Source organism: Corynebacterium silvaticum (genome assembly GCF_002162115.2).
In the GTDB taxonomy this organism is placed as follows: domain Bacteria; phylum Actinomycetota; class Actinomycetes; order Mycobacteriales; family Mycobacteriaceae; genus Corynebacterium; species Corynebacterium silvaticum.
Genome location: NZ_CP021417.2, coordinates 2,417,243 through 2,474,913, shown reverse-complemented (window position 1 = coordinate 2,474,913; position 57,671 = coordinate 2,417,243). Strand labels below are relative to the sequence as shown.

Sequence of the window (57,671 nt, the reverse complement as noted above, 5' to 3'; positions counted from 1 at the left end):
ATTCTAATTACTGAAAAATAGTTTGGTGGTAATAAGCACCAAGTACTTTGTGCAACAAACACATTGAGGCACACCCGTTGCGCAGTCAAAAGCGGCGGAATAATTACGTGCGGCAGCTTATCGACGCACGTAAGTGGCTTTTTGCTCGCGCTCGGAGGCGGATACGCGGGGTTAAGAGAAGAACACCCGTGAGGGGTGAGAAAACTGCGCTAGAATTGTGCGATGCTCGTCTTCAGAAACGAAGTATCGCATCAATGGGATCGTCGGCACAGCCTTGGATTGTGGAAACAAGGCGCGATCACCACAGATTCGCTATGCGACGCCGACTTCCTTCTCGTCGCGGCCGCACGATTTCACGGCGAACCAGCACACCGCCCCTGCCCAATTTGTGAAGACCCTGACCTTAGGACCGTCTATTGGGTTTATGGCGAGGAGCTCGGGCGGGCTTCCGGAAGTGCGCGCAGCCTTGAGGAGATAGGTGAATTTGCTGCACAAGGAAAAGAATTTACGGTCCACACTGTAGGGGTCTGCGCAGCGTGCAAATGGAACCACTTGCTGCGCTCTGTGACCGCCTCAGACGACGGTAACAAGCGCACATAAACCCCTGGTGACCTGCCCTTAAGCTCTAAGTGAACGGCGCAGTTGGGTGGGCGTCGATACGCTCTTTTAGCAACCAGTCGCGTGGAGCCGCTGGCGCTGCGTACGCGTGGGACCTAGTGATAGCGCGGAATGAGCAGTAAAGTTTGAATAACGTGACTACAAGTTTCACTGCACAAAGATAAATAACAAGGAAGCACAAGTCAGTTGGCAGATTCAGATAAGGACAAGGCATCAAGAAAGCCGAACAACGGCTCATCGGATGCCAACAAGGGCAACGCTAAAGCCAAGCGCCCCGCAGGCCGCTCTGGCCAGCCGCAAAAAAAGAAGCCTGGACGCCCCGCGGGCAAAGCCGCTGCCGGCGCGCGCACCCGCAACTCGCGCCCCAAAAAAGCCAAGCCTCAAGCTCGGCCAAAATGGGTGAAGCCCACGATCCTGACCACCATCGCGGCGCTCGTGATCGCACCATTCGTGGCTTTCGCAGCGGCCTACATAGTCACCGACGTGCCAGAGCCAAGCGAGCTGGTAACCAAACAGGTTTCTCAGATCTTTGCCTCTGACGGTGAAACCCAGCTTGCAAAAATCGTCCCACCAGACGGCAACCGCACCCAAGTGCCCATTGAACAGGTACCAGAAGTAACCCGCCACGCTGTCTTAGCGGCAGAAGACCGCGAGTTCTACACCAACTCAGGCTTCTCCTTCACCGGTTTCGGGCGCGCTATCATCGGCCAACTCACCGGCAATCCATCAGCCGGTGGCGGATCCACCATCACCCAGCAATACGTGAAGAACATGGTGGTGGGTAACGATTACTCCTATATGCGCAAAGTAAAGGAGCTCGTCTACTCCGTCAAAATGGCTAATGAATGGAGCAAAGACGAAGTCCTCAGCGCTTACCTCAACACCATCTACTTTGGACGCAACGCCTACGGCATCGACTCTGCGGCACGCGCCTACTTTGGGATCCCTGCTTCCGATCTCAACGTTGCGCAATCTGCAGTACTCGCTGCGGCCATCCAGCGCCCAAGTCAACTTGACCCCTGGACCAACCGCGGAGAATCTGAACTGCGCTGGAATTACGTCCTCGACGGCATGGTGAGCTCTGGCTGGCTCGACCCCCATGAGCGCGCCGGGCTGGTCTATCCGGACACCATCGACCCCGCTCTCAACCAGGCATACACCGAGGCTGACGGCACAAACGGTCTGATCAAGAACCAGGTTATGGCGGAACTGACAAGCCTGGGAATCACGGAAGATGAGGTCCAAACGCTGGGCCTACGCATCACCACCACCATTGACCAAAAGGCTCAGCAGGCCACCGTCGATGCGGTCAAGAAGAACCTGGCGGACGAGCAGGCAAAGACTCGCGTGGCCGCCGTGAGCGTCGAGCCAAGCACCGGCGCGGTGCGCGCTTACTACGGCGGAGAAGACGCTGGTGGATATGACTACGCCAACGCTCCGCTGCAAACCGGTTCGACCTTTAAAATCTTTGGGCTCGCAGCAGCGCTGCAACAAGGAATTCCAACGTCTGCGTATTACAGCTCAGATCCCTTCACTCTGCCTGGCGGCATCACCGTGAAAAACGTTGATCAGGGCTGTGGTAGCTGCACCATTAAGGAAGCCCTGAAGAAGTCCTACAACACTAGCTTCCTTCGTCTACAGGGAGATCTGAAAAACGGTAGCCAGGACACCGCCGATATGGCCCACGCGTTGGGCGTAGCGCGTTCGCTGCCGGGGATTGAAAAGACCCTGACCGAGAACGGAAACCAGCCCTATGAGGGCGTCATTCTGGGTCAGTACCAGTCGCGCCCTCTGGACATGGCGCACGCGATGGCCACCTTGGCTAACTACGGTGTCTGGCACAAAGAATACTTTGTGGAGAAAATCGAGACCGTCGACGGCAAAGTCTTGTATCAGCACGAAAAGTCCGACGGCGAACGCCGCGTCTCCGAAAAAGTGGCGACCAACGTCCTTGACGCCATGGCACCGATCGCAGCGTGGTCCAACGGCAATAGTCTCGCAGGGGGACGTCCTTCTGCTGCCAAGACGGGTACCACACAGCTCGGGGATACCGGCTCCAACAAAGACGCATGGATGCTCGGTGCCACCCCACAGCTGGCGACGGCAGTGTGGGCTGGAACCTCTGACAACTCCCCGCTGCTTAACTCGTGGGGCGGTCTGATGTACGGCTCGAACCTCCCGGCAGAGCTGTGGAAAGACATCGAAGATAACTCTCTCCAAGGCAAGAGCGTGGAGAAGTTCAAGGCCGCAGAATCCATCGGTTGGGCTAGCGGCAAGTACACCTACGCGCCGCCGCCTGTGGCCACTACGCGCCGCAATGAGCCTAAACCAGAAGAAGCCCCGACCCCTGACGGACAAGCCCCTGGGGCCCCAGCAGTGCCGGGAGCTCCTGACGGACAACCTCCTGCAGCGCCAGGTGGTGGCGGAGGTCTTCTCCCTGATCTCCTGCTTCCGCTGCTTGGTGGCTAAGCTCGGCTAGGTCTTGCTAAGTCCTGTGAGTAATGCGCAGAATTAACTCTCCATCGCAAAGTTCTGCACCACGAGTGCAGATCGCGGTGGAGAGTTGTTGTATGCGAGCAGGCCTTGCACGTACGACGGTGTGCGTCGGTAATGCACTACCGTTGGGAGATAAAAACACGATTATTTGTATAGATACGCGTGACACAGGCCGCGCTCTATGCAGGACATTCTTTCCGAAGGGAATCCACACCAGCGATGACTAAGGAGCGAAGAGGCGCTAGACGAGGTGCCCTAACACTTGGTAACCCTCACTCTCGGGTTTCCCCTGGCCGCAGCGAACCCATCGCGCGTAGTTTTACGGAGTTTCTGGGCGGACCTTTGGGGAGATTTTCCCAGGTAGGGACACAACGCTGGTGGACACCCCTGCGCCTGCTCGTGACCGTCGCCCTGAGCTTTCTCAGTCTCGCGTACATGGCAAAGGCCAACTGTCTCCACGGAAACGAGGTCGCCGGCACAGCCCAGCTGGATTGGTCCGGTAACAAACAGTATGTTTCCGCTTGCTACACGGATATTATTCCGCTCTACAGCGGGCGTGGATTAGACCAACCGGGCTTCCCTTATTCGTATTCCTGGCAGGAAAATGGCGTTACTAGATACATGGAATATCCCGTGTTGACGGGAATCTTCCAATGGATCATGGCAACGATCACTCGGCTGGGGTATCCGGCCATTCATGCGCTGTTCCCTAGTGTCCCTGAGGTCTCTTTCTACTTCACCATTACTGCGCTGACTATGGCAGTGCTGTGGGCAGCGGTGGTGGCGATGCTCGCGGAGCTGGCGGGAAATCGCGTGTGGGATGTGGTGCTGGTTGCTGCGTCGCCCCTTGTTGTTGTTCATGCTTTTACTAACTGGGACATTCTCGCGATCGCTGCGGCTATAGGGGCGCTCGTAGCTTTTCGACGCCACCATCTGGTGACCACAGGCATATTGATCGGCGTGGGCACCTCCTTCAAACTGTGGCCGGCTTTCCTGCTCGGCGCATTGTTGATCGTGGCGCTGCGGAGCAAAAAACTACGAGCTTGGTGTGTCCTTGTTGCGGGAGCACTGGCCACGTGGCTGGTTATTAACGTCCCCGTGATGCTTGCTTATCCCAACGCCTGGGGTGAGTTCCTGCGGCTTAACTCTCAGCGCGGGTGGGAATGGACCACCATTTATGCTGTGCTTTCTCGGGAATTGGGATGGTCTGGCCTGGATCCTGCGGGGAAGACCCCGACAGACCTCAACATGGTGACTCTGCTGTTGTTCATTGCGGCGTGCGTGGGCATTGCCGTTTTAGGGTTATGCGTGCGTAGGCGACCCAGGGTTGCAGAACTTGTTTTTCTTATCGTTGCGGCGTTCCTCTTGATTAATAAGGTGTGGAGTCCGCAGTATTCGTTGTGGCTGGTTCCGCTCGCGGTCCTTGCGCTGCCTTATTGGCGGTTGATTTTTGCTTGGGGGCTTATCGACGCCGCCACCTGGACCATCCTCATGTGGCACCTTCTTGGAGCTGAGAACAAGGGGGCTCCGGCGGGGTTACTCGATCTTTTCATTCTTGGTCGAGATGGTTTGATTCTTATTATCGTGGCATTGGTGATTCGCCAGATGCTCGGAAAATCGGTGGATAAGGTGAGTCGCGATCACGACGGGTGCGACCCGCTGGCGCTGGCTGGACCTTTTGGGTGCCAAGACAGGTGGGCATTGAGTCCAAAGCACCCCCAACCCGACAAGACAATTGAGCGAGAGGCGATGAAGAGCTGATGTCTACTGCCATCATGATTGCCACCATGTCGAGTGTGTTCCTCGGCTTTGCGTTCTTTACCGGCGCTTTTGCCAGTTATTCCTATGGAAAACCCGGAAAATTGACCTGGTCGCTTTTTGCTATCGCGGTTCTCCTCATCACTGTTATTCCCGTGGTTCTTGCGATCTCGGTGGCTGTGTAAGTCGCTGTGCGCAACGACTAGATTGTGGCGGGCTCATCGCGGCGGGTTCTGCGTAACGAGTCCAAAGAGGCTACGCTGTGACGGTTGGCTTAAGCACTGAGATGTGCTTGCTAATGACAGGCTCGTTGTGCCCAGCAATTATTTTCTGTTCACGTTTCCCTTTGAGCGATGGCCTCGGCCACAAAACTGCTGAAAAGAATCGACTTTTGGTAGTTGGTGGGGTATCTTTGAACGGTTGCTGACGCAACGACCCTCCTGCTACATCCAACCGGGGTGTGGCCGAACTTTAAAAATACAAGACCATAGGAGGTGATGAGGTCCGTGCGTCACTACGAAGTCATGATCATTCTGGATCCTTCCCAGGATGAACGCACTGTTGCCCCGTCCCTGGACAAGTTCCTCGAGATCGTCCGCAAAGAAAACGGCACCGTGGAAAAGGTTGATATCTGGGGTAAGCGCCGTCTGGCCTACCCGATCGCCAAGAAGGAAGAGGGCATCTACGCTGTTCTCAACCTCAACTGCGAGTCTGCAACCGTTCTGGAGCTCGACCGCGTGTTGAACCTGAACGATGGCGTTCTCCGCACCAAGGTTCTGCGTGGCGATAAGTAATCCGGTTGGCGGCTGTTAGTCGCTAAGCAGATTATTCTTCGCGCAGAAAGTTTCATCTAGCGCAAGCGAATCCCGCTTTCCACAGAAGAACACCAAAACGTCACACATATTTTATGGCGCTGACGTTGTAAAGAAAGGCTGACAATGGCTCAAGGAGACGTCAACATTACGGTCGTTGGCAACTTAGTTGCTGACCCGGAACTTCGCTTCACCCCAGCTGGTGCGGCGGTTGCCAATTTCCGTATCGCCTCGACTCCACGTCGGTATGACTCTCAGTCAAACCAGTGGGTAGATGGCGAGGCCTTGTTCCTGCAATGCAACGTGTGGCGCCAGGCCGCAGAGAACGTCGCAGAGTCCTTGACTAAGGGCATGCGCGTGATTGTTACCGGGCGCTTGCGCCAGCGCTCTTACGAGACTCGTGAGGGTGAAAAGCGCACCGTTATGGAGCTTGAGGTCGACGAGGTCGGCCCATCCTTGCGGTACGCGTCGGCAAGCATGAACCGTAACCCTCGTGAGGGCGGTAACGGCGGAAATTATGGTGGCGGCAACTTCGGTGGAAACTCAGGCGGTGGCTTTGGTGGCAACGGCGGATCCCAAGGTGGATTCGGCGGTGGCCAACAGAGCAGCCAAAACTCCGCACCGGCTAATGACCCGTGGAGCAGCGCCCCGCCAGCAGGTGGATTCGGCGGTGCTGACGCTGAGCCGCCATTCTAACGGCCAGTTCAACACCACGTATCAACTTTAATCACACTTCACCGAGCCGCTTCGGTCTCCTGAGATCGGGACTCGGTTAGTACCACGAAAGGCAGGGATCATGAAGCTGATCCTCACCGCTGCCGTTGAAAACCTCGGTGTCCCTGGTGACATCGTTGAGGTTAAGGACGGCTACGGACGTAACCTTCTGCTTCCTCGCGGCCTGGCCATCGTAGCCACCCGCGGCGCAGAGAAGCAGATTGAGGGCATCAAGCGTGCCCAGGAAGCTCGCGCTATTCGCGATCTGGACCATGCACGTGAGGTCAAAGCACAGCTCGAGGCACTTGAGGGTGTCACCGTAGCAGTGAAGACCTCTGAGAAGGGTAAGCTCTTCGGTTCTGTTTCCGCCGAGGATATTGCCGCTGCCGTTAAAAAGGCTGGCGGTCCGAACCTGGACAAGCGTTCCATCGAGCTGTCGAAGCGACTGGTTAAGTCCATCGGCAAGTTCTCTGTGAACGTCAAGCTGCACTCCGACATCGCAGCAACGGTTAACTTCGAGGTCGTCGCCGCCTAACAAGCGCGCCTGACGACGGCTAGCTCTGACTAGCCCAACGACAACAGCAACCTGCGGTCCCCGCTTCATCCACATGGATGGGACGGGGCCCGCAGGCTTTTTCAAGATTCCACAGGTAGCAGAGATGCTGCCAGTGATGGCCTTTGGGGATATTTATCCGACCTTAAAAGCGCTGCGTGAGACTTGCATAATGCGTGAAATTACCCCCGCTTGTCGGAGCTGTTGAGAGCTGTGAAAAACATTCACAGCAAATTGCCAGCTCAGGGCAATAATGCTGCTTTATATGCTGTGGATAACCCATGTCAAATATGCAGGTTAAGGGAGTTATGCACCGGATTTATTTTTGTTATGTAAACCATTAACAACAGTAAAAAGGTATTTTGAGCTGCTAGTTTTTAAAAATTCTTCACCATAGGTCAAAGTTATCCACAATTTGTCCACAAGGTCTGTGGATAACTGAGCAGTGATTCTTTTCTCTAGTCACAGAGGTTGTGAATAACCCTGTGGATAACTCGGTGATGATGCTGCATATTTCACCATGTGCGGGGGTAGTGGGAATAGGGCCGGAAGTGAAAACCTGAGAGGTGACTTTCTATGAGAAGAATCAAGGGCCAAGCAGAGGAGAAGCAGCATAGGTAAAAAGGGACTATGGGAATTGCTAAGGAAGACCACAACGACCCAGGCAAACATGATGTGCCACGCGATAAGGCGCTGGAGCCTGGGCTAGCCTTCGCGGAGAAGCACCATACGATAAGCGGAAATAGACACCGCTCTACCCCGCTTGAGGACTATGCGTTGCTCTCCGATCTGCAGACCGGACCGCTGGTCTCTTGCGACGGCAGCGTGGACTGGTTGTGTCTACCCAGATTCGATTCCCCTTCAGTTTTTGCGGCATTGTTGGGGACCCCAGACGACGGGCGCTGGAAGCTGTTTATGCGCCATGGCGTGGTCACGTCGCGTTCCTATATCCCGGACACCTTTATCCTGGAAACCCTGTGGGAGACCCCGACGGGGAAAGCTCGGGTACTCGACTATCTGCCGCCGTCGACAGTGCAAGCTGATCTGATCCGCAGCGTGGAATGCTTGGAAGGCGAAGTGACGGTTTCCCACGATCTCCGCGTGCGTTTTAGCTATGCCCGTGCTTTGCCATGGTTCAGGCAAATCACCATCCCCGAGACCGAGGATCCCGCGCTGCTTTGTGTTGCGGGCCCCGATGGGCTTCTTATCGCCGGCCCGTTGCTTTATGACACCACTGAGCCGGATGAGGACCACGATCATTCCGGGCAGGGTTCTGTGGCGCCTCGTCTGGTCGGAGATTTTGCTCTGAAAGCGGGAGAAAAACTCGATTGGTCTATGACCTGGTTCCCCTCGTGGCAGGAAACACCAGTGCCGGTTAAGGCCGATACGGCTTTTGACGTGACCAAGGAATTCTGGCAGCACTGGATTGGGCATCTCGACGTAGGCGATACGCGGAGTGATCTCGTGCGTCGTTCGCTTTTAGTTTTGCGTGCGCTCACCCACTCAGATACCGGTGGCATCGTGGCAGCCCCTACTGCGTCGCTTCCCGAGGACTTTGGTGGGGAGCGCAACTGGGATTACCGCTATACCTGGCTGCGCGATGCCGCGCTGACCGTCGAGGTGATGGTCGCGCATGGGTTTGTAGAAGGCGCGATGAATTGGCGAGATTGGCTGCTAAGAGCGGTCGCGGGCGACGTAGAAAATCTGCAGATTATGTATGGCCTGGGCGGAGAACGTGAGCTAGAGGAACGTGAACTCGACCACCTGGCGGGTTATGAGAACTCGCGTCCGGTACGCATCGGTAACGGAGCGGCAGGGCAATATCAGGCGGACGTGGTGGGCGAGGTAATGCTTGCGCTCGCCAAGCTACGCGACGCCGGTTATCCCGAGGATGAGTTTTCTTGGGGGCTGCAAAAGAAACTACTGGATTATACGATCACGAATATTCACCAGAAGGACCACGGCATCTGGGAGATGCGCGGGGACCTGCATTACTTCACGCATGGTCGGGTCATGATGTGGGCCGCCTTTAACGAGGGGATTCGGGCAGTAGAAGAATACGGGCTAGACGGCGACGCAGACGTGTGGCGCTATCACCGCGACAGTCTGCGGGACGAGTTGCTGCTGCGTGGCTATAACGAGGAGCTGAGATCCTTTACCCAGGCCTATGAGAACACGCACGTGGATGCGTCTTTGCTGCAGATCCCGCACACTGGTTTCTTGGCTGCTGATGACCCACGCATGCTGGGCACAGTTGCCCAGATTGAGAAACAGCTGGTCGATTCCAATGGGCTGGTGTACCGCTACCGCACCGACGGCGGAATTGATGGTCTTTCCGGCCATGAGTATCCGTTCCTTATCTGTACGTTCTGGCTGATTGAGCAGTACGCCATGTCTGGCCGGATAGAAGAAGCTCAGCAACGCCTGGATAGCGTGGCTGCATATGCCAATGATCTAGGGTTGCTCAGTGAGGAATATGATCCGCAGGCGCAGAGACTGGCTGGAAACTTCCCGCAGGCCTTTTCCCATCTTGGGCTTATCCGCGCTGTTGATGCCATAGAGCGGCATAAGAAGGGCAGGGGTGACTAAGAGCTGATGTACTTGGGGGTAGAGTAGGTGAGCGTCGTGTCTATGCGCGCGATGATGAAAACGAGCAGGGAAATAGGTGATATGACTCCATGACCTCGGGAATCTCGCCAAGTTTTGATGATGATGCCTACGTTCCTCCCAGTGACGAGGATGCCCCAAGCGACGTAGGGGTCTATGCGCCGCGTATGCCGGATGGAGAGGGGCGATCCTATTCCCTTCGGCGTCGAGAGGCTGCTCCCACGAGCGAGTTCCGCCAGCCTCCGCATGATGTGGAGGCTGAGCAAGGCGTTCTGGGGGCCATGCTGCTGAGCCCTCAGACGGTGATAGAAATTGTGGAGGTTTTAACTCCAGAAGATTTTTATCGCCCGGCGCATCAGTTGATTTACTCTGCGATGATCGATTTGTTCTCCGACAACAAAGAGATCGACCCGGTTATCGTCGCCGCGCGCCTTGATCGTAACAACGATCTGGAGCGAGTGGGCGGGGCACCGTACCTGCATACCCTGATCTCTTCTGTCCCCACTGCTGCTAACGCCCGCTATTACGCGGAAATCGTTGCGGAGAAAGCCTTATTGCGCCAGCTTGTCGACGCCGGGACGCGCGTCGTACAGCTTGGCTATGAAGGTACTGAGGGCGCTGAGATCGAGTCTGTGATTGACCTTGCGCAACAAGAGGTTTTCAAGGTCAATCAGAAAGGCAGCGCTGAGGATTACACGGTGCTGGGGGACATCATTGGTCCCACGATGGAAGAGCTGGATGATATTTCAGCCCACGGTGGCTTAGCCATGGGCGTTCCCACCGGATTCATTGACCTGGATAACCTCACCAACGGTCTGCATGGCGGCCAGATGATCATTGTTGCGGCTCGACCTGGTGTGGGTAAATCCACGCTGGCGTTGGACTTTGTGCGCTCTTGTGCGATTAAGAATGAAAAAACCGCGGTGATTTTTTCCCTAGAAATGTCAAAATCCGAGATCGCTATGCGCTTGATCTCTGCGGAAGCGGAGGTCCGGCTCTCCGACATGCGTTCGGGCAAGCTTGACGACGCCGCCTGGTCTAAATTGGCAATTCGCGTCGGCCAGATTGAGCAGGCACCTATCTTTATCGACGACTCCGCCAACCTCACCATGATGGAGATTCGCTCGAAGGCGCGAAAGCTGAAGCAGAAATACGATCTACAGATGATCGTGGTGGACTACCTGCAGCTCATGAGCTCTGGCCGTCGGGTAGAGTCGCGCCAGCAAGAGGTCTCGGAGTTCTCCCGTCAACTAAAGCTATTGGCTAAAGAACTCGACGTCCCTCTGATCGCTATCTCCCAGCTCAACCGTGGCCCTGAGTCGCGTACCGACAAACGTCCCCAGCTCGCGGACCTCCGTGAGTCGGGCTCCCTGGAGCAGGATGCCGACATGGTTATGCTTCTCTATCGCCCAGACTCGCAGGACAAGGAAAACGAGCGCGCCGGAGAAGCCGACATTATCCTGGCCAAGCACCGTGGCGGGCCGATTGATACCGTGCAGGTAGCCCACCAGCTGCACTACTCACGGTTTGTTGATATGGCCCGCGGTTAACTCGCTCTTTTATGTAAGCGCCTTACCCTTTTGCTCCGGCAGTAAGAGGGTGGCGGCAGCTGCGATGGCAAAAGCAGCGCCGAAAAGAACGAAGAGTGCCATGGTGCCACCGATAGCTACGATGGGCGGCACGATGAGGGGGGCGATGATAGAGGCGATGCGGCCAAAGCCAGCGGCAGCCCCGGTACCAGCGCCCCTCATACGAGACGGGTACAGCTCGGGCCCGATGGCGTAGAGAGCGCCCCAAGCGCCAAGGTTGAAGAAGGACAAGCAGCATCCCGCCATGATGATCATGGTCTCTGTGCTCGATACGCTGTAGAACCCCGCGGCGCACGCAGAACCAATAAGAAAGAGCACCAGCGTAGAGCGACGGCCCCACTTTTCGATCAACCATGCGGACACGGCATATCCCGGAAGCTGAGCTAGTGTGATGATCAGCGTGAACTCAAAGGACTTGACCAGCGGAAAACCGCTAGAGACAAGCAGCGATGGGATCCAGATAAAGGCGCCGTAGTAAGAGAGGTTGATGCAGAACCAAATAATCCACAACGCAACGGTGCGCTTCCGGTACATACCGGAAAAGATGCCCTGGTTTTCTCCCGCGTCGTCTTCCCTATCAGCGTGGGGGAGTTCCTTCAGCTGAGCTAGATCGCAGCCATCTTTTTCGGCGCTTTGTTCAAAAGAACGCACAACCTGCTCGGCTTCGTCGTGACGCCCCTTAGCCTCAAGGAAGCGAACCGATTCAGGCAGCCCTAGGCGCACATAAATAGCGTAAAGCGCAGGGACGCAACCCAATGCTAAGGCCCAACGCCAGCCGTTGGAGGAACCGCTAATGACAAAGGCGCCGATGCACGCCGCAGCAATCCACCCCAGTGCCCAAAAAGCTTCGAGCGCCACAACCATGCGGCCCCGGATAACCCGTGGGGAGAACTCGGAAATCAGCGTGGACGCTACAGGTAGCTCTGCGCCAAGCCCGAGCCCGACGATAAAGCGGAACGCGATCAGCACGCCCAGGCTCATGGATAGCGCCGAAGCGCCAGTAGCAAGCCCATAGATCAGCAACGTGATAGCAAAAATATGCCGACGACCGAAGCGGTCTGCCAGCAAACCACCAAAAGTAGCGCCGATCGCCATTCCGATGAATCCTGCCGATGCCAGCCATGATGTTTGCGTATGGTTCAAGCCCCAGTGTGAAACGAGGGCCGCCATAATAAACGAGATGAGCCCCACGTCCATTGCATCAAGGGCCCAGCCAACGCCGGACCCCCATAGCAACCGGCGATGTTTTGGAGTGAACGGAAGCCGATCAAGTCTGTCGTTTCTAGTCAGACGATCTGCAGAGACGGAAGCTGAGCTGGGCATAGGTGTGTTCTCCAGGCGCACGAAGAAAAGAGGGGTATCCACTTTTGCGAGAAAAGGATGATCGCTGCACCCAAGAGGTATGCAGCGGTCACTTTATTTCCCAACAACACCACAGTGTGAGAAGCGATACAAGTTTTATAAGGAAAGCTCGCTAGAGATTTTTGCCACTTTTCCTAGAGCTTATTGTGTCTTTCACAAAGATAAATACGTAAACACTACTAAAATGGCGCTTTTTAGGCTGACGAACGGAGGGTTCTTTACATGGGCTTTTGTTAAAAACCACTGTTGATCAGCGCAAAGGACTGAGTGCTGGTTTATCTATGGAAGATCTTTATGGGTGAACAGCCAGCCCAAGCCGGTAAGCGCCAGAATGCCGGCACCAGCGCCGATGAGCCAGGGGATAAAGCCGTGTCCATGTGGTGAGGATCCGTGGGGTGCCTGCGCGGAGCGATACTTAAGCTTGACTGGTTTTGTGCCGTTTGTATCTAGTGCATCAAAGGACGCTTTAAAGACCAGCCCCTCTCCGTCTATGCCGTTACGGAAGCGTTCAAATGTAAAATCTTGGCCGGGGTTGTGCTGAGTTAGCTCAAGATAGCGTACTAATCGATCTCCGTCATCTAACCAGTCGCGAGTAACGGGAAGGCCGTCTTTGTCCTTGAGGATTACCTCGATGAGGTAGTAGTACTTTCCATTTTCTTTTCCTTTCTTGACCACGCGGGAAGAGGAGTTGTTCTCATCGGCAACCCGAATATCTCTGGGGAGATTGCAAAGGACTCCTGTGTCGGCTGCGGGCTGAGCACTGACGCCTTGGGTGACGGGAATGCAGTTGCCGTCTAGGTGTTCTGCCTCGGTGGCTTGTGCGATTCCTGTATGTACCACGGAGTAGCTGGTAGCTACGGCGGTGGCGAGTGCTAATGAGTGAAGTTTCTAGTTTCTTCAAATGCATCACAATTCCTGTCGACGAAACAATAAGTTTCACGACATATTATCTACATTAAAGAAAGCATTGCAAGGGTTAATAATTTACTTAATGCTGAAATAATAACGGCCTGTTTTTGGTAACGATTGCACGGCGTGAAACACCGTAAACATCCTTTTGAACGGCACAATCCCCGTGCGAAACAGGGATCTATCATGTGTTTCGCACGGGGATGAATATGGGCAATAACTGCGCCAGGAGTCAGCGCACGCTGCCCTGGAAGGATCGCAATCGTAGCGAGTTGCTCACCACAAATACTGAGCTAAATGCCATCGCCACTCCCGCAAACAGCGGGTTGAGGAGTCCGGCCGCGGCAACTGGAACCAGTACCACGTTGTAGGCGAATGCCCAGAACAGGTTGCCTTTGATGGTGGCAAGCGTTTTACGGGATAGCAGGATTGCGTCGACAATGGCGCGGGGATCGCCGTTCATAAGGGTGATGTCGGCGGCCTCAATGGCTACGTCGGTGCCGGTGCCCATGGCAAGGCCCAGATCTGCCTGTGCGAGGGCGGCGGCGTCGTTAATGCCATCGCCGACCATGGCCACTACCTTGCCCTGCTCCTGCAGCGTGCGAACCGTCGTCACTTTGCCTTCGGGAAGCACCCCTGCGATAACCGTCTGAATACCGAGCTGCTCTGCGACTGCGTTGGCTGCTCCCTGGTTGTCGCCCGTCAAGAGCACGGGAGTAAGCCCTAGACCTCGTAGCTTGTCGACGGCCTCCACTGCGCTTTCCTTGATCTCGTCCTGAACGGTAATAACCCCACTGGGTTTTCCATCCACAGTGACCACCACGGCAGTTCCGCCAGCGGCTTCCGCCGTCGCCACAAGATCGACGATCTCTTGGGAGCTTTGGGGGGCTACGTTGTTAAGGCGGCCCACGCTCACCTCACGTTCGACCCCTTCCTCGTCGAGGACCATTCCGTGGACTCCCGCGCCGGGCGTGCTGCTGAAACCGGAAACGGAGGGGAGGGCCGTCGCAACGGATTGGCGGGCAGCGGCTGTTATTGCCCGGGCGATGGGATGCTCTGACGCATTTTCTACGGCACCAGCAAACCGCAGAATCTCGGGGGTAGCCCAGTGCTCTACCGGAGAGACGTGCGTGACTGTCATCGTGCCTTGCGTTAGCGTTCCGGTCTTATCCAGAACGATTGTGTCCACCTTGCGTGTGGACTCTAAGACTTCTGGGCCTTTAATGAGCAGGCCGAGTTGTGCGCCCCGGCCGGTGCCTACTAGCAAGGCGGTAGGCGTGGCTAGCCCTAGCGCGCAGGGGCAGGCGATAATGAGGACTGCGACCGCTGCGCCGAAAGAATCCGCCGTGGGGTTTCCTAGCCACAGATGAACTCCCAAGGTGATCAAGGCTATGACGACGATGACGGGGACAAAAACCTGGGAGATACGATCTACGAGTTTTTGGACAGGGGCTTTGCGAGCCTGAGCGTCGGAAACGAGCCGCCCCATCTGGGCCAGAGTGGTTTCCGCGCCAATGCGTGTTGCACGCACCAATAGCCTGCCCGAGGTGTTGAGGGTGGCACCGGTCACCGCTGACCCTGGAATAACCTCCACGGGGACGGGTTCGCCGGTGAGCATCGACTCATCGACGGCAGAGTGCCCCTCCACGACTACGCCGTCCGTGGAGATTTTCTCCCCGGGGCGCACCACAAAGACATCGTTGACTGCGAGTTCCCCGATGGGTACGCGTATCTCGCGTCCGTCGCGAAGCACCGCTGCATCTTTTGCTCCCATGGAAAGCAGCTCACGCAAGGCCGCGCTGCTGTGGCCCTTTGCTCGTGTCTCAAACCAGCGTCCCAGCAGCAAGAACACGATCACAACCGCAACGGATTCCAGGTAAATCTCATCCATGCCTCCGTGTGCATGGGCCGAGAGGCTCATGTGCATCCGCATTCCGGGTTCGCCCGCGTTGCCTATAAAGAGGGCCCACACAGACCATGCATACGCTGCGCTCGTCCCGAGGGTAATGAGCGTATCCATGGTAAAAGAACCGTGTTTGAGGTTCGCTAGGGTGGCTTTATGGAAGGGGGCCCCACCCCAGAAGAAAACTGGCGACGCGAGCGCGAAGGAGAGCCACTGCCAGTTATCAAACTGTAGGGCGGGGATCATGGACATCGCGAACACGGGGATGGCTAGCACTGCGGAGTAGACGAGCCGGCTCTTAAGCTCTTCAGCGTGGTGATCGCGGGCCGCTTCAGTAGCGTCTACTGCAGCCTCGGGGGCATTATCGACGCCACCCTGCGTCTCATCGGCGAGGATAAAAGCGTCGTATCCGGCGCCACGGATGACGTCGATGAGCTGCGTCGACGTCATCTCAGCGGGGTCGAAACTCACCTGAGCCGTTTCCGTGGCAAAATTCACGCTGGCTTCCACGCCGTCCAACTTGTTGAGCTTGCGCTGCACTCGTCCTGAACAGGACGTACACGTCATGCCTGTGACACCAAGCTCGATCGTGACTGGTGCGATGGGGGTGGTGTTAGTCATTTCCGGATGCTTAACCTCGCTTCTATACCCTGATGCTTTTATCCAACGATTGGGGAGGCTGGCCTATTCCTATAAACAGTAAAACCGGCGACGTAGCGGGTGGTGAATGCTACATCGCCGGGGATACCGCAGAATTACTGCTCTTTGAGGGAGAAACCAGCTTCTTTGACCGCTGCAGCTATCTCAGCGTCGGTGAAATCTTGGCCAGTGACAATAAGGCGGCCGGTCTCAAGATCAACCTCAACGCCCTGAGTGCCTGGAACCTCGTTGACCTCCTCGGTGACGGAAGCAACACAGTGTGCGCAGGTCATGCCTTCAACAAAATAGCTCTTAGTCATTGAATATTCACCCTTATCTTTTAATAAAACGCATCTTTAGTGGCCGGCTTCAGAGGTTGCGCCACTCTTTCTACGCTACCCAAGAAGTATTGCCGCGAGTTCTGGGCTAGTAACTGTGTTGCTATTACCGCGCTTTGCTCCAACAAGACCCCACGGGAATATTGTTGAATTGATACTCGTTGGCTTTCATTAGAACACGACAAATAACCGTGAGGAGTTATTGCAATGGCAACGATTGATGTAACGGAAGACACATTCGAGCAGACAGTTACCACGGACGGGATTGTTATCGTCGATGCATGGGCATCCCGGTGTGGTCCTTGCCGCGCATTCGCGCCGACTTTTGAGAAGGCTTCCGAGAACCACACTGACGCTGTCTTTGCCAAGCTCGACACAGAGGCAAACCAGGGTCTTGCGGCTGCCTTGCAGATTCAGTCGATTCCTACGCTCATGATTTTCCGTGAGGGGATCTTGGTGTACCGCGAAGCCGGTGCGCTTCCGGCTACTGCTCTGGAAGACCTTATTGGCCAGGTCAAGGGCCTTGACATGGAGGATGTGAAGCGTCAGATTGCCGAGCAGAATAATAACGCTTAAAGGCAATAACGCGCGGTTATAGGCGCGCGTATCTCCCGCGTTATGGCATGAACGTTAAGAGCCTGATTCCGCTGTACTACCGGAATCAGGCTCTTACTTTTGTGGTTTTGAGCGTTGCTGGAAAGGCTGCTGCTGGCTGTGCTCGCTACGCGGGGAGACGCTGAAAGGCTTCCTGATCTATTAAGAGGAATCGTTAAAAAGTTCGTTTTGTTTTTGCCGCTTATATTCCAGAATCTACCTTTGGCGACCGTAGAGGCGAATGTCACTGGTTGTCGACGAAATGATCTTAAACTTACGGGAATCTAAAATTTAATCTACGTTACCTATATTTGGTATATAAATTCTTCTTTTGAAAAGTGGAAAAATGGTCGGAGATGGCGAATATTCCGTGGTTTTAGCGTTGTCGGAATTTTTAATGTAAATCCCAGATTGGGGAAAATTCTTTTGGAAAGTGTCTGTCACCTTCGCGAATATATCCGAAAAGATGCCTTTTATTGGGGGATGGGCTGATGGTTTCTGTTAGCGAATTACCGGCAGGAGCGCTGAGAATTACCTAGAATTGTGGAGTGTACCCGGCCTACAGGTCGAGGGCAGGGCTGACCGTAACGTGCCGCTAGTGGACGTCGATAAGCAAAGGTCTAGATGATCTGGCTTTCGCTGAAGGCGCACACATTTTCACAAGCGATTCTTTTACTTGAGGAACAGACTAGGAGCATTCCATGGCAAACCCATTCGCTAAAGGTTGGAAGTACTTGACTGCATCCTTGGACCAGAAGATCGATGAAAATGCCGATCCAATGGTGCAAATTAAGCAGGCTACCGATGCCGCTAAGGAGCAGCACCAGAAGATCAGTGAGCAAGCTGCCTCGGTGATTGGTAATAAAAACCAGCTGGAGATGAAGCTCAACCGCCTGCTCACGGACCAAAAGGACCTGCAGCAGAAGGCTCGCAACGCTATCGAGGTGAGCGATAATGAAGCCGATCCGTTAAAGAAGCAAGAATCGCTCAACGTTGCAGAGATCTATGCGACTCAGCTGGTGAGCGTTGAGCAGCAAATCGAGGAAACCAAAGCCCTGCACACTCAGGCGGTGTCCGCCTCCGGGCAGGCGACTCGGCAGGTCAAGGAGTCCGAGGCGCGCCTCCATGAGCAGCTTGGTCAGATCGACCAGCTGTCGAGCCAGGTCAAGCAGACCAAGATGCAAGAGGCCTCAATCAAGGCGATGGATCAGATCACCGCGCTCGATCCAGACCGCGATGTTCCATCGTTAGACCAGGTTCGGGAGAAGATCGAGCGACGCTACGCTGACGCGCTCGGTGCCCAAGAACTCATGCATAACACCATGGGAGACCGGATCCAGGAAATTGACGCTGCCGGAGCGGACATGCGTGCTTCTGCCAAGCTGGAGGAAATCCGTGCACAGCTAGACGCAGCGGCGCAGCCGGCAAAAGAGCTGAAATCTGGGGATGCCGAGCCGGAAAAGCCAGCAGAAGACGGGGCTCCTAAGGGTGAAGCCGATGAGACCTCCAAAGCTCCTAAGGAAGCAGCTTCGACGGGTGGAAAAGACGAAAAAGGCGAAAAAGAAAGCGCTAAGGGAGAAAATCCGCTGAGTAATTCTCATCGGGCGTAACTAACCTCAGGACAACCAAGGGGCTCATACTCCGGCAGAATTCCACTGCGGGGAGTATGAGCCCCTTGTTCGGTTTTGTGAGCTAATCCCGTTAGCTTTCCTTCTGGTTGTTGATTAGAAGCCCTCGTATGCCGGAGTGGAATCCGTCGCGTAGACCCACGCGTTGAGCTTCTGTGAGCGTGTACTCGTGGAGTGTTTCGCATGCGAACTGCAGCAGCGGCCGGTCGATCTCTGGGGGGAGCCCGCCTCCGGACAAGAGGTGGGCAGAATCGCGCTGTTCAGGTGTTGCAGCATTGTCGTACCACCATAGGGCGTACTGACGGCCCACGTCGTAGGGCGTCTGGTAACCAGCGGAGGACCATACCTCGTTGGGCAGAGGGACGTACCGGGAACGGAGTTTGCGCCGCGGTGCCATCATGGATGGGCTGGGGGTCGGTCGAGGCGAGGAGTCTTTGTCCTCGGACTCGGCTGCTGCTCGCCCGAGCGTTACCTCCACTGACTCCTCCACGGTGGAGGTTATCTTGATTGAGGCATTATCGCCGCCCAGATGCGCGCCGGGCTTCGGCGGCTCTGTGGTTGTGGCGTTGATGACTTCTGGTTTGTCGGTAACTTTGTCGCTAACGCTGTCTTTATCGAGGTCTTTGCCTGGCGTGTAGCTGGCATGACCTATGGGCTGGCTACGATCCTCTGGAGTCTCTGCAAGGCAGTCCTCAACGGATAGGACTGGCTCGCCGGGACGGTGCGGCAGTGCGGAGCCCATGGGGAACATTGGGGGCGCTGCAGTGTCGGTGAGATCGCTGGTCTCGGGGGTTTCCACTGGGAATCCGGGGGCCGCACTATCATCGCGAACTGCCATGGTATCCACGTGTTCGGCGCCCTCGTGCGGCAATTCGTCGGCGTGAGTGCGAACAACGGGTGGCAGAGGACCTTCGAGGATCTCCAGCTGCATGCAGTCGGTGAAGTCTTCGCGGGGGTCGAGGATGGTCGTGGAGTCGCAGCAATGGCGCAGCGCTGAGGACATGGAGTCCCAACCAAATCCGTAGAGGTGGACGCGGACGCCGGCATTAACGGCTTCTTGTACGCCTGGAATCATGTCAGCGTCGCCAGAGACGAGAACGATGTCAGTGAACTCTCGACGCGCCCCTGCAAGCACCATGTCTGCTACAAGGCGAGTATCCACGCCTTTTTGCGTACGACGCTCGCCCCACTCAATGAGCTGACCGGCGCGTAGTTGGACCCCATCGCAGGTACGTAATGCTCGCTGATAGCGGTGTGGGCCGGAATCCGGGATGCCGTCGTACCACAGCTGGCGGTGTACGGGTTGTCCTAGCTGGCTTTGGATCATGTTCCCCAGGGTTGCCACGACCTCGGGAAGATCGATTTCTAATTGGGCTCTAGCGCCGATTTCCCACGAGTTATAAAAGCTCGCGAGTAGGTATGAGGTATCGACGAAGACCTGTGTGCGCTCAAGCATGGCTCCTGTTTTATCCGTTTCATTGTTCTAAAAATTTAAAAGTCTTGTGCTTCTAGTGTGCATCATGCCCACCTAATTAGTCGATACAACTTTGCAAAAGCCAAGGTTGTCGCGGTATGGTGTGGGATTTTTCGCCCGATGTCGCTTCACGCTGTCGTTGCTTTTAAGCGTGCATGGGTTGTGGCTGCCGATGGTTCGTTATATGGTTAGTTACATGAGTAACCAACCAACTGGCATGGAGGAGGGCTGAATGGATGAAACAACGGCACCTTTGTTCAAGCAGATAGCCGTGCTCATTCAAGATTCGATTGTGGATGGCTCTCTTGCTGCGGGTGAGCGTGCGCCATCCACCAATGAACTTGCTGCGTTTCACTCCATTAATCCCGCGACCGCCCGCAAAGGGCTTGCGATTCTGGTGGAAGAGGGCGTTTTGGAGAAGCGCCGCGGCCTGGGGATGTTTGTCACGGAAGGGGCAGCTGATCTCATTCGAGCTCGGAGGCGGGATGAATTTGCGGCGGCTTTTCTGGCGCCGCTGGTGGACGAGGCCGTCAAACTCGATATTCCCAGAGCTGAACTGCACAACTTGATCGACCGAGTGGCTGAAAGCCGAGGACTCTACGCATGACTTATCAAGACACTGTTATTAAATGTGTTCAATTGAAGAAGGACTATGGCAAACATGCCGTATTTGCTGGGCTTAACTTTGAGCTGCAGGGCGAGCGCATCCATGGCCTCGTGGGAGCTAACGCTGCTGGTAAAACCACACTTTTAAGAATTATTGCGGGGCAAATTCCGCACGAGGATCTCATGGAGGTCTTTGGTGAGCCCTCCTTTGATAATCAAAAAGTCATGGACAGGACCGTCCTGGTGGGTATCGACGCACCGCTTCCTCAGTCCTGGAGTCCCCGGAAGCTGTTCGCTTTCGCCGCATGCCGTTATCCGCGATGGGATCAGAAGCGCTGTGAAGAACTCATAGAGATCTTTGAAATCCCCCTCGCTAAGCGCTATTCCTCGCTCTCTCGACGGCAAAAATCTGCCGTCGTGGGTATTGTCATGGCTTTTGCGGCACGCTGCGAATTAACGCTTCTCGACGAACCCTACCTGGGCCTTGACGTATACAAGCGCAAAGCCTTCTACCAAGAGCTGCGTCACGAGCAGGAACAACATCCGAGCACATTCATTTTGTCCACGCATCACCTCAATGAAGCTGCCGGGCTTTTCGACGAGCTTCTCATTCTGCGTAACGGTGCGATTGCAGATGGCGGAGCAGCAGACGACATCGCAGAATCCGTGGTGGAGCTCATGGGTACAACCACGGCCATTGACCTGGCTCTTAGTGAGCTCAACGTGGAAGTGATTATGCAAAAAACCGTATCTGGGGTGACAAAAGCCTTGGTGAGGGCAACGCATAACGAGGTGGCGTCGGTAAGCGAACTACATGGCGTACGTGTACAGCGCGTGACGCTAGAACAAGCTGTTTTCACGGAGGCTCATGATGCTTAAGACTCGGTTGAGGTATCTCTGGCTTGGTGAGAAAAAGCTTGACCTTCTGCTAGCTGGGCTCTTCTATATCGGTGCGATAACTGGGGCTCTCGCAGATCTTTGGAACATCGTGCTCCTTCTCCTTTTCCAAGTCGCCGGGATTATCTGGCAGCTAGCCCTGTGTCCCGTTATTGCCACCTACCAAGCGTTTGACTTGGGCGGAGCTGCATGGTGACGCGACCTACGGATAACTGCAGCTCCGGTGGCCGCCTTAAACCTCGCATTCAGCACTGTCATCTTGAGCAGGGAATCCCACTCGCTCGCTTGGACCCTTGCACTGGTGACCGTGGTGCTAGCTGCTGCAATTTTGTTATCGCCTACATCTACCTTGCGTCATTACGCAGAACGGCTATCGCAAGGACCCGAGGGCAATAGCGAGGAGGCACAAAGGTCGAGCCGGGTTTCCTCGGTGTGGATGCCTTTTATCCGATGGGTGTTTGGCATTTTTGCTCTTACCTGGGCAATTCTTTTCATCTGGCTTGGCGGGCTATGGGTCAGCTTTAGCTTCTTTTCGCTTGAAAGCACGGCGGGATTCGTAGGCCTTGTTGTCTCCGGAGTTGTCATGGTGGCTGTGGACTCATGGCAGATACGAACCGGATTCCGGGAATGGCTGGCTTTAGGGCTGCTACCTCGATTCGCATGGATACGACTTCTGGTGTGTGCGGCTCTGGCTCAGATCCTTCCTGCTGCTGTCTTCGTATGGCTATTGCAGATCGTGGCTCCCGGGGCGGTCGTGCATCCAGCTGCGCTAATTGTTGTGATCGGGTTGCTAGCTCCAGTAGCCGCCGTCATGGCTTCGCCTCTTAGCGAATGGAAAAGCACGATGCTTCTACTTTGCGTGGGCATTGGTATCGGAGCGGCGATCTACTCCCTCAACTCGACGACGATCATCGCCATAAGCCTTCTGATGGTGGGTGTCCTTCTGGCCCTGGCTTGGATCCTTATCCGACGTGCAGAGCCACAACAGGGCGCAGTGGAACGCTTTCTCGGATTAAGTAGTTAACTCTTTGTTTAAAAAACATGTTCTGAGCTGGGGATTTGTGTGTTCTGTAAGTGGTGTGTAACTTTATGTAAGTCGCCGCGACCGACAGCGCCCCTCACAGAGGCAAACACCACGAAGGTGATTGTGAATCAGTGAGTGTAAGGCGAGAGGAAAACAAGCAGGCGATAAACAAAAATTATTCTTACAGTCATCACAGACCAACATGGTTGGTGTGTGTGGGTGTGGGTGTGTTGTTTGAGAACTCAATAGTGTACCAATGTACTTATAGATATATTTTTTATTAGTCAACATGGTAGATGATAACCACGTGTGGTTGTTGTCGCTGACACACATTTATTGTTACATGATGGTTATGTGATGATCACGGTGAACACGCTTTGGCCGGCAAGTATGGCTTGCTTGTTAAAAGATTTTGGTAGCCAAGAAAATGTTGTGAAAGCACCTGTGAAACAGGTTATCCACCATAATGATCATGGGAATCCCTGTGGTTGTGTGTGGTTGCTGTGTGGATGAGCACATAAGGGCATTCTTTTATATGGGGGTGTTGTTGTGTGTGGTGATTGTTGTGTTGTCTCGTCAAGGCATCGATGGTCACTAGTGTTTTTTGCTTTACTTTTTTCATTATTTTTTTGATGAATGATCAATGGATTATTTTTTGTTGGTTGTTTGTTTTTTGCCAGTTTTGGTTGGGCTTTTCACGAAGCCTGGTTGGTCTTTTTTGACTGATTTTTTGTGGAGAGTTTGATCCTGGCTCAGGACGAACGCTGGCGGCGTGCTTAACACATGCAAGTCGAACGGAAAGGCCCCTTCGGGGGTACTCGAGTGGCGAACGGGTGAGTAACACGTGGGTGATCTGCCTCGTACTCTGGGATAAGCCTGGGAAACTGGGTCTAATACTGGATAGGACCACATTTTAGTGTGTGTGGTGGAAAGTTTTTTCGGTACGAGATGAGCCCGCGGCCTATCAGCTTGTTGGTGGGGTAATGGCCTACCAAGGCGTCGACGGGTAGCCGGCCTGAGAGGGTGGACGGCCACATTGGGACTGAGATACGGCCCAGACTCCTACGGGAGGCAGCAGTGGGGAATATTGCACAATGGGCGCAAGCCTGATGCAGCGACGCCGCGTGAGGGATGACGGCCTTCGGGTTGTAAACCTCTTTCGACAGGGACGAAGCTTTTTGTGACGGTACCTGTATAAGAAGCACCGGCTAACTACGTGCCAGCAGCCGCGGTAATACGTAGGGTGCGAGCGTTGTCCGGAATTACTGGGCGTAAAGAGCTCGTAGGTGGTTTGTCGCGTCGTCTGTGAAATTCCGGGGCTTAACTCCGGGCGTGCAGGCGATACGGGCATAACTTGAGTGCTGTAGGGGAGACTGGAATTCCTGGTGTAGCGGTGGAATGCGCAGATATCAGGAGGAACACCGATGGCGAAGGCAGGTCTCTGGGCAGTAACTGACGCTGAGGAGCGAAAGCATGGGGAGCGAACAGGATTAGATACCCTGGTAGTCCATGCCGTAAACGGTGGGCGCTAGGTGTGAGGGTCTTCCACGACTTTCGTGCCGTAGCTAACGCATTAAGCGCCCCGCCTGGGGAGTACGGCCGCAAGGCTAAAACTCAAAGGAATTGACGGGGGCCCGCACAAGCGGCGGAGCATGTGGATTAATTCGATGCAACGCGAAGAACCTTACCTGGGCTTGACATATACAAGATCGGCGTAGAGATACGTTATCCCTTGTGGTTTGTATACAGGTGGTGCATGGTTGTCGTCAGCTCGTGTCGTGAGATGTTGGGTTAAGTCCCGCAACGAGCGCAACCCTTGTCTTATGTTGCCAGCACGTTATGGTGGGGACTCATGAGAGACTGCCGGGGTTAACTCGGAGGAAGGTGGGGATGACGTCAAATCATCATGCCCCTTATGTCCAGGGCTTCACACATGCTACAATGGTCGGTACAACGCGTTGCGAGCCTGTAAGGGTAAGCGAATCGCTGAAAGCCGGCCTCAGTTCGGATTGGGGTCTGCAACTCGACCCCATGAAGTCGGAGTCGCTAGTAATCGCAGATCAGCAACGCTGCGGTGAATACGTTCCCGGGCCTTGTACACACCGCCCGTCACGTCATGAAAGTTGGTAACACCCGAAGCCCATGGCCCAACCAGTTTTCTGGGGGGAGTGGTCGAAGGTGGGATCGGCGATTGGGACGAAGTCGTAACAAGGTAGCCGTACCGGAAGGTGCGGCTGGATCACCTCCTTTCTAAGGAGTTTTATTTTTTCCAGCATTCACTGGTTGGTGTTTGTTGTTGTTTATTTTGAATCCGGGTGGAGCAAAGTTGTGTGTGGTTGTGTGCTGCCAACAGAATGGTGGCTGTGCATGGTTGTGTGATGGTGTGTGTGGTTGATTAATAAAGTGTTGTGTTTATGAGTGGTTGGTATGCTGTTGGGTGTCTGGGATGATGCACTGTGGTGTTGGTGTTGATTCTTGATGGCTGCTGTGTGTGCTGGTGATCCTTGTGTGGGGTTGGTGGTGTGTGTGGTGGTTGTGTTGTGTGAGAACTGTATAGTGGACGCGAGTAATAAATCTTTATTCTTTTAGTTCTTGGTATTTTTGTTTGCATATTTTGTGTGTGTTGTTTTTTAAGGGCACACGGTGGATGCCTTGGCATTATGAGCCGATGAAGGACGTGTAAGGCCGCGATAGGCCTCGGGGAGTTGCCAATAGAGCGTTGATCCGAGGGTGTCCGAATGGGGAAACCTGGCCATAGTTATGTGTGGTTACCCTTCAGTGAATTCATAGCTGTTGTGGGGGTTTACGCGGGGAAGTGAAACATCTCAGTACCCGTAGGAGAAGAAAACAATTGTGATTCCGTTAGTAGTGGCGAACGAACGTGGATGAGGCTAAACCATGTGCGTGTGATACCTGGCAGGGGTTGCGTGTGTGGTGTTGTGGGGTGTGTGCGTGAAAAGGCTGCCATCTTTTTGCTGGTTTGTGCATGTGTTAGCGGAAGTGGTGTGGGAACGCCTGCCGTAGAAGGTGAGAGTCCTGTACGTGAAAGCATGTGTGCGCTGGTTGTGCATGTCCCCGAGTAGCAGCGGGCTCGTGGAATCTGCTGTGAATCTGCCGGGACCACCCGGTAAGCCTAAATACTTGTAATGACCGATAGCGGATTAGTACCGTGAGGGAATGGTGAAAAGTACCCCGGGAGGGGAGTGAAATAGTACCTGAAACCGTGTGCTTACAATCTGTCAGAGCCTCTTTTGTGGGGTGATGGCGTGCCTTTTGAAGAATGAGCCTGCGAGTCAGCGGCATGTCGCGAGGTTAACCTTTTGGTGGGTAGCCGTAGCGAAAGCGAATCCTAACGAGGGTGTTGTTAGTGGCATGTCCTGGACCCGAAGCGGGGTGATCTACCCATGGCCAGTGTGAAGCAGAGGTAAGACTTTGTGGAGGCGCGAACCCACTTAGGTTGAAAACTGAGGGGATGAGCTGTGGGTAGGGGTGAAAGGCCAATCAAACTCCGTGATAGCTGGTTCTCCCCGAAATGCATTTAGGTGCAGCGTTGCGTGTTTCTTGCTGGAGGTAGAGCTACTGGTTGGTTGAGCGGGACTACAATCTTAGCAATGTCAGCCAAACTCCGAATGCCGGTAATGTTATAGCGTGGCAGTGAGACTGCGGGGGATAAGCTCCGTTGGTCGAGAGGGAAACAGCCCAGATCGCCGGTTAAGGCCCCTAAGCGTGTACTAAGTGGAAAAGGATGTGGGATCGCGAAGACAGCCAGGAGGTTGGCTTAGAAGCAGCCATCCTTGAAAGAGTGCGTAATAGCTCACTGGTCGAGTGGTTCTGCGCCGACAATGTAGTGGGGCTCAAGTACACCGCCGAAGCCGCGGCAGTCAACATTTTTGTTGGTTGGGTAGGGGAGCGTCGTGCATGTGGTGAAGCATTTGGGTGACCGGGTGTGGAGTGTGTGCGAGTGAGAATGCAGGCATGAGTAACGAATGAAAAGTGGAAAACTTTTCCGCCGGATGACTAAGGGTTCCTGGGTTAAGCTAATCTTCCCAGGGTGAGTCGGGACCTAAGGCGAGGCCGACAGGCGTAGTCGATGGATAACCAGTTGATATTCTGGTACCCGTGGTGATGCGACAAGTGGTGAATCAGTGGTACTAACCGCCCATTAATTGCATGTGTTCATACATTGTGTGGGTGTGTGTGGTTGTGCGTGGGACCTTCGTTGGTAGTAGCCAAGTGATGGGGTGACGCAGTGAGGTAGCCGAGCCACTTATTGGATTGTGGTGTAAGCGTGTGGCCCGTGGCATAGGTAAATCCGTGCTGCATTATGGGTGAGGCGTGATGCGTAGACCTTTTTGGTTGATGTTGGTGATCCTGTACTGTCGAGAAAAGCCTCTAGCGAGTGTCATTATGGCCCGTACCCTCAACCGACACAGGTAGTCAGGTAGAGAATACTAAGGCGATCGGGTGAACTGTGGTTAAGGAACTCGGCAAAATGCCCCCGTAACTTCGGGAGAAGGGGGACCATTGTTGGTGACAGACTGATGGAGCTGACGGTGGTCGCAGAGAATAGAGGGAAGCGACTGTTTATTAAAAACACAGGTCCGTGCGAAAACGTGGAAGTTGATGTATACGGACTGACGCCTGCCCGGTGCTGGAAGGTTAAGAGGACCTGTTAGATCTCTTTTGGGGGTCGAAGCGGAGAATTTAAGCCCCAGTAAACGGCGGTGGTAACTATAACCATCCTAAGGTAGCGAAATTCCTTGTCGGGTAAGTTCCGACCTGCACGAATGGCGTAACGACTTCCCTGCTGTCTCAACCACAGGCCCGGTGAAATTGCAGTACGAGTAAAGATGCTCGTTACGCGCGGCAGGACGAAAAGACCCCGGGACCTTCACTATAGCTTGGTATTGGTGTTTGGTTCGGTTTGTGTAGGATAGGTGGGAGACTGTGATACTGCGCCGCTAGGTGTGGTGGAGTCGCAAGTTGAAATACCACTCTGATCGGATTGAGCACCTTAACCTTGGCCCATGATCTGGGTTGGGGACAGTGCCTGGTGGGTAGTTTAACTGGGGCGGTTGCCTCCTAAAATGTAACGGAGGCGCCCAAAGGTTCCCTCAGCCTGGTTGGCAATCAGGTGGTGAGTGTAAGTGCACAAGGGAGCTTGACTGTGAGACTGACAGGTCGAGCAGGGACGAAAGTCGGGACTAGTGATCCGGCACCTACTTGTGGAAGTGGTGTCGCTCAACGGATAAAAGGTACCCCGGGGATAACAGGCTGATCTTCCCCAAGAGTCCATATCGACGGGATGGTTTGGCACCTCGATGTCGGCTCGTCGCATCCTGGGGCTGGAGTAGGTCCCAAGGGTTGGGCTGTTCGCCCATTAAAGCGGCACGCGAGCTGGGTTTAGAACGTCGTGAGACAGTTCGGTCTCTATCCGCCGTGCGCGTGAAACTTGAAGAAGGCTGTCCCTAGTACGAGAGGACCGGGACGGACGTACCTCTAGTGTGCCAGTTGTCACGCCCGTGGCAGGGCTGGTTGGCTACGTACGGAAGGGATAACCGCTGAAAGCATCTAAGCGGGAAGCCTGTTTTAAGATGAGGTTTCTTTTGAGGTTCCCTCGAGATTAGGGGGTTGATAGGCCAGATCTGGAAGAGTGGTAACACTTGGAGGTGACTGGTACTAATTTACCGATAAACAACCACCCATTGTGGTGCGAGTATTGTTGTGCCTGGAGCGTTTAAAAAGAATAGTAGAGTTTTGTTGCTTGTGTTCACTGTGCAGTGTCTGACATGACACCTGTTGTGTGTTGTGTTGTTATGGATGTGTTGGTGGTTATAGTGTCGGGGGTACGCCCGGTCCCTTTCCGAACCCGGAAGCTAAGCCCGATTGCGCTGATGGTACTGCACCTGGGAGGGTGTGGGAGAGTAGGTCGCCGCCAACCAAAAAATTGATATGTAGGAAGAGAGTCTAGGTATGATGCCTTACCCCCTTGGGGGTGGGTGTGGTGCCTAGACTCTCTTCCCTTTTTTTTTTACGTACCCACCTCCTTGATGAAGGGGTGGGATGTGGTGGTGTTATTCCAGGGTAAAACACCGGAGGATATCACTGATAGGGTCGCAGAAGGTTAACTGATAAGCCGTAAGATGCATGGGCACGCGGAAGTCTTCCTCCTCTTCTGGGAGGATAGTGGGGTAGGCCGGATCGCCTAGGATGGGAACGCCGGCTGCCCACATGTGGAGGCGTAGCTGGTGGGTGCGTCCTGTGTGTGGTTGAAGCGTATAGCGTGCCAGGGGCGTGGTGACGTCGTGAAGCTGTTGTAACTGTGCTGTTTCTTGTGCGCCTAGCTCGGTGACGTCGACAAGCAAACTCTCGGCGTTTGGGGGGCCTGGGACGATGTGTCCTTGCATGTCTCCTGGTGTCTTGATCATGTGGTCGCGCCAGAGGGTGTTGCCGGGTAGATCGTTCCTGAAGGGGGCGATTGCGTGGTAGGTTTTGGTTACTTTTTGCTCGGCAAAGAGGCTTTGATAAGCGCCGCGAACTTTACGATTCTTGGTGAAAACCAAAATGCCAGAGGTGAGTCGGTCCAGACGGTGCACGGGTGAGAGCTCGCCGTTGCCAGTCGCACGACGCATCTGCACGGTGGCGGTTTGCGTGATGTGCTTCCCCCGCGGCATGGTAGCCAGGAAGGGGGGCTTATTCACCACGAGGAGGTTCTCGTCCTCGTAGATGGTTTCACAGCTGTAGGGGACTGGCGTTTCTGGGGCGGGGGTGCGGTAGAACCAGATATCCTCGTTGGCTTTGAGCACCGTATCTGGGCTGGCGATGCGGAACTTAGGTCCAATGATGACCTGATCCTGCTGAAAGCGCGTGAGAAGCGCTTCAGGGGTGTCCTCGGGGTGGCGACGGCGTTGCGACGCTATAAGGTTCCATGCGAACTCGTAGGCGCTTATTCCGGCGTATTCTTCGGGTACCCTCACTCTGGTGGGGTTGAGGCCATCTTTTACCGGTAAAGGTGCTTGACCGCGGGGAACGTGTACTACCCTATCTTCCATGGACATTAATGCTATCTTGCTTCCAGTCATGGACTTCTTTAGCCAAGGTATTGGCCGAGTTATTGCGAACATTCTTCAGGCGATCTATTCCTTCTTCTACCCTGCGAACGCACCTGCAGCAACGCTTCCTGAAGGGAAGTAGGTATTTCCTAGCGATTGATCGCTATTGAGCGCCGTTTTCTATTGCGTTATTCCGCAGCTACCCTCAGACTAGTTACAACCAGTGGTATGTGGCGCCGTCGAGCGCTAACATGGAAAGTGTGATTGGCCACCTATGATGGTTGAATCGGCCTTGGTTGTGAGGCCACCGTGGATGCGGAGATTCCGTGTCGCCCCCGTGAAGAAAGGCTCAGGAAAATGACTGCCGAGAACATCGTCGTCGCAGTTGACGGCTCTGAAGCATCAAATAATGCGGTTCGCTGGGCGGCAAACACCGCAAACAAGCGTGGTGTTCCACTGCGCTTGGCCGCCAGCTACACCATGCCCCAGTTCCTCTACGCCGAGGGAATGGTTCCGCCACAGGAGCTTTTCGACGAGCTCCAGACGGAGACCATGGAGACCGTCGAGGCTGCTCGAACCATCGCTCATGAGGTGGCGCCAGACATCAAGATTGGTTACACCATTGCAGAGGGAAGCCCCATCGACATGCTCCTGGAGATGTCTAGTGACGTCACCATGATCGTGATGGGCTCTCGTGGCTTGGGCGGCCTGTCTGGCATGGTGATGGGATCCGTTTCCGCCGCTGTGGTGAGCCACGCCAAGTGCCCGGTGGTGGTGGTTCGTGAGGATAACCAGGTAACTGACACCAACAAGTACGGCCCTGTCGTGGTCGGTGTTGACGGTTCAGAGGTTTCCCAGCGTGCAACCGAATTCGCGTTTGAAGAGGCCCAGGCCCGAGGCGCAAAGCTTGTTGCTATCCACACGTGGATGGACATGCAGGTGCAGGCTTCTCTGGCAGGCTTGGCAGCAGCGCAGCAGGAATGGAATGTGATTGAGGATGAGCAGACGCAGCTTCTCCACGACCGCATTCAACCGTTGTTGGAACGCTTCCCAGACGTGGATGTGGACATGGTGATTACCAGGGACCGTCCGATTCGTGCATTGGAAGATTCTGCGAAGGATGCGCAGTTGCTGGTGGTTGGTTCTCACGGGCGCGGTGGTTTCCGCGGCATGCTGTTGGGATCCACTTCTCGTGCGCTACTCCAGTCGGCTCCGTGCCCGATGGTGGTAGTACGCCCGACTGATAACGGCTAATAAGCGTCTGACATAAAACCGGCCTCCGTGACGCGGGGCCGGTTTTTGCGTTCTTTTTGTGTTCTTGTTCACCAAAAAACGACCGTGATTGGGGGCTGCTCCGAGAAAAGCCTGGAAAATCCCTCAGATTAACTATTCTTTGTTCAATTGTTATCTTTAATGAATATATGCGGCTCGGTGTGGCAGTTTTTGGGTTACAAATCGGCAAACTGCGGGTGTGTACAAGGCTTTTGGGGCGGAGAAGGTCAACACAAACGTAGTTTTCGGCCTAGCGTGGTAGGTAGCAAGTGAGCACTGGACTTTTAGGACGTAAAGTCCGAAGACGGAGCTCGAATAGACATCATTGAAGGAGTCAACATGCTAGGTCTAGGAATTATCGGTTGGATCATTATTGGTGGTCTTGCTGGCTGGATTGCCTCCAAGATCAAGGGCACTGATGCTCAGCAAGGTATTGGCCTCAATATTCTCGTCGGTGTTGTCGGCGGTCTTCTTGGTGGCTGGCTCCTGAAGCTCTTTGGTGTAGATGTTGCCGGCGGTGGCCTCATCTTTAGCTTCCTTACCTGCTTGCTTGGTGCGGTGATTTTGCTCAGTATTGTTCAGATGGTCCGCAAGTAGCGGATCAACAAAATAAGGACGGACGAGGTTTCTCGTCCGTCCTTTTGCTATGGAATTAGTAATTTTCTTTCTTTTTCACCCATGCAATAGCCGCATATGTGATGGGTAGAACAAGGATTTCTACTGCCGTTTTCCAGAAGAATCCCACGAGAGTGTAGTTCGCGGTGTCTGCAAAGGTAGTGATGCCGATGACTGGCGCTGCGATGAGGCAGAAAATCAGCGTATCGCCGAATTCTCCAACGATGGTTGAGCCTATAAGGCGGACCCATAGAGATCGTTCTCCAGTGCGCTTTTTGATAGCCACGAGCACGTATGAGTTGAGGAGCTGTCCGACGAGATAACCTGCAAGCGAGGCTAAGACGATGCGTGGCACCAATCCTAGAGTGGCAGCGAAGGCTTCTTGGCCGGTGTAGAAGTCAGCCGAGGGGAGCCAGATCGCCACGTAGAAGGAGATGACGGCCACGAGCATGACAAAGAAACCGGTCCAGATGGCGCGTCGAGTAGCGCGGAAACCGTAGCACTCGGAAAGGACGTCGCCGATGACATAGGCGGCAGGGAAAAGGAAGAATGCGCCGTCGGTGATGATGGGGCCGAGGGCTACGCCTTTGGTGGCGTTGATGTTAGAGATGAGGAAGATAGCAACGAATAGCGTGAGCAGCAACGGATAATAGCTGCGTTGCACGGCGATGAAGCGTGCCGGTTTGGAAGGGTCTGGGTTGGTGACGGACGCAGCGGATTGATCGGCTGCGCCCTGCCCAGGGTTGAGGGGATCCGAAATAGTCATGGATCGTATCGTGCCATAACAGAGGCGGGAAATTATAGCCGGCTATTCCTTGTAGTCAGTTTCCCTGAGCTAAGTGGGTAGACTAGTCTGTACGTGTCTACTGGAATGGGCTGACAGTAGTTGCACGTAGTACCCTTTACATTCGTTGTTACTAGCTCCCATGGGAAGGAAGTGGCTCTTTTGGCCGAGGCGAAGAGTGCGAAAACTGCGGGGCGTCGCCGTAACCGTCCGAGTCCGAGACAACGCCTCTTAGAAAGCGCTACACGTCTTTTTACCACCGAGGGAATCCGGGTCATCGGCATCGACCGGATCCTCAGAGAAGCGGACGTGGCCAAAGCTAGCCTGTACTCACTTTTTGGTTCTAAAGACGCGCTGGTCATCGCATATATAGAGAACCTGGATGAACAATGGCGTGCGTCCTACTACGAACGCACAAAAAACATGGTCCAGCCCGAAGATAAAATTCTGGCCTTTTTTGATCAGTGCATCGAAGAAGAACCTCAGAAGCATTACAGGGGATCCCATTTCCAAAACGCTGCTAATGAGTATCCTCGCCCAGAAACGGATATGGAAAAAGGGATCGTGCTGGCGGTCAAAGAGCATCGCGACTGGTGTCTGACAACGCTCACCGATCTACTGACAGAGAAGAACGGTTATCCCGGAACCACCCAGGCACAGCAGCTGATGATTTTCCTTGACGGCGGTCTCGCTGGCGGGCGTTTGAATCATTCACTGGAATCACTCAAAACCGCCCGTGACCTAGCTGTGCAGCTCTTGTCTGCGCCCCCCGCCGATTACTCAATCTAGGCGGTTTCCTCAGTTTCCTCAGCAGATTTTTCAGCTGACTTCTTGGCGCGTGCGGCGGCCCGCTCAGCGCGTCTTTTCTCCGCTGCTTGCTTCCGCTCCTCGGCTCGCTCCTTGTCAATCTCCTCGCGAGCCACTTTTCGCTCTTGTGCGAGGGCCTTTCTACGGGCTTTTTCTTCCGCCTTAGCTACACGACGCTCCTCTTTAATCTCCGCGATCTCTGCCCGATAGAGAGAGAAACGCCAGGGCATGATGATCGCGGCAAGGCGCTTGCGTCGTAAAGCACGGGTGCGGGCTTTTTTCTCCCGGATGCGTTGGCGGCGCTGGTGGCGTCGATGAGCTTGAAAAGCCTGGTGCTCCTCGTCGAAAGGATATTTGATGCGCAGCACCAGATACATCAGCGCGTTTTGTATCAGCGTCCACAGGTTGTTAGCCACCCAATACATGCAAATAGCTGCGGGAATAGGGGACCTCAGCCCCAAACTGATTAGCGTCAGCGGGGTGAAAAAGATCATGATGATTAAGAAGCGGTTGAGCTGCACCGACAGACCCGAGTCGTGATCTACCGCGTAGTTATTGCGCACGACAGAAATGATCAGATTGATCACGGTAAACACGCATGCCGCGATGATGAGCGGAGTAACAAAAGCATGGACGGCATCGTATGTGGTGTTAAGCCGGGTAAATTGCTCGGCAGACATAGCGTTATATGCCGGAAGCGGCACATCAGAGACTCGTGAGTCCAGGAAAGCACTGACATCATCCGAGGAAAGCAGACCGATGGGGGCGTGCTTGTTCGCATCCAACCCCTCAACGGGCCGTGCCATACGCAGCAACACCTGGTAGAGGCCAAGGAAGACCGGAATTTGGATCAGTGCAGGGACACAGCCCGCTTTAACGCTGTACCCATACTCCTTGCGTAGATCCTTTTGTTTCTGCTGGAATTCGAGAATTGACTCCTTATCCGTCTTTTCCTCGTATTCTTCCTGCAGCCGCTTGAGTTTGGGACGCATGAGAATACTGGCACGACCGGATTTGAGCTGCATCCACGTAAACGGCGCTACGATGCCGCGCACCGTGATAACGAGGGCAAACAAGGACAAAGCCCATGCCAGTGAAGCTGACACGCCGAGCATGTTGGCCAAGAAGAGGTGCCAAAGCTTCATCACCCCAGATACTGGGTAGATAAATATCCCTATCACGATCGGTACTGTCTCCATTCCAACCTGCGTGCGCATAATGCGCATCGACGAGCTATGAATACACCGGTGCGGTAGCTCTGGTTACAAGCTCAGCGTAGTAAAAGAACAATAAAAAGAGTACGCGTAGTAGTGGAAGACGGGAAAAAGCGGGCTACACTACTTCTACCTATCTAGTATTTATCTGGATTAAAGAAGTTAAGGAAGCAATGACCAGTCCTACAGCCCCAGGTACTCCCGCTGGGGAAGAACCGCAACATAGACATGGAGTCGGTCGACACAGCGCGCCTGGGTCAACAGCCGGAAGCCATAAGAAGCGTTCACGCGTGACCTTCACCCAAATCCTGGGTGAGATTTTGCTGACCGCTGGCATCCTTTTCTTCCTCTTCGCGTTCTATGAGTCCTATTGGACCAATATTGCGTCTGGGAAGGCCCAGAATGAGGCTAATAACCAGCTGCAGAACCAGTGGGACAACGAGCGAGTGAACCCGCGTAAGAAGATCACCCCCGAGCTTGGTACGGCGTTTGCCCGGATGTACATACCGGCCTTTGGCTCGGACTTCCAATTTGCGATCGTTGAGGGAACCTCGGACACCGATCTAGAGGCCGGCCCTGGCCATTACCACGACACGCAGTTGCCGGGAGAGAAAGGCAATTTTGCTGTCGCGGGCCACCGGGTGGGCAAGGGCGCTCCCTTTAATGACTTAGGGAACTTACGCGCATGCGACGCAGTAGTCGTGGAAACCCAGAACGCATGGAATGTGTATCGGGTTCTCCCCATCGATTCCTTCGGCGAACAGCGTCGTGCTGAGGCTGAGCGCTGTTTGACTCCAGAGCAGATCGAGCGCGTTGCTCACGGTGATTATTCCAGCATCAGTGGTCGATACATCACCACCCCCGGTGACGTGAATACGATTAGCTCTCTTCCTGGGACAGACATCACCACAGCTGGAGACGAGATGGAGAGTGTGATGACGATGACCACCTGCCACCCACAGTTCTCTAACGCAGAACGCATGATCGTTCACGCAATGCTTACTGAGACGATCCCTAAGAACGGCTCCGGGGAGAAACCCGCTGCACTGGAGGAGAAGTAAATGTACGGATTATTTTGGCGCTGCTTACCTGGGCCTTGGCCGGTAAAAGTTCTTCTTGCCCTCGCCGTTGCTGTGGCGGTTTTCTTCTTCCTCATGGAGGTTGTTTTCCCCTGGGTATCCACCCTCATGCCTTATAACGACGTGGCAGTTTAAACATGTGAGTGAACGCTGCATAGCGCGAGAGGCTACCGAGTTAATCGGTAGCCTCTTTTTTCTCCTCGGTGTTTCTAAAGCGCCAATCTGGAGATGGCTTCCTTGGCAATCAATTCTGCTTTGAGAGACTGCGGCTGATTGCTAAAGACCACTACCGCCACGTTGCCCTTTTGCACCGCGTAGGTGGCGCCTTTCTCATTGCCGATGCGTCCGCCTGACCAACCCGCGGGTTCTTCGGCAGGCTCGGTGGTGTCGATCGGGGCGGCCCAATCGACGACTTTGATAGCGTCTTGTTCGGTGGCCATGTGCCGCACGATCACTGTGGCTTGGGGGTCCTCAGGATAAGACCAGAAAACGCAGGCGGGGGTATCAAAGCGAGAATCCACGCCTTGGGCAACCATGCGCTGTCCGTTGGTGTCTGCAACCCAATTGGAATCGAGATAAGGGCACTCTGTCCAGCCATTTTTTCCCTCGGGGATTTCCGGGAGGGCCTCTGCTGGGAGTCCCGAATCGGGGACAGGGGCCTCGTTAGCTCCCCCGGTTGCAGAGGCGGAAGCGGCGCCAGATGACGAAGTTGTGCTGTTTCCACATCCGGCTGCCGTCAGTGCCACTGCAATAAGAGCTACAGGCAGTAAGGTACGTCTCATGCGACTAAGCCTAGATCCTCACGACCCTAAGAGTGCACGTCTCCGCCGCGAGAGAGGGCACCATGGCGATGAAAAATTTGCGGGGGACGCACTATCGAAGCTTTTCGACGTCGCAGGCGGGGATCACATGGACGTTCGCTTAGAAGATCACGTGGGGCAGCCTGGTGCAGCGCTGTACTACCGGGCGATGAACATTTTGACTACGGTTTTGTTGATCGTCTCCGTGGGCGGGGTTGTACGATTAGACATTCGATCAGCGATGATTGCGGTCGTGCTCAGCGCCTTTTTTGCGCTTATTTACTCGCTCATTGTGCTTCGCCAGTACACCAAGTTATGGCAGATCCTGATTTTTCTTGGGGCGTTGACCCTGGTGTGGGTGCTCATGCTTCCCATCGTGCCGGTGTCTGTGTACATGGTGTTTCCGTTGTTTTTCTTATACCTGCGCGTATTGCCGGACATACGGGGGATTATTGCGGTTGTGGGAGCAACCCTCATAGCGATCTTTAGCCAGATGCCAGACCTGACTTTAGGTGCGGTTATGGGGCCGCTGGTGTCCGCTCTTGTGGTGATTGCGATTCACTTTGCTTTTGAGGCGATCTGGAAAGGTGCGCGGGAGCGTGATTTATTGATCCGAGAGCTTATTTCTACGCGTTCGCAGCTGGCGGAGACGGAGCGCGCGGCAGGCGTGGCTGCCGAGCGACAGCGCATTGCCCATGAAATTCACGATACGTTGGCGCAAGGACTATCGAGCATTCAGATGCTGCTGCGGGTGTCAGAGCAAGATATTAAAAACTCCAGTATGAGCGAGGAGGAACAAGCTGTTCCCTTGAAGCGGATGGAGCTAGCTCGCACCACCGCGGCAGATAATCTGAGTGAGGCACGCGCGATGATCGCTGCACTGCAACCGGCGGCGTTGAGTAAAACCTCCTTGGAAGGCGCTTTGCATCGCGTCGCTGAGCAGATTGTTTCGCCGGAGATTTCTATTCTGGTGGAAGGGGTAGAACGGCAGTTGCCCATGCGCACAGAGGCCGCGTTGTTGCGTATTGGTCAGGGGGCGTTGGGTAACGTCGCAAAGCATTCTCAGGCGGAGAGATGCCAAGTGACGCTCACGTACGCGGATGATGAAGTACGCCTGGACGTTGTGGACAACGGGCAAGGATTCGATCCCGAACACGTGGCTAACCGCCCGGCCGGGCTAGGGCACATTGGAATTAATGCGATGAGGCAGCGCGCAGAGGAACAGGGTGGAACTCTGGAAGTGGAATCTGCGCCGGGCGATGGCACCGCCGTATCTGTGGCACTTCCCATACGCGCGGACTCATAACCCGTAAAGTACTGCGGCTTGCTTATAGATGGGGTAAAGCGGCAGGTGACACGATATAGAATTAGCTACAAGGGTGGGCTAAGTTAGTTGTGTGTCTGCCCCGCCAGCGCGTGGCGTAGCAGGAAAAAGAAAGGCGTGATCATCACATGATTCGAGTTTTGCTTGCCGACGACCACGAAATCGTTCGACTTGGCCTGCGCGCAGTCCTGGAAAGCGCGGACGATATCGAGGTTATCGGGGAGGTAGCCACCGCAGAAGGCGCTATAGCAGCAGCCCAAGCGGGGGGAATCGATGTGATCCTCATGGACCTACGCTTTGGGCCAGGGGTGGAAGGCACACGCCTGACCAATGGTGCTGATGCGACCGCTGAGATTAAGCGCACCATGGAAAAATCCCCTCACGTGTTGGTTGTGACCAACTATGACACCGATGCAGACATCTTGGGGGCTATCGAAGCAGGAGCACTCGGTTATTTGCTGAAGGATGCTCCGCCGGAAGAGCTGCTTGCTGCTGTTCGTTCTGCGGCAGAAGGAGACTCCACGCTTTCCCCCACGGTGGCCAACCGGCTGATGACCCGCGTGCGCACCCCGCGTACCTCACTGACTCCGCGTGAGCTAGAGGTCTTGAAATTGGTTGCTGGGGGTTCTTCCAATCGAGATATTGGTCGTGTCCTATTGCTCTCTGAGGCGACAGTCAAGAGCCACCTTGTTCATATCTATGACAAGTTGGGTGTTCGCTCGCGTACCTCGGCTGTTGCTATCGCCCGTGAACAGGGCGTTTTATAGCGCCAAAGAGTAACACGCGCCTTCCCTGCTTAGAGGTAAGGCGCGTGTTGTAGTCGCTTATCGCTTGTGTGCCTGCACGAATGCGTCGATGATCTCTTGTGGGATCTTGCCGCGTGCCGCAACATCTAGTTTTTTAGACTTAGCCCATTGACGCACATCCTTGGGGTCGTGTCCCACGGGGGTGCGTTGGCCTATAGCTTTGGTGGCCTTGTCCATGTACGGGCGGATTGCCTCGCGGAATTTTTCTGCGTTTTCCTCTGAGAGATCGATGATGAAGTCTTCCCCATCAAAGCTGAAAGAAATGACGTGAACCTCGGACTCATCGAGTGGACGGTTATCTAGGTCATCAAAGAACTGGGTGATTTCTCGGCGTGCCACGTTAGTGCCCCTTTACTATTAATCGCTAAGTGTGCTTAACCATCTGCAGGTAAGCGTTTGTAACAAAGAGACAGTTGCCATCATTGCTAAATTCAAACTCAAAGGCATACAAGTAACAAAGAATGTACTTTGGGATGAACTAATTCAATATGGTATATCCCAAAAGCCGTAATTACTATCTGCACTTTTCTAATAAAAGCTTATTTTTGTTAGAGCTTCCCGGTTGAGTTTGATTTCTATTTATTTAATCCTTTGGAATTCTGCTAGTTATTTTCATTATTAATGCACTGTGGTGTGCATGTGAATGCAATAGTCTTTGTGGGGCTTTGCGTAATATTTAAAATTTTCCACAGTGAGAGTTTTAATTTACTTACTTCATATAGTGGGAAGTGGCAATATAAAAATTATGGAATTTAGCGTCTTTCCTAGGAGATTCGGGCGATAGAGCGATGAAAAAATGAGCCAAATCACTGATTTGGCTCATTGAGACTCCCCGCGTCGATGCAAAGTAACGAGGAGTTAGTGAGGGATTTTAGCCCTCAATCTTGTTTTGAATTTGGCGTCCGAGTTGGTCCAGATCCTTATGGATGCTGCGGTGACTACGCTGACGCAGCTCTGGAGTCATGAACTCTGCGTTATCGACGGCAAAGTCGAGGTCCTGAAGACGCTGTTCAACGTCGGTAACAAAGCCCTTGGGCAGGGAAGAGAGTTTGACGGAGCTACGCATTCCCGCGATACGTGCCTTAATTTCTGCACCGTGTCCGCTGAAACGGCCTAGATCGTCTGCGCTGACTCCCAGCTTCATCGCACGACGCTTGGCGGCCTCTTCTTTTGCCATTGTGATGCCTCGGTAAATGAGGGGGAGCGCAACTGGGATGACTGCTCGGGCTGCTCCCGCATAACGCAGCACGTTGTTCTTGTTAAATTTACCGGCCTTGAGCTGCTCGAGAGTGTTCTTAGCCATTTTCTCGTCGTGCTTACGCTTGGCCTTGAGGCCTTTCTTCTCTTCCTTCAGCAGTTTCTTTTCCTGCCGGGCAAGGAACTTATCGCGTTTGTACTCGAGTTTGGCGGCTTCCTTGGCTTCCTGGCGTGCGCGAACCTTAGCGGCCTTGATCTCTGCCTTGGTTTTGGCGCGTGCCTTACGGATAGATTCAAACAATCCCATGGTTGTTTCCTTCACTCGTGCGTATGCTCGTCTCTCGATTCTAAGGGGATCGGTGGGAGGCGGGAGACGATACCTCGCTTACGTAGCGGCATGTCCGGTGATCCGCACCAGAACCCAGTCAAATTCCACAGTACCCGTACTCGTGCAATAGGCTGGTGTACTTGTGAACACCGATATATGCCTGCAGCCTTCTGACTTGGTGGGCTGCCGCTACCGGCTCGTGCAAGCTAGCCGGCACCCAGGTGTATCGCCAACGCACAATTCCCAGCTCAGGTACGAGCGTCGTGTGCAAGCAAAGGAAGAGGCGCGCGCCTTTTTCCCCACGGCCCCGAGCATGGGGGATCCCCGGAATTTCCTGCGTATTGATATCCCCCCCGCAAGGGAGGGACGACGCGGATGCCGTCGATGCGGATCCAGACGCGCCGTGGTTTGCCACATTGGAGGCTCTTGCTGCGCAGGCCACCATCATTACTAATCCCGTCCTCCTGGGGAAAGACAACGGGCGGGCGTGGCGAGTGCGCCTGGATGCGCTCGTGCGTAGGCCCGAGGGAACCTATATGCCTGTTCTTGTCTCTAACCACCGGATGGCCAGGCCGCATCCTCAGAAAACAATCAAGGTCATGGCCACGGCGCGTCTGGGCTTGGGAACTCCCTACTCCGCCCACTTTAAGCTCAAACACCATGCCTCAGATTCCTATTCCTATGCTTTGGGTTTGGCGGCACGCGCGCTTGATCGCCTCGGAGTGGAGAGCAGTCGCGCCGGGCTGATTGGGCAGGACCGTGAACTGGTTTTCCTTTTGAACACGGACTTCTTTCAGCAGGGCCTTGATGTTGCTCTCGTTGTTCCGAACCCGGATCACGCTCGTCGCGTGAAAGAATGCGCGAGCTGTAGGTATTGGGAGTTCTGCGAGCAAGAGCTTAAAGCTTCCGATGACCTCAGCCTTTTCCTTTCTGGTGATCGCGGTGATTCCTATCGGGAACGCGGAATTACTACTGTGAATGGGCTTGCCGACGCCAACCTAGGGGCACCCTCGCAGCTCGCGCGGGCATGGCGGGATGGGGTGGACATAGTCCGGAAGTCGCCCGAGGTAACTTTCCCGCGTTTTGATGTAGAGATCGACATTGATGTGGAGGCGTACCTGGACCAGGGGCCTACCTGTGGGGTACATACGATGGCGAAGAGTATCGACCCTTTGTTACGTGGGAAGGGCTTGGCGGAGAGGCTGAGGCGCAGGCCTTTGCACGGATGTGGGCGTGGCTCAAGCAGCGTCGTGAAGCTGCAATTGCAGCTGGTAAAACCGTAGGCGTGTTTTGCTATTCCTCGCACGGGGAAAATCACTGGCTCAGGTTCTCCGCGCGTCGCTTCCACGGGCGCTATGAGGGAGTTCCTAGCGAAGCCGAGGTCTCTGCGTTTATTGCTTCCGGCGAATGGCAGGATGTTTTTGTCGCGGTCAAGAAGCAGTTGGCTGGCCCCAAAGGGCTAGGACTCAAAGTGGTCGCCCCAGCAGCGGGGTTCCATTGGGATGCCGACGACGTCGATGGCGAGACAAGCGTGCATCTTTATCGGGAAGCCACGGGAGACGTTGCCGGGGTCGATCTTGAGGCCGCTCAGGCTACCCTCCTGAGCTACAACGGCGACGATTGCCGTGCCACAGCTGCCGTACGCCGCTGGTTGGCTGAGGGCGCACCGGGTGTTCCTGCACTGGAAGATTGCTAATAGAATTTGCCTTGAATTTGGTGCCCTGAATACTGTTGCTGCTGTGAGTAAACAAACGCCCAGTTCCGGCCCACAATTAGCGGCAACCCTCGCCAGAGTGTCGGCGCGGCGCTCGACCTGGGCGACGTCGATAGTGCTTAGCGTTATTATCCTAGGCCTGTGGCTGATCAGTAAAGACATCCTGTTTTTCCGAGCCATCCCTCAAAACTTTGATGCGTACTTCCGGTACCACATCGACTTCGACGTATATCGCGAAGGCGCCAAGGCCTTCCTCGCTGGCGATAACCTCTACACCCGCGGTTACTCAGTTGGTGGCGTCTCCCTGCCATTCACATATCCGCCCTTTGCGGCACTCGTATTCGTGCCCTTTACGCTGCTCAGCGTCAATTTTGGTGCCACGATTTTATGCTTAACGTCTGCACTTGCGCTGTGGTGGTGCGTGGTTCTGGCAACGCGCAGCGTTATGCCCGAGTGGGGCAAGGCATCAGTGTACGGCTTTGCCGCAGTGATTCTGAGCATCGCACTTCTCATGGAACCCGTCAGAGACACCATTGGGTTTGCGCAGTTCAATGTGCTTCTTATGCTGCTCGTTATCATCGATGTTCTTGCCCGTCGCACGGTACTCCCACGCGGCAGCCTGGTAGGAATCGCGGCTGCTATCAAACTGACACCTGCGGTCTTTGGCCTGTACTTCCTGGTGAAAAAGGACTACAAAGCCGCAGCTTGGAGTGTTGCCTCTGGTATCGGTGTCACCCTCCTCACGTGGCTGATCGCACCGCAGACCTCCACAACCTACTGGTTTGAGACCCTGAGCGACCCAGGCCGGATCGGAGACCTCACCTGGCCAAGTAACCAATCCTTCCGGGGCGTGATCGCCCGCTTCTTTGGCCAGGAATCGCACACCGGCTTGTGGGCTTTAGCAAGCCTCCTCGTTTTTGCGGTACTCGCATGGTTGATGTGGGCCTTGTTGCGCCGCGATCATACGGCCGCAGCGCTCTGTGTCAATTCCCTATTGGCGCTTCTGTGCTCCCCAGTATCATGGTCGCATCACTGGGTGTGGGTTGTCGTAGCTGTTGCCGTGGCTATTGTGGTGGCCGCCCGCAGCTGGGGAGCGTCTGCCGCTGCTTACCCATTGATGGCTGGCAGTGTTTGGGCTGTTGTTATCACCGTCTGCAGTGGACACTGGCTGCTGCCGCGTTACGACGGCGCACCTATGCGCTGGAACCTCGCCCAACACCTATTCGGTGATTCCTACGTGCTTATGGCGATCCTCGTGCTCGTGGCTATGAGCGTTTGGTTTATCAAGCCATGGGGAATGACCGCCGGAAAAGCGCTAGGGAACGTCACATATGCGGTGGCTGTGGGATGGGCTGTGGTGAGCGCGTACGTGCTTTTTACGTCGTATCCTTTTTAGTGAGGGTGTGTGCGTACGCGTCTTGTCACTACGCTATTTTTGGCAAGCCTTGCGAAGCTCCTGCGCCGTCGTAGCAACTCTTAGGTAGTCGGTGCTATCGGGGTTTACGGAGGATTTGACCAGCGTTCCTGGGGGTGAAACTGCCAAAATCTGCAGAATGAAGTTGTACTGGAGGGACGTAAGGATCGGCAGTAAACGGGAGGGAATCTTTCCAGCTGCGCTTAACGCAGACGTCGATGAGGAGATAGACATCGCGAGACTGGGCACTATTTAATGCATCGCGAAGTTGGGGGAGTGGGACGTTAAATCTTCCGCTTTTGGGTTCCTCAAAGATCACCTCGTCTAGGGACTGGGATTCTTCAGCTGCATTCAAATCTGATGATTGTATGCTTAGCACGGAAGAGCCGCAGGTTTGTACAGCAAGAGAGACCTCCCCGTCAGGTTCTTGAACTATAGCGGCGGAGCCTACCTGTTTGATGTTTATGAGGTTCCCACACGCGGTCAGCACTGGGAGGTTTCCAATGCACAGTAATGCTAGGGATACGCGAGTACTGCGGGAGGTCGTGTTCATGAGTCTCTTTCGGCGGTAGTGAACTCAAAGCGTGAGTTTATGGAAAGTTAGTTATTTTCCACTTTTCTGCCTGCTTCGTATACGAAATCTGCGTACCCTAGGCATGCTTTTCTAGTTATCGCATGCGTAATACCTGGGGATACATACGTGTCTGAAATTCGGATCGCAATGAACGACTCGGTAGTCGTAGTTTGTGCCACGATAGCAGTCATTTCGATGGGCTCATGTATGTGGGGGTGGCCCGTATCGTTCACACAGCTGGAGATTCACACCGCCTTGTGGGCTTTAGCAAGCCTCCTCGTTTTTGCGGTACTCGCATGGTTGATGTGGGTCTTGCTGCACCGCGCTACGACGGTGCACCTATGCGCTGGAACCTTGCCCAACACCTATTCGGTGACTCCTACGTGCTTTTTACGTCGTATTCTTTTTAGCGGGGTGTGTTTGGGCTGCAGGATATTTGATTGCTGTTTGTTTCATCTTATTGATTATGAGGTCATGCGGGTTCGACCCAAGTTCGTGCGCGAGAAGATACGCATAAGAGAGAACATCGGCTAATTCATCGCGCACAGCATTGATGTGACCTCATCATCCCACTGGAAACATTCCAAGAGTTCACCAGCCTCAATAGCTACTGATTTAGCCAGGTTGGCTGGACGGTGGAACTGCGCCCAGTTTCGTTCCTCACGGAAAGACAATAAGGCTCGTAATGTTTCATCCTGAGTAGACATGAATCAATTATCGCTTAGGTAGCGCATGAGAGGTGCCATATGAGCTGTTGACTTTTGCAGAAACATAGAGACCATGAATCCCGCGTGTGAGTAAAACATTCAACTCGTTACGGATTAGTTGGGCGCCTAAATCAATTTTTTCTTTGTTCAACGTGGTGCGTTTGTTAGTGGCATTTTTATTTGCGCTCTTAGAAGGACCAAAACGAATCTTTCCATCTCTGTAAATCACAGAAGGACCAAGGATAACCCCAGCGTAGTTGAGGTCGAATCCTTGAATAGTGAACGTGAGCCTATTTCATCGACTGTGTAGTCACGTTCAGCCCATGCCTGATGCGAGTATCTACGTTTCTGCGAAGGCGTAAGGCTTCGATTCGTCTCTAAGTTCCAAGGGATGGAGAAATCACCGATGGTTACATTCCACGTAGGGGAGCCATCGGTGGGTGCGGTACTGGAGTATTTCCAGTCAAAAGTCGCGATAAGACGTGATAGTCCTTGTTCTACTGAAGACGCTTTAGCCTTGACCTCAGTGTGCAAGGCGGTAGGAGAATCAAAAATCTTGATCTCGTAATTTTTAGAATCGCGGTTGTTTTCATTTAGTGAAATATCGCCGATGATACCGTCGTCGATGATGCTGCGGATCCAAGATACTGTTCCTGCATCCGCATCGATGCGCATTTGGTTTTTGAGATGGATGGTTTTTAGTCGTGCGTTTCTCTAATTCTTCGATAGCATGGTTTTCCCAATACTGATTGGTTTGTAGAATTTGTTTTTCGTCAAAGATTGCCACAACCACCCGGGCTCTTTCGAGGATGTCGAGTAGTTGATTTTTTCCTCGGTAAGATTGTTTTCCCTGAGTCCACAAAAGGTGAGCTTCGTCGATCAAGACGACGTCGATGTCGCTAGCTTTTTCCGGTGAATTGTTGTTGATGAACGTTGTAGGCCGACTAATACGTTTATCCCCACGTGGGACAATCATTAGTTTTTGTGCAATTTGCTGGTAAACAGTGAGCTGTTCGATGTGGTTAACCAATAAAAAGGCATTCCAAGGTTGGTAGTCCATGGGGTCGATAAAAGCATCACCAGGGTCTGAAGCAGAGGTCTTTCCCTGCGTTAGTTCATAGAAAAGGCTGTTGAGAAGTACAGTTTTCCCCGACCCAGCTTCGCCGTGAATTCTAATAAGTTGTCCGGTGGCATCAGAACGTAGAGCATCTTCGATAACGTGGAGAACTTCTTTTTTCGCCTCAATCTGCTCGCGAGTTAGTTTATGAAATGGTGAAGCTTTAAACAGTGCAGAATCTTTGATGACCTTTTCTGTGGGGAAAAAGACACTATCATGCGTCCGAAGGCCTTTCCATATTTTGGTGAAGACCTGATCAAAGTGTTCCTGGGTGTAGTACTTATTTTGTTGGTTGCCTCGGCTGTTAAGCACTGTACTTACAGTGTCCATTGACAACATGTAGTGAATTAGTCGATGTTCAATATCTAAGGTTAAAGACTTATTAAATAAAGGATGACCAACTACGTACATTTCTGCGGTGTTTGAATCAGCGAAATGCTGCCAATCGGGACGTTTTTGAAGTCCTTTTTTGACATGTTGGAGTGTACGGCGATGAATATCGGTGGTTTCCCCAACATAAACGCTGTAGGAGCTTGGTTTAGCACTAGAATTCGTAGATTTGTCGTGAATTATGTAGACAGTTGGGTAATCCAAGAGAAAAGTCGCGCGTGCAGCACCTGCAGGGGTGTCTTGATTCCGGAGGTTATTAATAAAAAGCGTCAGTTCGTCCTCGGCGTAAGGGACCTTTGCGATCTCAGGTTTTTGCATTCTCACCTAGGTCTCCTTAGCCACTGATGCAACAGTTAGTGCTTTTAGTGCACGGGAATATTTATCTATCGTAACAATTCTCCCACCTGCCCTTCTCCTCAGCGGCGGGGATGCTTCAGACCGCGAAGCGTCGTAAAGCAACTGCTATGCCTAAAAGTGCTAAGGTCCACAGGCTGAGCCAACCGATAAACCCATGCCAACTCAGTGAATCAAAAGCGTATCCGGACATCCATCCCACGACGGACGATCCAACGTAATAGCTGAGTAGATACATGCTTGCACCCGCAGCTCGGTGCGATGTGGCTATTAATCCCACCCAGCCGGATGCGATGGAATGGATGAGGAAGAACGCTGCTGTGAAGACGAACAATCCTATAAGCGTGAGCGCGAGGAAATCCCAGAGCATGAGGATCAGACCCAGAAGCATGGCAAGGGCACCGTACATCATTCCCTGACCGCGTCGTCTGGTCCATGCTCCTGCGCGAGCGGAACTCCACGTCCCCGCCAGATACATGAGGAATACAACGCCCACCAAGGCCTCGGAAAACCTGAATGTGTGGATCATGCGGAATCCGATGTAGTTATACACCGACACGGAAACGCCGAGGCTGATAAAAGCAGTGGCGAATAAAAGCGCCAGGGATGGCGTGGCCCAGTGGATGAGCATCGCTGAGCTTTCGTTTTTAATGCTCAACGTTCGTGGTTGGAATCGGCGCTGTTTGGGCAGCATGATTGCCATGGTTATCGCCATGGTGAAAGCGCATAGGGTTGTAGCAAACAAGGCCCATTGCCATGTGGTGACTTCAAGGAAAAGTGCGGGGATCAGCCTGCCTGAGAGGCCTCCTACTGTGTTGCCTGCGATATAAATTCCCATGGCCTTGGCTAGGTCTTCGGGATGAATCTCTTCGCTGAGCCAAGTCATTGCCACTGCTGGGACTCCGGCAATGAAAACGCCCTGGAGCGCGCGGAGGACAATAAGAACCCACATAGAGGACGCTAGTGGAAGACACAAGCCCAGCGTGGTGGCTAAAAGTGCAGAGATGACGAGAACCCGGCTACGCCCGAACCGTTCCGAGAGGATGGAAGCAGGAACTATACAGATCGCTAGGGCCCCTGTTGTTGCAGAGATGGTGAGTGCTGCTGTTGTGGGATTGACATCAAAGCTTGTCACAAGCCTGGGGAGGATAGCTTGTGTGCAATACAAGGCATTGAAGGTAGCAAGGCCTGCAGCTAGGGAGGCGACTACGGCGCGTCGGTAATCAGTGCTACCTTGACGCAGCCCTTCCGGTCCGGATGCTTGCGATGGCTCTGACAAAGGCATACATCTATGGTTGCTCACCTCTGAATATGTGTAAAATGAAAAAATAAGCAGAATTCATGCATTATGTACATGATTTGAACGGTGAGGTCTCTGTGAACATAAATAGTGAGGATCTTCGCAGCTTCATTGCCGTTGCAGACATGGGTCATGTGAGCGCGGTGGCTGATTCGCTTGGGATGTCGCAACCCACCCTTTCACGCAGGATCGCCCGCGTAGAACGAGCTTTTGGTGGCACGCTTTTTGAACGCAATGGCAGGGGTATTGAACTCAATATGCGAGGCCGCGTGGTTTTGCTGCACGCGCGCCGGGCGGATCAAGAACTTGTGAATGCGCGTAAAGAGGTGCAGAGATTGCTGGATCCGGAGCATGGTACGGTGCGCCTCGATTTCATGCATTCCTTGGGTACCTGGATGGTGCCAGATTTTCTTCGCGCCTACCGGGCGGAACACCCGCACGTGGACTTTCAGCTGCACCAAGGTGCAGCGCAGGACCTCACGAGCCGCGTACTTTCCGGAGAATCTGATCTTGCCCTTATAGCCCCACGCCCTAAGCTTTTCGACGCTCCCTCTGGTTGGGCACCTCTCTTTTCGCAGCGCTTGGCTCTCGCAATCCCGCTCGACCATCCACTCGCAAGGAAGAACTCACCCATCAGGCTGGAGGAAGCTCGCGATGTTCCCTTTGTGGGAATGCTGCCGGGATTTGGTACTCGTATGCTTCTCGACGACCTCGCCCACCGTGCCGGTTTTACGCCACGGTTAGTTTTTGAGTCGATGGAGCTTACTACGGTGATAGGCCTGGTTGGGGCGGGATTGGGAGTTGGTCTGGTGCCTCTAGACGACCCCTACCTGGTGCCCAAGAATGTGGTGTTGCGTCCCCTCACTCCGGTGGCCAAGCGGGAGCTTGGCATGGTGTGGCGGAAAGAATCGCAGCCAGCGCCTGCGGTCGAGCAATTCCGCACGTTTATCCTCGACCGCAGTCCCGCGCTTGTGGCTAGCGCTTACGCGGGTTTGTCTTAACTAGTTCCACAAAGGTGTCAAGGTAGCGCTGGATGAACGCGCGGGTGTCTTCGTTGGAGATGGCGCCGTTGTCGTCGATAAGCGTATTGGACTGGCCGATGAATGCCTCTGGCTGGCCGGTGAGCGGCATTGCAAAGTATGAAAGCGCGAGGCGGAGGTTCTTGTGAGAGCTGTAGCCGCCCATGCGTCCGACCGAATGGCTAATGATTCCACCTGGTAGGCCCGTCCAGGCAACGTCGCTATTGGGCTTGGATCCGACGTCAATGGCGTTTTTGAGGCAGGCGGGGATCGTGCGATTGTTTTCTGCGGTGACAAAGAGGACTGCGTCGGAGGCTTTGAGCTCTTCCCGGAAGATTGTGTAGGTCTCTGGCAGGGGCTTGGAAGCCATGGCTGGGTCGTCGTAGTCGGCATCATAGAGCGGTAGATCACGGATTTCTAGGATGCTGGAATCCCAGTCGCTGGGGAGCATCTCGATGGCGTTGAGTGCGATCTTGCGGGCAAAAGAGCCTTCGCGGAGGCTGCCGACGAGGACGCTGACCTTGGTTGATGCGGTAGACATGTTGGTATAAAATCTCCCGGATAGAAAAACTAAAAATAATACTTGCAGCGAGTCTATGCGCGTAGTATCTTCAAGTTCAAGCCATTGAATAATAGTGTTCCATTGACTTAGTTCTTTCCACTCTTTTCATGTTCCGCCAAGCAGATTGAGGAGGCTCGTAGCGCTCAAAGTTGTCTGGTCTATTCCTTAGTTGAGATATGCCTAGCACCTAGGCGAGCGGTGTGGCTCATGCCTAGGTGCTAGGCATCGCGACGGCGATGTTGTATACCGTCTTCACGTTTTTGTGCTGGCAGAAGCGTGAAGACGGTTGCCTGTGCATTGCTGCACTGGTGGGTTACTTAGTTGCGGCCTCGTAACGTGCTGCAACATCCTCCCAGTTGAAGACGTTCCATACTGCCTTAACGTAGTCAGCCTTGACGTTCTTGTACTGCAGATAGAAAGCGTGCTCCCACATGTCGAGCATGAGCAGTGGGGTGAGGTTAGCGGAGATGTTGCCCTGCTGGTCGGTAAGCTGCTCGATGACTAGGCGCTCGCCAACGTGGTCGTAGCCAAGCACTGCCCAGCCGGAGCCCTGCAGGCCGAGAGCTGCTGCGGAGAAGTGCTCCTTGAACTTGTCAAAGGAACCGAATTCAGCGCTGATTGCCTCTGCGAGTGCGCCGGTTGGCTCGCCGCCACCATTCGGGGAGAGGTTCTTCCAGAAGATGGAGTGGTTGGTGTGGCCGCCGAGGTTAAAGGCGAGGTCCTTGGTAAGGGCGGTAACGGCGACGCCGATGTAGCCGTTACCGCGGGCGTCGGCAAGCTTCTCCAGGGCTGTGTTAGCACCGTTTACGTAGTTTGCGTGGTGCTTGGAGTGATGTAGCTCCATGATCTCGGCAGCGATGTGAGGCTCGAGAGCATCGTAAGCGTAATCAAGTTCGGGCAGTTCATACTTAGCCATTGCCGTGGTCCTTTCGTTGAGGTGAGCGCCACGCGCACTTCGAGGTGTGATCGGACCAAAGAAACTTGGTCATGCGCGTGAGACGACTTGACCCCATGATAGGACAAACCTGGATTATCGCAACGTTAATCTATTGAAATTCCAATAAGTTTGCCACGGGTGAACACCGCGGGTGTGCGGATAGGGTGCGAGTGGGGTGTGGCTAGGAGGCGTGGAAGCCTGGCCAAAAACTTCATGGTGGGAAATAAAACAATCCGACTCGGGGTTGTGCACCGTATAAATAAATAACCGCACAGTCAGGAAGGATGCCGTTCAAGGCGGCATGGTCTGCGCGGTGTGCATGCATGTAACGGCGTACATACAGAAGGAATGGAGAAGAAGATGGGTTGGTTGTTTGGTTCCGCACCGAAGATGGTTGCTGATAACGAGGCGCTCAAGGGTGGATCGCAGCCAGTGCTGTCGCACCCGCGCCCGCATGCGGTATTGCGCACCCCCATTACTGGCCCGTGGAAAGAGGGGCAAGAAGTACTTTATGTGGGCATTGGCTGCTACTGGGGCGCGGAGAAAATGTTCTGGGAGACCGCAGGGGTTGAGTCCACGTCTGTAGGCTTTGCCGGCGGCATTACCCCGAACCCCACCTACCGTGAGGTGTGCAGCGGGCGCACCAACCACACCGAGATCGTGGAAATTGTTTATGATCCAGCCGTAGTGAGCTTTGACGAGCTCGTGGTCAAAGCAATGGAAGCACACGACCCCACGCAGGGTTATCGCCAGGGGAATGACGTGGGAACGCAGTATCGGTCTGCTATCTATACAGCTGGGCCCAACGCTACCGCACAGGCCGCGCGTGCCCGGGAGATTGCAGAGCATTACGCCCGCAAGCTTGCCGACGCCGGACACGGGCGCATCACCACAGAGATTCTCCCGCTTGCAGACACTCCCGCCGGCACGTACTACAGGGCTGAAGACGAGCATCAGCAGTATCTGTACAAAAATCCGGCAGGCTATTGCCCGCATCATTCCACGGGTCTTGCCTGTGGGATTCCCGGCGCTTAAATCCTGAGTTTCGCTTTGCCGCCACCCCGATAATGAATGACGTCGGGGTGGCTTTTGCTGTGGAGGCGTTGGATCTGGAGGGGCGTCGAGAAGCTTGTTAGGGTAGGGGCTGCAAAGCTCGATGAAAATGGGTGAAAACGGAACCCGAACGGAATTCAATAGTGTGAAATAAGTATCACATCGGGCATGATCCCACAATATCGGGCATAATTGGCAATGGAAGGCTAGAGAAACTCACAAGATTCGCCTCTGGCGGGGGCGCTAAGGAAGGTAGCCATGAAGGATATCGTCGGAAACAAGGTCGTGCTCATCGGTGCAGGTGATGTGGGAGTCGCCTATGCGTATGCGTTGGTTAACCAGGGAACCGTCGATCATCTGGCCATTATTGATATTGATGAAAAGAAGCTCGAAGGCAACGTCATGGACCTCAACCATGGTGTTGTGTGGGCTTCCTCTCGCACCAGGGTTACCAAGGGCACCTATGCGGACTGCGAAGATGCGGCCATGGTCGTGATCTGCGCGGGGGCTGCGCAGAAGCCCGGTGAAACCCGCCTGCAGCTCGTGGACAAGAACATGAAGATCATGAAGTCCATCGTCGACGAGATCATGGCCAATAACTTCGATGGCATCCTTCTTGTGGCATCTAACCCCGTGGACATCCTTGCTTATGCTGCGTGGAAGTATTCGGGGCTGGATTGGCATCGCGTGATCGGCTCGGGCACGGTCCTCGACTCCGCACGCTTCCGCTACATGCTTGGTGAGCGCTATGAAGTCGCACCCAGCTCGATCCACGCGTATATCATCGGCGAGCACGGCGATACAGAGCTTCCGGTTCTTTCTTCGGCCACCGTTGCGGGTGTATCCATGCGCCGCCAGCTGGAGAAAAACCCCGGTTTGGATGCCGAACTAGAGAAGATCTTCGAGGAAACCCGCGACGCCGCTTACGCCATTATCGACGCCAAAGGCTCCACCTCTTATGGCATTGGCATGGGGCTCGCCCGTATTACGCGCGCAGTAATCCATAACCAGGAGGTTGCGTTGCCTGTGTCGGCTCTCCTACAGGGCGAATATGGGCAGGAGAATATCTATATTGGCACGCCGGCTGTGATTAATCGTGGTGGTATCAACCGAGTGGTGGAGCTTGAGCTCACTGACCATGAGATGGAGCGATTCACTCACTCAGCAGATACCTTGCGTGACATTCAGGGGCAGTTCTTCCCGGCTTAAGCTGATCAGCTTTGGGAGCTAAAAACCTGCATTTCCATAGACAATCATGCGGTGTGGGCATGATTGCGGGCGCAATGTCTATGGAAATGCAGGTTTAGTGCGTGTTTGGCTGAGTTCGCCGCAGCTTTCGCCGCGCCGAACAGGCTAGCTGATTCGGTCGAGAATGACCGAGGTGCGTGTGGCCGGGGCCTCGTCGCCGATCTTTACGCCGGGTTCGAGAGATTCTAGGGCGCGGTCGAAGCGATCTTCATCATCGGTGTGGAGGGTGAAGAGTTTTTGGCCCTTTGTTACCTTCTCGCCGAGTCCTGCATGAATCTCGATGCCAGCGCCGAGCTGGACTGGGTCTTCCTTGCGGGCGCGTCCTGCACCAAGTCGCCAGCTGGCTACACCTAGTGCGAGGGCATCCATTTCCGTGAGGTAGCCGTTGCGGTCGGCGGTGATCTCGTGGGTGTGGCGTGCGGTGGGGAGGGCAGCGTCGGGGTCGCCGCCCTGTGCACGGATCATCTTCTTCCAGGAATCCATCGCGCGGCCGTCGGCAAGCGCTTCATGCACGTCGGGGTCGTGGATACCGGCGAGCTCAAGCATTTCTGTTGCAAGGGCGCAGGTGAGCTCTATGACGTCGGAAGGTCCGCCACCTGCGAGGACTTCTACGGACTCGCGAACTTCCAGGGCGTTGCCGATGGTGCGGCCTAGCGGGACGGACATGTCGGTGAGGAGTGCGACCATGTTGGTTCCGGCGTCGCGTCCGAGGTCAACCATGGTTCGGGCGAGCTCGCGGGCCTGGTCAAGTTCCTTCATAAAGGCACCGGAACCGACTTTGACGTCGAGGACAAGGTTTGCGGTTCCTTCGGCGATCTTTTTACTCATGATGGAGCTGGCGATCAGTGGGATGCAGTCGACGGTAGCGGTGATGTCGCGCAGTGCATAGATCTTCTTGTCTGCAGGTGCTAAGCCTGCTCCCGCGGCGCATACGACGCAGCCGGGGTCTTCCAGGATCTTCATCATGCGGGCGTTATCTATGTCGGCTTCCCAGCCGGGGATGGTTTCTAGCTTGTCTAGGGTTCCGCCGGTGTGCCCTAGTCCTCTGCCCGAGAGCTGCGGCACGGCAACGCCGTAGCTGGCAACGAGTGGCGCGAGGGGGAGGGTGATTTTATCGCCAACGCCGCCGGTGGAGTGCTTGTCTGTGGTGGGGCGGGAAAGGCTGGCAAAGCTCATGGTCTCGCCGGAGTCGATCATGGCTTGGGTCCACTGGACGATTTCTTCTCGATCCATACCGTTGAGGAATATTGCCATGTTGAGGGCGGCCATTTGGTCGTCGCCGACGATACCGCGAGTGTAGGCATCGATGATCCAGTCGATTTGCCCCTTGCTCAGCTTTCCTTTATCCCGCTTTGTGCGGATGACGTCTACGGCGTCGAACTTCTCGGCCACGGTAATCACCTTCCATTGGAGCTGTTAAGGCTTAGGAAGTGTTAGATGGCAACTCGGCTAGAGTACCCCCAGAGTACTCACATTATGCTGTGGAACACTTCTCTTAACCTATTGTGCGATTTGACATTCTTGATTATCATCACTGGTAGCACGAATGTCAAGGGTTAAAAGCACAAATGTAAAAGGATGTGGTGACATGACCACCGAGGCTACAACCACTGGTCAGACCGCCTGCGCGACCTCGGGAACCGGTGCAACGTGGACCGACGACAAGCTCCTTGCGGAAGCCCGAATTGCTGCCCAACGTTCCTACTCGCCGTATTCACATTTTCCGGTCGGCGCGGCACTTTTGCTTGACGACGGCCGCCTCATCCACGGATGCAACTTTGAAAACGCATCCTATGGATTAACCATTTGTGCTGAGCGTAACGGAATTGGTGGCGCAATTGTAGGGGGACAGCCGCGCTCGGGCGATGAAGTTCCATTCCGCATTGAGGCGGTGGCCATCGTCGGTAAAGCCGGGGAGCCGTGCTGGCCCTGTGGCGCGTGCCGCCAGGTTCTCCGCGAGTTCAATTGTCAGCGCGTCATCGTGGAAGACGGTGACAATTCCCTCAGCGTTGACTTTGCCACAATTCTTCCGCATTCCTTCGGCCCAGAATCTCTATAAGGGGACACATAATGGAAAGGCTTCAGGGACTTTTAGGAATCGTAGCGATCCTAGGATTGCTCATTCTCTTTTCCCGCGCACGCAAACAGATCAACTGGCGGACCCTCGGGGTAGGCCTGGCATTGCAAGTTCTGCTGTCACTGCTCGTTCTCAAGTGGAGTGTGGGCTTTAATGCAATGAAGTCGGTATCCAAAGGGCTGCAGAAGCTCACCGACTTTACCAACGAGGGCACATCCTTTGTCTTCGGATCGCTCTTTAGTACTGAGAACTCCTTTGTTTTTGCTCTCAACGTGCTGCCGGTGATCATCTTCCTTGGTGCTATCATCGGCGCTTTGTACTACTTCCGAGTGATCCAATTCTTCGTGGACATCGTCGGCGGCGCATTAAAGTGGCTGTTGGGAACGTCCAAGGTGGAATCGGTATGGGCGGCGACGGTGATTTTCTTGGGCCAATCCGAGGCGCCTTTGGTGATTCAGCCGTACCTGAAAAAGCTCACTCGCTCCGAGCTGTTTACCTGTATGACGGGTGGTTTCGCCTCCGTAGCGGGTTCGACCCTCATCGGTTATTCCTTGCTTGGTGCCCCGCTGGAGTACCTCCTCGCAGCCAGTGTGATGAACGCGCCGGGTTCTATTCTTGTGGCTAAGGCCTTCATGCCGGAAACAGAGAAATCGACTCTTGATACTAGTGTCCGCGATGTACGCGATACTGAGAGCAAAAACGTTGTCGACGCCATCGGTCGTGGTGCCATGAGTGGTGGCCAGATCGCCGTTGCTGTGGGCTGCTTGCTCATTGCCTTCATCGCGATGATTTCTATGCTTTCTGCGATCTTGGGTGGCATCGGCAGTCTCTTTGATCAAGAGGGATGGTCCTTGGAAGGGCTCTTTGGCGTGCTGTTCTCTCCTGTTGCGTGGCTTATCGGTGCACCTTGGAGCGAAGCCCATCTCGTGGGATCCTTCATCGGCGAGAAGACCATTATTAACGAGTTTGTGGGCTACACCAGCTTTGGTGCCAACCTGGAGAACCTGTCGCCGAAGTCCATCATGGTCAGTACTTTCGCCCTCGCAGGCTTTGCCAATATCGGCTCCATCGCAATTCAGATCGGTGCACTCGGAGGTCTTGTTCCGGAGCGTCGTGGTGAAGTCGCCAAGCTTGCTCCACTAGCCCTCATCACTGGTTTTGCTACCAACATGCTCAACGCGGCAATTGTTGGTGTGGTCGCTATGTAAATAAGGTGCTGTGGGTTTGAGTAGGCACGTGAGCCGGGTCTCTTCTTAGGAAGGGCCCGGCTTTGTGCAAGGTAGTCTAAGGAAAGAAAGGAAGTACCACAGAACAAGGTATGAGAATAGGGGTGTGACGTGCAGATTATCGCCCATCGAGGCTTTAGATCGGCGTATCCTGAGATGACTGCCCAGGCCTTTGAAAAGGCGCTGGAGCTTCCCATTCATGGAGTTGAATGCGATGTCCGTTTAACGAGCGACGGACACGTGGTCTGCCACCATGATCGAACTTTGTTGCGCACCGCCGGTGAGAAGACGCAGGTATCTACTGCCACCCTGCAACAGTTGCGTCATGCCAACATCGGGACCAGTGAGAATCCGCAGCGCATTCTTACTCTTGATGAGCTTCTGGACATTGTGCTCGCCTACCCAGACAAACACCTTTATGTGGAGACTAAACACCCGCTGCGCTACGGCGCGATGCTAGAGGAAAGCATCGCCATGCGCTTGCGCTACCGGGGGCTGCTCGCAGACCCGCGGATTCACCTTATTTCCTTCTCACATGCGTCGATAAGCAGGATACGTCGGCTGGTTCCGGGCATTGACGCGATTTATCTGCGGAGGGAATGGGAGGCTCGCTACAACCCTTTGGATGTTGCGCCGTCGCACCCGACAGCTCGGGGACTCTCCATCGCTCATGCGAAGTTGCGTCCGGGATTGGTCGGGAGGAAAGGCCAGAGGACATATATATGGACTGTGAATGAGCGTGAGGATATGCGATGGGCGCTTGAGCATGGCGTCGATATGATCGCTACCGATTACCCCGATATTGCTCTTGAGGTAGTGCGTGGCGGATAAGCGTCTCAAGGTGAAGAAACCCTGAGGCGGTGTTGAGGACTTACTACCGGTAAGTTGTGTGGCATGGCTAAGAAGAACAAAAAGAAGGAACAGCTTCCTGAGGGCATGAGCCGTCGTCAGGCTAAGCTTGCTGCTCGCGCTGCAGAACATGCGGCATTTGAGCGCGACCCGCGTCCGTACGGCGGATTCGCTTTTGAGACGGATCTGGTGGCTATGCAGGAATTCGTGCCTTCCGCAGTGGCTAAGGTTACGGTTGAGGGCCTCGGCGAAGTATCGCTGTGCACGGTTTTGCCAGGTGGCAGCGCGGCATTGGTGCGCGAAGAGTCAGTAGGGGGAGACGTCCTCGTCGCTCTGCAGACCCAGGCCCGTTCCAATAATCCGAATCGTGACCTGGCCTATGCCCTGAACTGGGCGAAGAGCGCTAAGCCAGGGGAGACCTTGGCTCGTGCTGTGGCAGATGGCACGGAGCCAAGACTGAACGAGCTGCTTAGTGCTGATCAGGAGATCGAGATCACCGAGTTCAGCGATTTCAACTGGTGGATTCCAGAGGGTACCGCCGTGAGCCCCATGCATGCTCAGGCAATCCAGGCGGCTAACGACTCCGTTTTGCCTTCGCACCGTGTGGAGGCAGACGTTCCAGGAACCGTATGGTGGATTAACCCAGGCCAGAAGGCTCACATCCGGTGGGTGCGCGGCGAGGAAGAAGACACGTTGTTGCGTGCACTTGCCCGCATCGCTGCTCGTGGGGAGCTAAAGCTTGGCGACGAAACCAAGTTTGCCGGCGTTTTCCGTACCCACGGACTCGCCGTTCCGGTATGGGATCTGGATCCTGAGCGCTCTCACGAGGATTATGCCGCCGATCTTGTGGCTTTGAACGAGAAGATTGAGGCTGAGCTGGGCAATGACTCTCAGCTGAACCCCGATGAGCGTCGCCAGCTGGAGAACATCAAGTCTCGCCAGGTGACTATTCGCTAGACGGCGTTAGGCAACGTTAGACAGTGGTTGACTGGGGGCACGTTTTCAGAGTATTCGTGCCCCCACATGGTGGCGTTTTTCTCGGAATCAGTGCATTCCGGGCCATCGTGGTGCATGATGTATAAATCCTCAAAAAGAGATGCCAATCACATCTAGGGAGTTTATATGGCTGATGCACTGAATACTCTGAACTCAATAATCTGGTCTCCAGCGCTTGTGTTTTTGTGCTTGGCTGCCGGCATCTACTTCACCATCGCCACCCGTTTTGTGCAGCTTCGGGGTCTTCCAGACATGCTCCGTCAGCTGCGGCGCGGTGAAAAATCGGAAAACGGTGTCTCCTCTTTTCAATCGTTGATGATGTCCCTTGCTGGTCG

General features: G+C 54.4%; 46 protein-coding genes, 3 rRNA genes and 6 pseudogenes (1 of these 55 cut by a window edge). 36 read left to right on the top strand and 19 right to left on the bottom strand.

The window, feature by feature from the left end:
* Window positions 1-222 precede the first annotated feature (222 nt).
* The 9 genes from CBE74_RS24095 (at window position 223) to dnaB (ending at window position 11,108) form a co-directional block, all read left to right on the top strand.
* Window positions 223-600 (top strand): DUF5318 family protein, encoded by a 378-nt coding sequence (locus tag CBE74_RS24095; protein WP_087454743.1) that lies wholly within the window; start codon window positions 223-225, stop codon window positions 598-600.
* Window positions 601-804: 204 nt separating this feature from the next.
* Window positions 805-3,087, top strand: coding sequence for a transglycosylase domain-containing protein (locus CBE74_RS24090; RefSeq protein ID WP_087454742.1), 2,283 nt, complete (start codon window positions 805-807; stop codon window positions 3,085-3,087).
* A gap of 246 nt (window positions 3,088-3,333) precedes the next feature.
* Window positions 3,334-4,875, top strand: a complete 1,542-nt coding sequence (locus tag CBE74_RS24085) for a glycosyltransferase family 87 protein (RefSeq protein ID WP_087454741.1) — start codon at window positions 3,334-3,336, stop codon at window positions 4,873-4,875.
* Window positions 4,875-5,057, top strand: coding sequence for a hypothetical protein (locus CBE74_RS24080; protein WP_087454740.1), 183 nt, complete (start codon window positions 4,875-4,877; stop codon window positions 5,055-5,057). The genes CBE74_RS24085 and CBE74_RS24080 overlap by 1 nt, the downstream gene beginning before the upstream one ends.
* A gap of 321 nt (window positions 5,058-5,378) precedes the next feature.
* Window positions 5,379-5,666 carry a 30S ribosomal protein S6 gene (rpsF, locus tag CBE74_RS24075; protein WP_013242888.1) on the top strand — a complete coding sequence of 96 codons (288 nt, stop codon included), beginning with the start codon at window positions 5,379-5,381 and terminating at the stop codon, window positions 5,664-5,666.
* Window positions 5,667-5,810: 144 nt separating this feature from the next.
* Window positions 5,811-6,380 (top strand): single-stranded DNA-binding protein, encoded by a 570-nt coding sequence (locus CBE74_RS24070; protein WP_087454739.1) that lies wholly within the window; start codon window positions 5,811-5,813, stop codon window positions 6,378-6,380.
* 100 nt (window positions 6,381-6,480) lie between these two features.
* Window positions 6,481-6,933 (top strand): 50S ribosomal protein L9, encoded by a 453-nt coding sequence (gene rplI / locus CBE74_RS24065; protein WP_013912605.1) that lies wholly within the window; start codon window positions 6,481-6,483, stop codon window positions 6,931-6,933.
* 648 nt (window positions 6,934-7,581) lie between these two features.
* Window positions 7,582-9,540 (top strand): glycoside hydrolase family 15 protein, encoded by a 1,959-nt coding sequence (locus tag CBE74_RS24060; protein WP_087454738.1) that lies wholly within the window; start codon window positions 7,582-7,584, stop codon window positions 9,538-9,540.
* 89 nt (window positions 9,541-9,629) lie between these two features.
* Entirely contained in the window at window positions 9,630-11,108 is a 1,479-nt protein-coding gene (gene dnaB, locus CBE74_RS24055; protein WP_087454737.1) for a replicative DNA helicase, read from the top strand.
* 9 nt (window positions 11,109-11,117) lie between these two features.
* Here dnaB and CBE74_RS24050 read toward each other — a convergent pair whose 3' ends face one another.
* The 4 genes from CBE74_RS24050 to CBE74_RS24035 form a co-directional block, all read right to left on the bottom strand.
* On the bottom strand, window positions 11,118-12,470 hold the full coding sequence (locus CBE74_RS24050) for an MFS transporter (protein ID WP_087454736.1): 1,353 nt from the start codon (window positions 12,468-12,470) through the stop codon (window positions 11,118-11,120).
* A 318-nt stretch (window positions 12,471-12,788) separates the two neighbouring features.
* The gene (locus tag CBE74_RS24045; protein ID WP_233426054.1) at window positions 12,789-13,349 is read right to left on the bottom strand and encodes a hypothetical protein; all 561 of its coding nucleotides are present in this window, start codon (window positions 13,347-13,349) and stop codon (window positions 12,789-12,791) included.
* A 301-nt stretch (window positions 13,350-13,650) separates the two neighbouring features.
* Window positions 13,651-15,942, bottom strand: a complete 2,292-nt coding sequence (locus CBE74_RS24040; RefSeq protein ID WP_087454735.1) for a heavy metal translocating P-type ATPase — start codon at window positions 15,940-15,942, stop codon at window positions 13,651-13,653.
* 134 nt (window positions 15,943-16,076) lie between these two features.
* Window positions 16,077-16,280 (bottom strand): heavy-metal-associated domain-containing protein, encoded by a 204-nt coding sequence (locus CBE74_RS24035; RefSeq protein WP_087454734.1) that lies wholly within the window; start codon window positions 16,278-16,280, stop codon window positions 16,077-16,079.
* 225 nt (window positions 16,281-16,505) lie between these two features.
* Here CBE74_RS24035 and CBE74_RS24030 point away from each other — a divergent pair, with 225 nt between their 5' ends.
* Together CBE74_RS24030 and CBE74_RS24025 are read left to right on the top strand one after the other, a co-directional pair.
* On the top strand, window positions 16,506-16,874 hold the full coding sequence (locus CBE74_RS24030; RefSeq protein WP_087454733.1) for a thioredoxin family protein: 369 nt from the start codon (window positions 16,506-16,508) through the stop codon (window positions 16,872-16,874).
* Window positions 16,875-17,593: 719 nt separating this feature from the next.
* The gene (locus CBE74_RS24025) at window positions 17,594-18,502 is read left to right on the top strand and encodes a PspA/IM30 family protein (RefSeq protein ID WP_087454732.1); all 909 of its coding nucleotides are present in this window, start codon (window positions 17,594-17,596) and stop codon (window positions 18,500-18,502) included.
* A gap of 91 nt (window positions 18,503-18,593) precedes the next feature.
* Here the strand turns inward: CBE74_RS24025 and CBE74_RS24805 are convergent.
* Window positions 18,594-19,022: pseudogene (locus tag CBE74_RS24805) on the bottom strand (NYN domain-containing protein); the annotation flags it as partial.
* 377 nt (window positions 19,023-19,399) lie between these two features.
* A pseudogene (locus tag CBE74_RS24800) lies at window positions 19,400-19,976 on the bottom strand (NYN domain-containing protein); the annotation flags it as partial.
* 250 nt (window positions 19,977-20,226) lie between these two features.
* Here CBE74_RS24800 and CBE74_RS24015 point away from each other — a divergent pair.
* The 6 genes and pseudogenes from CBE74_RS24015 (at window position 20,227) to rrf (ending at window position 28,462) form a co-directional block, all read left to right on the top strand.
* Complete coding sequence (locus tag CBE74_RS24015) at window positions 20,227-20,601, top strand: GntR family transcriptional regulator (protein ID WP_087454730.1); 375 nt, start codon at window positions 20,227-20,229, stop codon at window positions 20,599-20,601.
* Window positions 20,598-21,479 carry an AAA family ATPase gene (locus CBE74_RS24010; RefSeq protein WP_087454729.1) on the top strand — a complete coding sequence of 294 codons (882 nt, stop codon included), beginning with the start codon at window positions 20,598-20,600 and terminating at the stop codon, window positions 21,477-21,479. The genes CBE74_RS24015 and CBE74_RS24010 overlap by 4 nt, the downstream gene beginning before the upstream one ends.
* Window positions 21,472-22,521: pseudogene (locus CBE74_RS24000) on the top strand (hypothetical protein). The gene CBE74_RS24010 and the pseudogene CBE74_RS24000 overlap by 8 nt, the downstream one beginning before the upstream one ends.
* Window positions 22,522-23,250: 729 nt before the next feature.
* Window positions 23,251-24,771 (top strand): 16S ribosomal RNA (locus CBE74_RS23995).
* 370 nt (window positions 24,772-25,141) lie between these two features.
* A 23S ribosomal RNA gene (locus CBE74_RS23990) occupies window positions 25,142-28,225 on the top strand.
* Between the two features lie 120 nt (window positions 28,226-28,345).
* Window positions 28,346-28,462: ribosomal RNA gene (gene rrf / locus CBE74_RS23985) — 5S ribosomal RNA — on the top strand.
* The 16S, 23S and 5S rRNA genes sit together here, the layout of an rRNA operon.
* Before the next feature lie 133 nt (window positions 28,463-28,595).
* On the opposite strand, the gene CBE74_RS23980 is transcribed toward rrf, so the two are convergent.
* Window positions 28,596-29,579, bottom strand: coding sequence for a pseudouridine synthase (locus CBE74_RS23980; protein ID WP_087454728.1), 984 nt, complete (start codon window positions 29,577-29,579; stop codon window positions 28,596-28,598).
* Between CBE74_RS23980 and CBE74_RS23975 the strand changes: the two genes are divergently transcribed.
* From CBE74_RS23975 to CBE74_RS23965, 3 genes are all read left to right on the top strand, one after another.
* Window positions 29,572-29,715 (top strand): hypothetical protein, encoded by a 144-nt coding sequence (locus CBE74_RS23975; protein ID WP_166741048.1) that lies wholly within the window; start codon window positions 29,572-29,574, stop codon window positions 29,713-29,715. The two genes, CBE74_RS23980 and CBE74_RS23975, sit on opposite strands and share 8 nt — an antisense overlap.
* 215 nt (window positions 29,716-29,930) lie before the next feature.
* Entirely contained in the window at window positions 29,931-30,827 is an 897-nt protein-coding gene (locus CBE74_RS23970; RefSeq protein ID WP_087454727.1) for a universal stress protein, read from the top strand.
* A gap of 357 nt (window positions 30,828-31,184) precedes the next feature.
* Window positions 31,185-31,442, top strand: a complete 258-nt coding sequence (locus tag CBE74_RS23965; protein ID WP_013912590.1) for a GlsB/YeaQ/YmgE family stress response membrane protein — start codon at window positions 31,185-31,187, stop codon at window positions 31,440-31,442.
* A gap of 55 nt (window positions 31,443-31,497) precedes the next feature.
* Here CBE74_RS23965 and CBE74_RS23960 read toward each other — a convergent pair whose 3' ends face one another.
* On the bottom strand, window positions 31,498-32,226 hold the full coding sequence (locus CBE74_RS23960; protein ID WP_087454726.1) for a queuosine precursor transporter: 729 nt from the start codon (window positions 32,224-32,226) through the stop codon (window positions 31,498-31,500).
* Between the two features lie 180 nt (window positions 32,227-32,406).
* Here CBE74_RS23960 and CBE74_RS23955 point away from each other — a divergent pair, with 180 nt between their 5' ends.
* On the top strand, window positions 32,407-33,033 hold the full coding sequence (locus CBE74_RS23955; protein ID WP_087454953.1) for a TetR/AcrR family transcriptional regulator: 627 nt from the start codon (window positions 32,407-32,409) through the stop codon (window positions 33,031-33,033).
* Here the strand turns inward: CBE74_RS23955 and yidC are convergent.
* Window positions 33,030-34,277 (bottom strand): membrane protein insertase YidC, encoded by a 1,248-nt coding sequence (yidC, locus tag CBE74_RS23950; protein WP_087454725.1) that lies wholly within the window; start codon window positions 34,275-34,277, stop codon window positions 33,030-33,032. The genes CBE74_RS23955 and yidC overlap by 4 nt on opposite strands.
* Before the next feature lie 161 nt (window positions 34,278-34,438).
* Here yidC and CBE74_RS23945 point away from each other — a divergent pair, with 161 nt between their 5' ends.
* Together CBE74_RS23945 and CBE74_RS23940 are read left to right on the top strand one after the other, a co-directional pair.
* Window positions 34,439-35,326, top strand: coding sequence for a class E sortase (locus CBE74_RS23945; protein WP_087454724.1), 888 nt, complete (start codon window positions 34,439-34,441; stop codon window positions 35,324-35,326).
* Window positions 35,327-35,479 (top strand): hypothetical protein, encoded by a 153-nt coding sequence (locus tag CBE74_RS23940; RefSeq protein ID WP_087454723.1) that lies wholly within the window; start codon window positions 35,327-35,329, stop codon window positions 35,477-35,479.
* 74 nt (window positions 35,480-35,553) lie between these two features.
* Here the strand turns inward: CBE74_RS23940 and CBE74_RS23935 are convergent, their stop codons facing one another.
* Window positions 35,554-36,126, bottom strand: coding sequence for a DUF2020 domain-containing protein (locus tag CBE74_RS23935; RefSeq protein ID WP_087454722.1), 573 nt, complete (start codon window positions 36,124-36,126; stop codon window positions 35,554-35,556).
* Between CBE74_RS23935 and CBE74_RS23930 the strand changes: the two genes are divergently transcribed.
* Together CBE74_RS23930 and CBE74_RS23925 are read left to right on the top strand one after the other, a co-directional pair.
* Window positions 36,125-37,450 (top strand): sensor histidine kinase, encoded by a 1,326-nt coding sequence (locus tag CBE74_RS23930; protein ID WP_087454721.1) that lies wholly within the window; start codon window positions 36,125-36,127, stop codon window positions 37,448-37,450. The two genes, CBE74_RS23935 and CBE74_RS23930, sit on opposite strands and share 2 nt — an antisense overlap.
* A gap of 146 nt (window positions 37,451-37,596) precedes the next feature.
* Window positions 37,597-38,235 carry a response regulator gene (locus CBE74_RS23925; RefSeq protein WP_013242864.1) on the top strand — a complete coding sequence of 213 codons (639 nt, stop codon included), beginning with the start codon at window positions 37,597-37,599 and terminating at the stop codon, window positions 38,233-38,235.
* A 57-nt stretch (window positions 38,236-38,292) separates the two neighbouring features.
* Here CBE74_RS23925 and CBE74_RS23920 read toward each other — a convergent pair whose 3' ends face one another.
* Window positions 38,293-38,613: a histone-like nucleoid-structuring protein Lsr2 gene (locus CBE74_RS23920; RefSeq protein ID WP_087454720.1), complete on the bottom strand. Its 321-nt coding sequence runs from the start codon at window positions 38,611-38,613 to the stop codon at window positions 38,293-38,295.
* Between the two features lie 532 nt (window positions 38,614-39,145).
* Window positions 39,146-39,778, bottom strand: coding sequence for a DUF6474 family protein (locus CBE74_RS23915; protein WP_014836927.1), 633 nt, complete (start codon window positions 39,776-39,778; stop codon window positions 39,146-39,148).
* Between the two features lie 163 nt (window positions 39,779-39,941).
* Between CBE74_RS23915 and CBE74_RS23910 the strand changes: the two are divergent.
* Together CBE74_RS23910 and CBE74_RS23905 are read left to right on the top strand one after the other, a co-directional pair.
* Window positions 39,942-41,495, top strand: a pseudogene (locus CBE74_RS23910) (TM0106 family RecB-like putative nuclease).
* Between the two features lie 43 nt (window positions 41,496-41,538).
* Window positions 41,539-42,909, top strand: a complete 1,371-nt coding sequence (locus tag CBE74_RS23905; protein WP_087454952.1) for a glycosyltransferase 87 family protein — start codon at window positions 41,539-41,541, stop codon at window positions 42,907-42,909.
* Between the two features lie 94 nt (window positions 42,910-43,003).
* Here CBE74_RS23905 and CBE74_RS23900 read toward each other — a convergent pair whose 3' ends face one another.
* Window positions 43,004-43,480 carry a hypothetical protein gene (locus CBE74_RS23900; protein WP_225870168.1) on the bottom strand — a complete coding sequence of 159 codons (477 nt, stop codon included), beginning with the start codon at window positions 43,478-43,480 and terminating at the stop codon, window positions 43,004-43,006.
* A 230-nt stretch (window positions 43,481-43,710) separates the two neighbouring features.
* Here CBE74_RS23900 and CBE74_RS23895 point away from each other — a divergent pair, with 230 nt between their 5' ends.
* Window positions 43,711-43,911 carry a hypothetical protein gene (locus tag CBE74_RS23895; RefSeq protein WP_263121318.1) on the top strand — a complete coding sequence of 67 codons (201 nt, stop codon included), beginning with the start codon at window positions 43,711-43,713 and terminating at the stop codon, window positions 43,909-43,911.
* Here the strand turns inward: CBE74_RS23895 and CBE74_RS23890 are convergent.
* The 3 genes and pseudogenes from CBE74_RS23890 to CBE74_RS23880 all read right to left on the bottom strand — a co-directional run bounded on the left by CBE74_RS23890 (window position 43,892) and on the right by CBE74_RS23880 (window position 47,354).
* Window positions 43,892-44,208 (bottom strand): annotated as a pseudogene (locus CBE74_RS23890) (nucleotide pyrophosphohydrolase). The gene CBE74_RS23895 and the pseudogene CBE74_RS23890 sit on opposite strands and share 20 nt — an antisense overlap.
* 7 nt (window positions 44,209-44,215) lie before the next feature.
* Window positions 44,216-45,655 (bottom strand): annotated as a pseudogene (locus CBE74_RS23885) (DUF2075 domain-containing protein).
* Between the two features lie 493 nt (window positions 45,656-46,148).
* On the bottom strand, window positions 46,149-47,354 hold the full coding sequence (locus CBE74_RS23880; RefSeq protein ID WP_087454719.1) for an MFS transporter: 1,206 nt from the start codon (window positions 47,352-47,354) through the stop codon (window positions 46,149-46,151).
* A 56-nt stretch (window positions 47,355-47,410) separates the two neighbouring features.
* Between CBE74_RS23880 and CBE74_RS23875 the strand changes: the two genes are divergently transcribed.
* Window positions 47,411-48,370, top strand: coding sequence for a LysR family transcriptional regulator (locus CBE74_RS23875; RefSeq protein ID WP_171487375.1), 960 nt, complete (start codon window positions 47,411-47,413; stop codon window positions 48,368-48,370).
* On the opposite strand, the gene CBE74_RS23870 is transcribed toward CBE74_RS23875, so the two are convergent.
* Together CBE74_RS23870 and CBE74_RS23865 are read right to left on the bottom strand one after the other, a co-directional pair.
* Window positions 48,345-48,929: an NADPH-dependent FMN reductase gene (locus tag CBE74_RS23870; RefSeq protein ID WP_087454718.1), complete on the bottom strand. Its 585-nt coding sequence runs from the start codon at window positions 48,927-48,929 to the stop codon at window positions 48,345-48,347. The two genes, CBE74_RS23875 and CBE74_RS23870, sit on opposite strands and share 26 nt — an antisense overlap.
* 334 nt (window positions 48,930-49,263) lie before the next feature.
* Entirely contained in the window at window positions 49,264-49,866 is a 603-nt protein-coding gene (locus tag CBE74_RS23865) for a superoxide dismutase (protein ID WP_087454717.1), read from the bottom strand.
* A gap of 381 nt (window positions 49,867-50,247) precedes the next feature.
* Here CBE74_RS23865 and msrA point away from each other — a divergent pair, with 381 nt between their 5' ends.
* Window positions 50,248-50,922: a peptide-methionine (S)-S-oxide reductase MsrA gene (gene msrA, locus CBE74_RS23860; protein ID WP_087454716.1), complete on the top strand. Its 675-nt coding sequence runs from the start codon at window positions 50,248-50,250 to the stop codon at window positions 50,920-50,922.
* Between the two features lie 276 nt (window positions 50,923-51,198).
* A complete protein-coding gene (locus tag CBE74_RS23855) occupies window positions 51,199-52,149 on the top strand; it encodes an L-lactate dehydrogenase (protein ID WP_087454715.1) in 951 nt (316 codons plus the stop codon).
* A 144-nt stretch (window positions 52,150-52,293) separates the two neighbouring features.
* On the opposite strand, the gene CBE74_RS23850 is transcribed toward CBE74_RS23855, so the two are convergent.
* Window positions 52,294-53,580, bottom strand: coding sequence for a thymidine phosphorylase (locus tag CBE74_RS23850; protein ID WP_171483279.1), 1,287 nt, complete (start codon window positions 53,578-53,580; stop codon window positions 52,294-52,296).
* 196 nt (window positions 53,581-53,776) lie between these two features.
* Between CBE74_RS23850 and CBE74_RS23845 the strand changes: the two genes are divergently transcribed.
* The 5 genes from CBE74_RS23845 to CBE74_RS23825 form a co-directional block, all read left to right on the top strand.
* Window positions 53,777-54,247 (top strand): cytidine deaminase, encoded by a 471-nt coding sequence (locus tag CBE74_RS23845; RefSeq protein ID WP_087454714.1) that lies wholly within the window; start codon window positions 53,777-53,779, stop codon window positions 54,245-54,247.
* An 11-nt stretch (window positions 54,248-54,258) separates the two neighbouring features.
* Window positions 54,259-55,473, top strand: coding sequence for a NupC/NupG family nucleoside CNT transporter (locus tag CBE74_RS23840; protein ID WP_087454713.1), 1,215 nt, complete (start codon window positions 54,259-54,261; stop codon window positions 55,471-55,473).
* 129 nt (window positions 55,474-55,602) lie between these two features.
* The gene (locus CBE74_RS23835; protein WP_087454712.1) at window positions 55,603-56,322 is read left to right on the top strand and encodes a glycerophosphodiester phosphodiesterase; all 720 of its coding nucleotides are present in this window, start codon (window positions 55,603-55,605) and stop codon (window positions 56,320-56,322) included.
* A gap of 63 nt (window positions 56,323-56,385) precedes the next feature.
* Complete coding sequence (locus CBE74_RS23830; protein ID WP_087454711.1) at window positions 56,386-57,297, top strand: DUF5926 family protein; 912 nt, start codon at window positions 56,386-56,388, stop codon at window positions 57,295-57,297.
* Between the two features lie 165 nt (window positions 57,298-57,462).
* Window positions 57,463-57,671: the beginning of an alanine/glycine:cation symporter family protein gene (locus tag CBE74_RS23825; RefSeq protein WP_134316269.1), read on the top strand. The gene runs 1,351 nt beyond the window's last position; the window shows 209 of its 1,560 coding nt (coding positions 1-209); the start codon lies at window positions 57,463-57,465; its stop codon lies off the right edge, out of view.

Coding starts and splice junctions, on each gene's coding strand:
- CBE74_RS23830 (WP_087454711.1), top strand. CDS start 56,386: ATGGCTAAGAAGAACAAAAAGAAGGAACAGCTTCCTGAGGGCATGAGC.
- CBE74_RS23935 (WP_087454722.1), bottom strand. CDS start 36,126: ATGAGACGTACCTTACTGCCTGTAGCTCTTATTGCAGTGGCACTGACG.
- CBE74_RS23930 (WP_087454721.1), top strand. CDS start 36,125: ATGCGACTAAGCCTAGATCCTCACGACCCTAAGAGTGCACGTCTCCGC.
- CBE74_RS24080 (WP_087454740.1), top strand. CDS start 4,875: ATGTCTACTGCCATCATGATTGCCACCATGTCGAGTGTGTTCCTCGGC.
- CBE74_RS23875 (WP_171487375.1), top strand. CDS start 47,411: ATGCATTATGTACATGATTTGAACGGTGAGGTCTCTGTGAACATAAAT.
- CBE74_RS24070 (WP_087454739.1), top strand. CDS start 5,811: ATGGCTCAAGGAGACGTCAACATTACGGTCGTTGGCAACTTAGTTGCT.
- CBE74_RS23925 (WP_013242864.1), top strand. CDS start 37,597: ATGATTCGAGTTTTGCTTGCCGACGACCACGAAATCGTTCGACTTGGC.
- CBE74_RS23945 (WP_087454724.1), top strand. CDS start 34,439: ATGACCAGTCCTACAGCCCCAGGTACTCCCGCTGGGGAAGAACCGCAA.
- CBE74_RS23865 (WP_087454717.1), bottom strand. CDS start 49,866: ATGGCTAAGTATGAACTGCCCGAACTTGATTACGCTTACGATGCTCTC.
- CBE74_RS24035 (WP_087454734.1), bottom strand. CDS start 16,280: ATGACTAAGAGCTATTTTGTTGAAGGCATGACCTGCGCACACTGTGTT.
- msrA (WP_087454716.1), top strand. CDS start 50,248: ATGGGTTGGTTGTTTGGTTCCGCACCGAAGATGGTTGCTGATAACGAG.
- CBE74_RS23840 (WP_087454713.1), top strand. CDS start 54,259: ATGGAAAGGCTTCAGGGACTTTTAGGAATCGTAGCGATCCTAGGATTG.
- CBE74_RS23870 (WP_087454718.1), bottom strand. CDS start 48,929: ATGTCTACCGCATCAACCAAGGTCAGCGTCCTCGTCGGCAGCCTCCGC.
- CBE74_RS24015 (WP_087454730.1), top strand. CDS start 20,227: ATGGATGAAACAACGGCACCTTTGTTCAAGCAGATAGCCGTGCTCATT.
- CBE74_RS23980 (WP_087454728.1), bottom strand. CDS start 29,579: ATGTCCATGGAAGATAGGGTAGTACACGTTCCCCGCGGTCAAGCACCT.
- CBE74_RS24040 (WP_087454735.1), bottom strand. CDS start 15,942: ATGACTAACACCACCCCCATCGCACCAGTCACGATCGAGCTTGGTGTC.
- CBE74_RS24010 (WP_087454729.1), top strand. CDS start 20,598: ATGACTTATCAAGACACTGTTATTAAATGTGTTCAATTGAAGAAGGAC.
- CBE74_RS24030 (WP_087454733.1), top strand. CDS start 16,506: ATGGCAACGATTGATGTAACGGAAGACACATTCGAGCAGACAGTTACC.
- CBE74_RS24050 (WP_087454736.1), bottom strand. CDS start 12,470: ATGCCCAGCTCAGCTTCCGTCTCTGCAGATCGTCTGACTAGAAACGAC.
- dnaB (WP_087454737.1), top strand. CDS start 9,630: ATGACCTCGGGAATCTCGCCAAGTTTTGATGATGATGCCTACGTTCCT.
- CBE74_RS23970 (WP_087454727.1), top strand. CDS start 29,931: ATGACTGCCGAGAACATCGTCGTCGCAGTTGACGGCTCTGAAGCATCA.
- CBE74_RS23965 (WP_013912590.1), top strand. CDS start 31,185: ATGCTAGGTCTAGGAATTATCGGTTGGATCATTATTGGTGGTCTTGCT.
- CBE74_RS23845 (WP_087454714.1), top strand. CDS start 53,777: ATGACCACCGAGGCTACAACCACTGGTCAGACCGCCTGCGCGACCTCG.
- CBE74_RS23915 (WP_014836927.1), bottom strand. CDS start 39,778: ATGGGATTGTTTGAATCTATCCGTAAGGCACGCGCCAAAACCAAGGCA.
- CBE74_RS23975 (WP_166741048.1), top strand. CDS start 29,572: ATGGACATTAATGCTATCTTGCTTCCAGTCATGGACTTCTTTAGCCAA.
- CBE74_RS24025 (WP_087454732.1), top strand. CDS start 17,594: ATGGCAAACCCATTCGCTAAAGGTTGGAAGTACTTGACTGCATCCTTG.
- CBE74_RS24095 (WP_087454743.1), top strand. CDS start 223: ATGCTCGTCTTCAGAAACGAAGTATCGCATCAATGGGATCGTCGGCAC.
- CBE74_RS24085 (WP_087454741.1), top strand. CDS start 3,334: ATGACTAAGGAGCGAAGAGGCGCTAGACGAGGTGCCCTAACACTTGGT.
- rplI (WP_013912605.1), top strand. CDS start 6,481: ATGAAGCTGATCCTCACCGCTGCCGTTGAAAACCTCGGTGTCCCTGGT.
- CBE74_RS23940 (WP_087454723.1), top strand. CDS start 35,327: ATGTACGGATTATTTTGGCGCTGCTTACCTGGGCCTTGGCCGGTAAAA.
- yidC (WP_087454725.1), bottom strand. CDS start 34,277: ATGCGCATTATGCGCACGCAGGTTGGAATGGAGACAGTACCGATCGTG.
- CBE74_RS24060 (WP_087454738.1), top strand. CDS start 7,582: ATGGGAATTGCTAAGGAAGACCACAACGACCCAGGCAAACATGATGTG.
- CBE74_RS23880 (WP_087454719.1), bottom strand. CDS start 47,354: ATGCCTTTGTCAGAGCCATCGCAAGCATCCGGACCGGAAGGGCTGCGT.
- CBE74_RS23855 (WP_087454715.1), top strand. CDS start 51,199: ATGAAGGATATCGTCGGAAACAAGGTCGTGCTCATCGGTGCAGGTGAT.
- CBE74_RS23900 (WP_225870168.1), bottom strand. CDS start 43,480: ATGAACACGACCTCCCGCAGTACTCGCGTATCCCTAGCATTACTGTGC.
- CBE74_RS23960 (WP_087454726.1), bottom strand. CDS start 32,226: ATGACTATTTCGGATCCCCTCAACCCTGGGCAGGGCGCAGCCGATCAA.